The organism is Mycobacterium sp. 1081908.1, from assembly GCF_001673535.1.
Lineage (GTDB): Bacteria > Actinomycetota > Actinomycetes > Mycobacteriales > Mycobacteriaceae > Mycobacterium.
Map to the genome: position 1 here is coordinate 168,832 of NZ_LZLY01000014.1, position 49,315 is coordinate 218,146.

Consider the following 49,315-nt stretch of genomic DNA (forward strand, 5'->3'; position numbering starts at 1 on the left):
CACCGCGGAGGCCTTCGCCGGTGGGTGGTTCCATTCCGGGGACCTGGTCCGGATGGACGAGGACGGCTACGTCTGGGTGGTGGACCGCAAGAAGGACATGATCATCTCCGGCGGCGAGAACATCTATTGCGCCGAGGTGGAGAACGTTCTCGCCAGCCATCCCCAGATCGTCGAGGTCGCCGTCATCGGCCGGGCCCACGAGAAGTGGGGCGAGGTGCCGATCGCGGTCGCGGCGGTCACCGGCGACCCGCCGCGGCTGGAGGACCTCCTCGAGTTCCTGGCCGAGCGGCTCGCGCGGTACAAGCATCCGAAGGCGCTCGAGATCGTCGATGCGCTGCCCCGCAATCCGGCCGGGAAGGTGCTCAAAACTGAGCTACGGGTTCGCTACGGGGCCGTCAATAATCTCGAAAGCGGGTCCGCGGCAATGGATTTGACCACTCGAGGGGAAGGTTGACCGAAACTGTAACGTTTGCCCGCTGTTGACGAAGGGTTAATTGTGCGGATGCAGTTCACACGCTCACGGCCATCGGGTACATTCCTGTGGTCTCCGTTACTACTTGCGGGTAGGGAGCCGATGGTCACAGACACATGGTCGGGGAGAGGTGGGGGTTCCCCCGACCGCGGGACGGAGAGGGGGCGACGCGTGCGACTCGTTTCGCTGCGGGCCCCCGGGGCACACGATGTCGAGGTGAGGGGGAACCGGTGACTTCGACGACGGATCGTCCACACCTGGTCGGCTACCTGCGCGACCAGTTGGAGACGCCGCTGACGCTCATCGGTGGATTCTTCCGGATGTGTGTGCTGACCGGCCGGGCGCTGTTCCGCTGGCCCTTCCAATGGCGCGAATTCGTCCTGCAGTGCTGGTTCATCATGCGGGTGGCGTTCCTGCCGACCATCATGGTCTCGATCCCGCTGACCGTGCTGTTGATCTTCACCCTCAACGTGCTGCTGGCCCAGTTCGGCGCCGCGGACCTGTCCGGAGCCGGCGCCGCCATCGGCGCGGTCACCCAGCTCGGCCCGCTGACCACGGTGCTGGTGGTGGCCGGCGCCGGGTCAACCGCGATCTGCGCGGACCTCGGTGCCCGCACCATCCGCGAGGAGATCGACGCGATGGAGGTGCTCGGCATCGACCCGATCCACCGGCTGGTGGTGCCCCGGGTGATCGCCGCGACCCTGGTCGCCACGCTGCTCAACGGGCTCGTCATCACCGTCGGCCTGGTCGGCGGCTACCTGTTCGGCGTGTACCTGCAGAACGTGTCGGGCGGCGCCTACCTCGCCACCCTGACCACCATCACGGGGCTGCCGGAGGTCGTCATCGCGACGGTCAAGGCCGCCATGTTCGGCCTGATCGCCGGCCTCGTCGGCTGTTTCCGCGGGCTGACCGTGCGCGGCGGCTCCAAGGGCCTGGGCACCGCCGTGAACGAAACCGTGGTGCTGTGCGTGGTCGCGCTGTACGCGGTCAACGTGGTGCTGACCACCATCGGTGTGCGATTCGGAACGGGGCGCTGACATGTCGACCGGTGCGGTGGTTCGCGCCCGCTTCCCGCGGGCGGCCGAGAACGTCAGCCGCTACGGCGGCGCCTTGGGCCGCGGCCTCGACGACGCCGGGCAGATGGCCTGGTTCGGGGCGGTCGCCCTCGGCCACATCCCGCACGCGCTGCGGAACTACCGCAAGGAAACCCTCCGGCTGATCGCCCAGATCGGCATGGGCACCGGCGCGATGGCCGTCGTCGGTGGCACCGTGGCGATCGTCGGCTTCGTGACCCTGTCCGGCAGCTCGCTGGTCGCCATCCAGGGGTTCGCCTCGCTGGGCAACATCGGCGTCGAGGCGTTCACCGGCTTCTTCGCCGCGCTGATCAACGTGCGCATCGCCGCGCCCGTCGTCACCGGCATCTCGATGGCGGCCACGGTCGGCGCCGGCGCCACCGCCGAGCTGGGGGCCATGCGGATCAGCGAGGAGATCGACGCCCTCGAGGTGATGGGCATCAAGTCGATCTCGTTCCTGGCGACCACGCGGATCATGGCCGGGCTGGTGGTGATCATTCCGCTGTACGCGCTGGCGATGATCATGTCGTTTTTGTCCCCGCAGATCACCACGACGGTGCTGTACGGGCAGTCGCAAGGCACCTACGAGCATTACTTCCGGACGTTCCTGCGCCCCGACGACGTGTTCTGGTCGTTCGTGGAGGCCATCCTCATCACGGCCGTCGTGATGATCACCCACTGCTTCTACGGATATAACGCCGGCGGCGGGCCCGTGGGCGTGGGTGAGGCCGTCGGCCGGTCGATGCGGTTCTCGCTGGTGTCGGTGCAGGTTGTGGTTCTGGCCGCCGCGTTGGCGCTCTACGGCGTCAACCCCAACTTCGCGTTAACGGTGTAGCCATGAGCACCCCAGGCGCCCCCGGAAAGGTCAACCCGCCCCGCAACCCGCCGTACAAGCTGGCCGGGGTCGCGCTGCTCATCGTCGCGGCCGTGGCGCTTGTCCTGGTGTACGGGCAGTTCCGGGGCGACTTCACCAAGAAGGAACACCTGACCATGGTGGCCGCCCGCGCCGGCCTGGTCATGGATCCCGGCTCCAAGGTCACCTACAACGGGGTGGAGATCGGCCGGGTGGCCAAGATCTCCGAGATCGTGCGCGACGGCAAGCCGGCGGCCAAGTTCAGCCTCGACGTCTATCCGAGATACCTCAAGCTGATTCCGTCGAACGTCAACGCCGACATCAAGGCCACCACGGTGTTCGGCGGCAAGTACGTGTCGCTGACGACGCCGAAAAACCCGTCGCCGCAACACATTTCACCGCAGACCGTGATAGACGCCCGATCGGTGACGACGGAGATCAATACGCTGTTCCAGACCATCACCGAGATCGCGCAGCAGGTCGACCCGGTGAAGCTGAACCTGACGCTGAGCGCCGCGGCGCAGTCGCTGGCGGGGCTGGGCGACCGGTTCGGGCAGTCGATCGTCAACGCCAACGCGATCCTCGATGACGTCAACCCGCAGATGCCGCAGGCCCGTCACGACATCCAGCAGCTGGCGGGCCTGGGTGACACCTACGCAAACGCGGCACCGGACCTGATCGACTTCCTCGACAAGTCGGTGGTCACCGCGCGCTCGATCAACGCGCAGCAGAAGGACCTCGATCAGGCCCTGCTGTCGGCGGCCGGCTTCGGCAACACCGGCGCCGACATCTTCGAGAGGGGCGGGCCGTACCTGGCGCGCGGGGCCAAGGACCTGGTGCCGACGGCCGAGCTGCTGGACACCTACAGCCCCGAGCTGTTCTGCACCGTCCGCAACTACCACGACATCGAACCCACGGCCCGGACGTTCCTCGGCGGCAACGGCTATTCGCTCAACGCCGACACCAAGCTGCTGTCCGGGCTGGGCTTGCTGCTCAACCCGGTGTCGGCAATAACGCTCGTCGGCCTGATCGGGATCTTCGCGCTGCCCACCCAAGGGCTTTCGGGCCTGGGCAACATCGCCACGCTGATCGGTGGGGCGCCGAACCCATACATCTGGCCCGAGAACCTACCGCGGGTTAACGCGCGCGGCGGGCCGGGCGGCGCGCCGGGTTGCTGGCAGCACATCACCCATGATCTGTGGCCCGCACCCGAATTGGTGATGGACTCCGGCAACAGCATCGCGCCGTACAACCACCTCGACACCGGTTCGCCGTATGCGATCGAGTACGTCTGGGGCCGCCAGGTAGGGGATAACACGATCAACCCATGAAAATCACCGGTACCATCGTCCGACTCAGCATCTTCTCGCTGGTGCTGCTGGTCTTCACTGTGATGATCGTCGTGGTGTTCGGCCAGATGCGGTTTGACCGCACCAGCGCATACTCGGCCGAGTTCACCAACGTCAGCGGGCTGCGGCAGGGCCAGTTCGTCCGCGCCTCCGGGGTGGAGATCGGCAAGGTCAGTTCGGTGAAGCTGGTCGACAATGGCAGGCGAGCCCGGGTGGAGTTCAACGTCGACCGCTCGATCCCGTTGTACCAGTCGACGACCGCGCAGATCCGCTACCTCGACCTGATCGGAAACCGGTACCTGGAGCTCAAACGCGGCGAGGGCGAGGGGGCCGACCGGGTCCTGCCGCCGGGCGGATTCATCCCCGCGTCGCGGACGTCGCCGGCGCTTGACCTCGACGCGCTGATCGGTGGGTTCAAGCCGCTGTTCCGGGCGCTGGACCCGCAGAAGGTCAACACCATCGCGACGGCCCTGGTCACCGTGTTTCAGGGTCAGGGCGGCACCATCAACGACATCCTCGACCAGACCGCGCAGCTGACCACTCAGCTCGGCGAGCGCGACCAGGCGATCGGCGAGGTGATCAAGAACCTCAACATCGTCCTGGACACCACGGTTCGACACCGCCAGCAATTCGATCAGACCGTGAACAACCTGGAAGTCCTGATCACCGGGCTGAAGGGCCACAGCGAGCAGCTCGCCGGCGGGACCGCGCACATCAGCAACGCGGCCGGGACGGTGGCCGACCTGCTGGCCGAGGACCGCGGGCTGCTGCACAGCAGCCTCAACTACCTGGACGCGGTGCAGCAGCCGCTCATCGACCAGCGCGAGCAGCTGAACGACTTCATCCACAAGGTGCCGACGGCGCTGAACATGATCGGGCGCACCATCGGCTCCTACGGTGACTTCGTCAACTTCTATGCCTGCGACATCTCCCTGAAGATCAACGGGTTGCAGGCCGGTGGTCCGGTTCGGACGGTCAAGCTCTTCAACCAGCCGACGGGCAGGTGCACGCCGCAATGAGAAGCCTGGAACCTCCCAACCGGATGCGCGTCGGCGTGATGGGCATCCTGGTGACGATCCTGGTCATCGGCGTCGGTCAAAGCTTCACGAGCGTGCCCATGCTGATGGCCAAGCCGCACTACTACGGGCAGTTCACCGACTCCGGCGGCCTCGGCGTCGGCGACAAGGTGCGCATCGCCGGCTTCGACGTCGGCAAGATCGAGAGCCTCGACATCGACGGCGACCATGTCCTGATCAAATTCAACATCGGCACCCAAAGCATCGGCACCGAGAGCCGGCTGGCCATCAAGACCGACACCATCCTCGGCAAGAAGGTCCTCGAGATCGAAAACCGGGGCAACAAAGAGCTGCGGCCCGGAGCCTCGCTGCCGATCGGCCAGAGCACCACGCCGTATCAGATCTACGACGCGTTCTTCGACGTGACGAAGGCCGCCCAGGGTTGGGACATCGACACGGTCAAGCAGTCACTGCACGTCCTGTCGGAGACCATCGACCAGACCTACCCGCACCTGAGCGCCGCGCTCGACGGGGTGGCCAAGTTCTCCGACACCATCGGCAAGCGCGACGAGGAGGTCAAACACCTTCTCGCCCAGTCCAACCAGGTGGCCAGCATCCTCGGTGACCGCGCCGACCAGGTCGACCGGTTACTGGTCAACGCCAAGGTGCTGCTGGCCGCCTTCAACGAGCGCGGCCAGGCCATCAACGCGTTGCTGAGCAACATCGCCGCCTTCTCCGAACAGATCAAGGGCTTCATCAACGACAACCCCAACCTGAACCACGTGCTCGAGCAGTTGCGCACGGTCAGCGACATCCTGGTCCAGCGCAAGGACGACCTCGCCGCCGGTTTCACCGAGGTCGGCAAGTTCCTTCCGTCGCTGAACGAGGCCATCGCGTCGGGCCCGTTCTTCAAGGTGGTGCTGCACAACCTGTTCCCCGGTCAGATCGTGCAACCGTTCGTCGACGCCGCGTTCAAGAAGCGGGGCATCGACCCGGAGAACTTCTGGCGCAGCGCCGGTCTGCCGGAGTTCCGCTGGCCCGACCCCAACGGCACCCGGCAGCCCAACGGCGCGCCACCGCCGGCGCCGCCGGTCCTGGAGGGCACGCCCGACCATCCCGGTCCGGCCGTCGGACCCGGGTCGCCGTGCTCGTACACGCCGGCCAATCCCGGCGGCAACGTCACGGTGGGCGACGAGGGCCTGCCGCGGCCGTGGAACCCGTTGCCGTGCGCGGGCGCGACCATCGGCCCCTTCGGGGGAGTCGGCTTCCCGGCCCCCGTCGACGTCCAGGCGTCACCGCCCAATCCCGACGGGCTGCCGCCCACGCCGGGGATCAACATCGCGGGGCGCCCGGGTGACCCGCCGCCCAACGTTCCGGGCACCCCAGTTCCGCTGCCGACGCAGGCGCCGCCGGGCGCCCGCACCGAGAACCTGGGACCGGCCGGCCCGACGCCGCCCCCGTCGACGTTCGCGCCGGCCCTGCCGCCCGGACCGCCGGCACCGCCCGGGCCGGGGGTCCAGCTGCCGGCGCCGTTCATCAATCCCGGCGGCACCGGAGGTAGCGGCATCACGGGAGGTAGCCAGAATTGAGCACCATCTTTGATGTCCGCAACATCCGGCTGCCGAAGCTGTCCCGGACCTCGGTGATCATCGGGTCGCTGGTGATCGTGCTGGCGTTGGTGATCGGCTACGCGGGCTGGCGGCTCTACGACAAGCTGACCAACAACACCGTGGTCGCCTACTTCCCGGCGGCGAACGCGCTCTACCCGGGCGACAAGGTGCAGATCATGGGGCTGCGGGTGGGGGCGATCGACAAGATCGAGCCGGCCGGCGACAAGATGAAGGTCACCTTCCACTACAAGAACAAGTACAAGGTGCCGGCCAGCGCGTCGGCGGTGATCCTCAACCCCACGCTGGTGGCCTCGCGCGCGATCCAGCTGGAGCCGGCCTACAAGGGCGGGCCGGTGCTCGCCGACAACGCGGTGATCCCGGAGGATCGCACCCAGGTGCCGGTGGAGTGGGACGAGCTGCGCAACAGCATCACCAACATCATCTCCAAGCTCGGTCCCACGCCCGAGCAGCCGAAGGGCCCGTTCGGTGAGGTCATCGAGTCGTACGCCAACGGCCTGGCCGGCAAGGGCAAGCAGATCAACAACACGCTGAACAGCCTGTCGCAGGCGCTGACCGCGCTGAACGAGGGGCGCGGCGACTTCTTCGCGGTGGTGCGCAGCCTGGCGCTGTTCGTCAACGCGCTGCACCAGGACGACCAGCAGTTCGTCGCGCTGAACCAGAACCTGGCGGACGTCACCGGTCGGCTCGCCAGCTCCGACGGCGCCCTGGCCGACGCGATCCAGCAGTTCGACGGCCTGCTCAAGACCGTGCGGCCCTGGCTCGACCAGAACCGTGAGGTGTTGACCCACGACGTCAACAACCTGGCGACCGCGACGAACGCGCTGTTGCAACCGGATCCGCTGAACGGGCTGGAGACGGCGCTGCACATCCTGCCGACGGCCGCGGCCAACATCAACCAGATCTACCACCCGACGCACGGTTCGGTGGTGGCCGTTCCGGCGATCACGAACTTCGCCAACCCGATGCAGTTCATCTGCAGCTCGATCCAGGCCGGCAGCCGGCTGGGTTACCAGGAGTCCGCCGAGCTGTGCGCGCAGTACCTGGCGCCGATCCTCGACGCGATCAAGTTCAACTACCTGCCGTTCGGCCTGAACATCGCCAGCACGGCCGAGACGCTGCCCAAGGATGTCGCCTACTCCGAGCCGCGCCTGCATCCACCGGACGGATATAAGGACACCACCGTGCCGGGCATCTGGTCACCGGATACGCCGACGTCGCACCGCAACACCGAACACGGATGGATCGTGGCGCCCGGCATGCAGGGGCAGCAGGTGGGCCCGATCACGGCGGGCCTGATGACGCCCGAGTCGCTGGCCGAACTCATGGGCGGGCCCAACATTCCGCCCGTGCAGTCGACGCTGCAGACCCCGCCCGGACCGCCGAACGCCTACGACGAGGGCCCCTCGCCGGTGATCGGTCAGAACCCGCCGCAGGTGCCGATACCTCCGCCGCCGCCGGGACCGGAGGTGGCCCCCGGCCCGGTAGCTCCGACGCCCGCGCCGGTCGCGGCGCCGGCCCCCAACGCCGGCGGGCCGCCGGCGGCCGCCGGCCTCGGAGGTGGGCAGTGAGCGCGCTTCGGATCGTTCGCCGCCGGGCCTGGCAGGGCCTGGTGCTGCTGGTGGCCGCGCTGGTGCTGAGCTCGTGCGGCTGGAAGGGGATCTCCAACGTGGCGATCCCGGGCGGCCCGGGCAGCGGCGGCGGGTCGTACACCCTCTACGTCCAGATGCCGGACACGCTCGCGATCAACGGCAACAGCAAGGTCATGGTCGCCGACGTCTTCGTCGGCTCGATCAAGGCCATCAACCTGAAGAACTGGGTGGCGACGCTGACGCTGGGCATCGACAAGAGCGTCAAGCTGCCGAAGAACGCCACCGCCAAGATCGGTCAGACCTCGCTGCTGGGCTCCCAGCACGTGGAGCTGGCCGCGCCCCCCAACCCGTCACCGGAGCTGCTCAAGAACGGCGACACCATCCCGCTGAAGAACTCGTCGGCATTCCCCACCACCGAGCAGACCCTGGCCAGCCTGTCGCTGATCCTGCGCGGCGGCGGCATCCCCAACCTGGAGGTGCTGCAGAACGAGGTCTTCAACATCTTCAACGGGCGGGGCAACCAGATCAAAGCCTTCCTCGGCAAGCTGGACACCTTCACCGACCAGCTCAACCAGCAGCGCGATGACATCACCCACGCCATCGACTCCACCAACCGCCTGCTCGCCTACGTCGGCGGCCGTTCGGACGTGCTGGACCGGGTGCTGACCGATATCCCGCCGCTCATCAAGCATTTCGCCGACACCAAGCAGCTGCTGATCAACGCCCTCGACTCGGTGGGACGGCTCAGCCAGGCCGCCGACCAGTACCTGTCGGAGGCGAGGGGCCCCCTGCACCAGGACCTGCAGTCGCTGCAGTGCCCGCTCAAGGAGCTCGGCCGGGCGTCGCCGTACCTGATCGGAGCGCTGAAGCTGATCCTGACGCAGCCCTACGACATCGACACCATTCCGAAGCTCATGCGTGGTGACTACCAGAACATTTCGATCACCCTGGACGTCACCTACAGCTCGATCGACAACGCGTTCCTGACGGGAACCGGGTTGTCGGGCGCGTTGCGCGCTCTTGAGCAGTCGTACGGGCGTGACCCGGAGACGATGATTCCCGACGTCCGCTACACGCCGAACCCGAGCGACGCTCCGGGCGGACCCCTGGTGGAAAGGGCGGACAGGAATTGCTGACTCCCTTCGTCCGACGCCAACTGATCGCCTTCGGGATCCTGACGGTGATCTCGATTCTGGTGCTGGGTATTTACTACCTGCAGATTCCGAGCCTGATCGGCGTCGGCCGGTACACGCTCAAGGCCGACCTGCCGGCGTCGGGTGGCCTGTACCCGACGGCCAACGTGACCTATCGCGGCATCACCATCGGCAAGGTCACCGATGTCGAGCCCACCGAAACCGGCGCCAAGGCGACGATGAGCATCGACAGCCGCTACAAGATCCCGGTCGACGCGGTCGCGAACGTGCACTCGGTGTCGGCGGTCGGTGAGCAGTATCTGGACCTGGTGTCGACCGGCAACCCGGGCAAGGACCTCGCCGACGGCCAGACCATCACCAGGGGCACGGTGCCGGCCGAGATCGGTCCGGCGCTGGACACCGCCAACCGCGGTCTTGCCGTGCTGCCCAAGGAGAAGATCGGGCAACTGCTCGACGAGACGGCGCAATCCGTCGGCGGGCTCGGCCCCGCCCTGCAGCGGTTGGTCGACTCCACCCAGGCGATCGTCGGTGACTTCAAGACGAACATCACCAACGTCAACGACATCATCCAGAACTCCGGGCCGATCCTGGACAGCCAGGTCAATTCCAACGCCGCGATCGAGCGGTGGGCACGCAACCTCAATAACCTGGCCGCGCAGGCCGCGCGGGAGGACAGCCATGTGCGCAGCGTGCTGCGCCAGGCCGCCCCGACCGCCGATCAGGTCAACGAGTTGTTCGGCGACGTCCGCGACTCGCTGCCCCAGACGCTGGCGAACCTCGAGGTCGTGTTCGACCTGCTCAAGCGCTACCACACCGGCGTGGAGCAGGTGTTCGTCTTCCTGCCCCAGGGCGCATCCATCGCGCAGACGGTGGCCGCGCCGTTCCCGAACCAGGCCGCGCTCGACCTGGCGTTGTCGATCAACCAGCCGCCGCCGTGCCTGACCGGCTTCATTCCGGCGTCGGAGTGGCGGTCCCCGGCGGACACCAACCTGGCGCCGCTGCCGTCTGGCACCTACTGCAAGATTCCGATGGAGACGCCGGCCAACAGCGTGCGCGGGTCGCGCAACATTCCGTGTATCGACGCTCCCGGCAAGCGGGCTGCCACCCCGCGAGAGTGCCGCGATCCCAGGCCGTACGTTCCGGCGGGAACCAACCCCTGGTACGGCGACCCGAACCAGATCCTGACCTGCCCCGCCCCCGCGGCGCGCTGTGACCAGTCGGTGCGGCCCGGCATGGTGATTCCGGCACCGTCCGTCAACAACGGCCTCAACCCGGCTCCGTCGGACCGGGTCCCCGGCACGCCGCCGCCGACCAGCGACCCCCTGTCGCGGCCGGGGAGCGGCACGGTGCAGTGCAACGGCCAGCAGCCCAACCCGTGTGTCTACACTCCGAGCGGGCCCCCCGCCGCCATCTACAGTCCGCAGAGTGGTGAGCTGGTGGGGCCCGATGGAGTGAAATACTCCGTCGAGAACTCGACCAAAACAGGAGACGACGGATGGAAGGAGATGCTGGCGCCGGCCGGCTGAACCCCCCACCCATGCCGAGGTTTCGTCGACTGCGCAGGCCCTCCCAGAGACCAAGTCCGAAGATTCATCAGGAGCCGGCGGCTGCTGACGACGAGGCGACCACCCAGGCGACTGACGAGGAGTCGCCCGAAACCGGGGCCGAAGCGGCCGCCCCCGCGGCGCTCGACGACGCACCGGAACGCGAGGACGAGGCGCCGGAACCCGAAGCCGAGCTCGAGGCCGAAACCGACGCCGAAACGGGCGCCGAAACCGAGGCAGCCGCCCGGGACGCCGAGCGCCGCCCCTCGCGCCTGGGGCGCGGTTGGCTTTCCGGCATCGCCGCCGCGCTCGTGCTGTTGGCCGCGGGCCTCGGCGCGGGCGGCTACTTCGCGCTGCGTTACCACCACGAGAGCCAAGTCATCGCTCGCAACGACGCGGCCGCGCTGAAGGCGGCGGTGGATTGTGTGTCGGCGACCCAGGCGCCCGACACCAACGCCATGGCCCAGAGCGAACAGAAGATCATCGAGTGCGGCACGGACGCGTACCGCTCCCAGGCGCTGCTGTACACCAACATGATCGTCCAGGCCTATCAGGCCGCCAACATCCACGTTCAGGTGTCCGATGTGCGGGCGGCCGTGGAGCGCAACAACGACGACGGTTCGGTCGACGTGCTCGTCGCGATGCGCGTCAAGGTGGCAAGCGATCAGACGCAAAAGGAAACCGGGTACCGCCTGCGGGTGAAGATGGCCTTCGCCGAAGGGCAGTACCGGATTTCCAAGCTCGACCAGGTGACGAAGTGACGGTGGTGGTCGAGGAGATTCAGGCTCGGGCTCAAACCACGGCGGCCACACCGGAGTCACCGCGGGATGCCTTGGCCCCCTGGCACCTTCGCGCGGCCGCATTCGTCATCGACGCCGTTGCGTGCATCGCCGTGGCGGTGACCATGGCGTTGGTCGCCTGGACCGTGGATCAGCACCCGGCTTGGTGGTGGGCCTCCGTCCTCGTCGCCGGCCTCGCCATCCTGGTGATGCTGGTCAACCGGTTGCTGCTGCCGACCGTCACGGGCTGGAGCCTGGGACGCGGCTTGTTTCGAATCGGGGTGGTGCGCCGCGATGGCGCGGCCATCGGGCCGTGGGGACTGCTGCTGCGGGACCTGGCCCACCTGCTGGACATCGTGTCGGTGGTGGGATGGCTTTGGCCGCTGTGGGATTCGCGGCGCCGCACGTTCGCCGACATGCTGCTGGGCACGGAAGTGAGACGGGTCGAAGCCGACGACGAGGCGCTGCCCAGGCTGCGGCGCTGGACCGCGGTCGCGGTCCTGGCCGCGGCGCTGGTGTGTGTCGGCGGCGCCGCCGTGAGCTACCTGGTGGTGTACTCCCGCGACCGGGCGAGCGATCAAGCCCGCGCGGAGATCGCGGTTCAGGGGCCCAAGATCGTCGCACAGATGTTGACCTACGACCCAAAGTCGTTGCGCGACGACTTCGCTCGCGCCCGGTCGCTGGCCACCGACAAGTACCGGGGCCAGCTGGCGGCGCAGCAGGACGTGGTCCAGAAGGGCAATCCCGTCATCAACGAGTACTGGCCCGCCGACGGGTCGGTCCAATCCGCCGCGCCGGACCGGGCGACGATGCTGTTGTTCCTGCAGGGCAGGCGCGGTGTGGGGCCCGAGGAACGCCCGATCAGCGCAACGGTTCGGGTGGAATTCGCGAAAGGCGCGGACCAGCATTGGCGCGTCGACGACCTCACGGTACTGACCAGGCCGAAACAGCCCGGGAACGGAAAATGAGCCCCCGCCGCAAGTTTGAGCCCGGCGAGGAATCGCTGCTCGTCGCGCGCCCGGTTCCGCCCGGGTGGCCCTGGTGGCAGCCGGCGGCCGCCCCGGCCGCGGCGGTGCTGATGGTTGCGGCGATCGCGGCATGCACCCTGATGCTGTTTTCGCATCAGTCGCGGGTGCGCGCCGCCTCCAAGGAGCGCGAGGTGCTCAGCTACGTGTCGGGTTTCATGGTGCAGTTCACCTCCATCGACCCGTATCACGCCAACGACTACGTGACGCGGGTAATGGCCCAAGCCACCGGTGATTTCGCCAAGCAGTACCACGACAAGGCGAACGAAATCCTGCTCCAGGTGGCCCGGGCCGAGCCCGCGAACGGCACCGTCCTGGGCGCCGGCCTGGAACGGTGGAACGACGACGGCAGCGCCACCGTGATGGTGGCCACCGACGTGACCTCCAAGTCGCCGGACGAAAAGCAGGTGTTCGACAACACCAATCGGTGGATGGCAACCGTCACGCAGGAAGGGAATCAGTGGAAGATCAGCAACCTGATACAGGTGATCTGACCGCCGACGCGGCAACGACGGACGCCGCCACGGCCGAGGACCGCGAAAGCGCCGACGCGACAACGGAATCCGACGAGGCCACTCCCGACGAAGGGCGCGAGGAGGCCGACGACGGCGCGACGGGCGCCAAAGAAAAGCGCCCGCGGCGCAAGATTCTGGCCGGCAAGCGGCTCGCCATCACCGTCGCGGTGGCCGCCGTGCTGTTCGTCGGCTCCGCCGCGTTCGCGGGTGCGGCGGTGCAGCCATACCTGACCGATCGCGCCACGGCCGCAACGAAGTTGAAGGTGGCGCGCACCGCGGCCAACGCGATCACGGCGCTGTGGACCTACACCCCGGAGAACATGGACGGCCTCGCCGATCGCGCGGCGGCCTATCTCAGCGGCGACTTCGAGGCCCAGTACCGCAAGTTCGTCGACGCGATCGTGGGGCCGAACAAGCAGGCCAAGGTGACCAACAGCACCGAAGTTACCGGCGCGGCGGTCGAATCGCTGGACGACCCGAACGCCGTCGTCATCGTGTACACCAACACCACGTCGACCAGTCCGCTGACCAAGAACATCCCGTCGCTGAAGTACCTGTCCTATCGGCTGTTCATGAAGCGCACCAACGGCCGCTGGCTGGTGACGAGGATGACGACCATCACGTCGCTGGACCTGACGCCGCACGTATAGCCGGGATCCCAAGCAGCCCATGGCCGTTGCGTCGCCGGTTTCCGAGCGCTCGACCGTAGCGGCGCTGCTGTTGCTGACCTTCGCCACCGGCCTCGCGGACGCGATCAGCATCCTGGTTCTGGGCCACGTCTTCGTGGCGAACATGACCGGCAACGTGATCTTCCTCGGCTTCTGGCTGGCCCCGAGAACCAACATCGACCTGACGGCGGTCGTGGTGGCCCTGCCCACCTTTGTCTGCACCACAATCGTCAGTGGCCGGCTGGCAAGGCATTTCGACCGCCGGACGCGGTCGTGGATCAGCACGGTGCTGGCAACCGAGATCGTGTTGTTGGTCGCCTTGTCGATCCTGGCCGGCACCGGCGTGTTGCACTACCACGACAACAGCAAGCTGATCATGATCGGCCTGCTCGCGGTGACCTTCGGCCTGCAGCACTCGAGCGCTCGCCAGTTCGGGATCCAGGAACTGTCCACCACGGTGCTGACGTCGACCATCGTCAGCCTCGGCCTGGACAGCCATCTGGCCGGCGGCACGGGCGAGCGCGAAAAGCTGCGCTTCAGCGTCGTTTTCACGATGTGCGCGGGCGCCCTGCTCGGCGCGACGATGTCGCGATTCGTCGTCGCCCCGGTGTTCGCGGTCACGGCGGCGGTGGTGGCGACCAGCCTGCTGATCTTCCGCTTCGGCCCGGGCCCCTAGTTGAAGGCCAGCCAACTGGGCAGCGCGCGCTCGTGGGAGTCGCACAGCACCTGCCGGGTGTCGCACGATCCCCTCGGAGAGCCGGCGCCGGCCCACATGCCGCCGGTGTCGCGTCGCAACACGATCGCCGACGAGCCGCCGCCGTCCAACAGGACCGCGGTGTCGCTGCCCAGGCCGCGGAACAGGTCCTGGATGTTGTCCGGCGTGTAACTGCCGCCCTCGAAGATGTACATCTCGTCGCGCTGCTTCACGTAGGCGAGCGCCGTCCGCGCCGCGCTGGGACCGCCGTCGTTGAGCTGCCCGGTCTTGCCGGGGGACAGCAGGCCGATCCCCGACACCGCGACGAACCGCTCGTTGCGGTTGAGCAGGTCGGCGACCACCGGGGTGGCGACGTCGTAGTCCTGTGGGCTCCTGGCGCGCAACACATACGGCGCGCCACCCGACGGCAGGATCATCGTCGACAGCGCGCTCCAGCTCTCGCCGCCACCGGAGAGGCCCTGCTTGCCCGGGTACGCGACCGTGCCGGTGACCGCCTGGTTCGCCCGGCCCTGGCCGTGCGTGTTGTCGACGAACGCGCCCAGCGGCGAGCTGCAGCCCGTCTGGCGCCAGGAGCCGGCCTTCTGTGGCCGGATGTCGAAGAAGTTGGCGTTGATCGCGATCGTCGGTTGCCCCATCCGCTGCCACGCCTGCAGCGGCGCGTACACCTCCGACGCCTGCCACAGGCCCTCGCCGGTGCGCGCCCCGGGATTGTTCTCGCAGCGCGCCTGGTCGCCCTGGTGGGTGTCCACCAGCAGGTGCGGCGCGAGCCGCCCCGCCGCGTTCTTGATGATCATCAAATGCCCGCCGTTGTTCATCTCGTACCAGCTGCCGCCGGCGTTGAGCATCGGCGTGGGATGACCGGGACCGAAGTTGTAGACCAGGTACGCGCCCTTGGTGGTTTCGATGGCGCTGGCGAGCAGGTCGCGGCCGTCGGCGGCGTGGGCGACGGGCTGCCCCGCGGTGCTCGAAAGAACCGCGCACGCAACCACGGCGGTGCAGCAGGCCGCCAGCCGGCGCAAGCTGGCGAGAGGCGTCAGCACGATGGACCTTTCGGCACTGGTGGCTATGCAACATTAATAGCATCAGTCACACCAGTCACAGCGTCAACTTCGATAACGAACGCGTGACGCTTAGGGCGCACTCGAATTACGTTTGCTCGCTTGGGCTTTCGCTTGCCACGTCGCTCGGGGTCTCGGCGGGCTCCTCGGCCGGGTCTTCGCGCTTGCCAACCCGCGCCCGGTACTGCGCCTGGTGCTCGGCCGCGATGGCCATCTCGACCGCCCCCTGGATCCGGTGGAAGCCCTTGCGGTCGTAGAGGTGCGTGATGATCCCGCCCAGCAACAGGCCGAGGACCAGCCCGATCGCCGTCAACCACAACGCCTGGGACAGACCGGCATCCGCGCGCCCGTTGAGGTAGACCAGCGACCGGACGCCGAGGAAGACCTGGTGCATCGGCTCGAATTCGGCCAGCCAGCGGAAGAACGGCGGCGTGGCCTCCAGCGGGACGGTGGCGCCCGCCGACGGCAGCCCGAGGATCACGAAGATCAGCATGCTGACCAGCAGGCCCATCGAACCCAGCACCGAGAGTATGGAACTCGACGTGATGCCCACCGCGATGATCGCGAACACCCCGTACGCCCACAGCTGCCAGCCGAGCGGGATGGGCATGCCCAGCCCGTGCGCGATGGCCAGGTACGCCGCCGACGTGAGCAGCGCCAGCAGGGTCATTATGGCCCATTTGAGCTGCAGCGTCTGGAATCGCGAGATCTTGACCTGCTCGGCGAAGCGATACACCGGGCCCCATTCCGCCGGCACGTAGCCAAGCAGCGCGTCCACCAGCGTGCTGACCACGACGCTGCCGGTAAAGCCCGCCAGCAGCAGCAAGAGCGCGAAATAGAACGCCGACAGCCCGTTGCCGGTGCCGTTCGGCAGCGCGTTGTAGACGCCGGCCTTGACGTCGATCGGGCTGGCGAGGCCAAGCGCCGATGCACCGGTCAGCGGGGCGCCCCCGGACTCGGCCGCGACGTCGGCCGTAAGTCGTTGGCCCACTTTGCCGTTGGCGACGGCCATCGCCTGGGTCAGCGTCTGCCCGGCGATGCTGGCCCCGAGGGTGCCCGCGCGCGGGTTGGTGGAGATGGTGACCGAGGGCCGCGTCGCGCGGCCCGGCGCGACGGCGCTGGCCCCGAATTCGTGCAGGTTGGAGGAGAAGGTCGGCGGAATGACCAACTCCCCGTAGACCTGTGCGGTGTCCAGCAGGCGTTGCGCCTCGTCGTGGGAGACCACCCGGACGTCGAACTTGTTCTTGTCCAGCCCCGCAACCAGGCCGTCGGTGATCTGGACGCCCGTCGGTCCGGCGTCCTCGTTCACCACGGCGATCGGGAAGTGCCGCAGGTTGGTCATCGGGTTCAGGATGCCCCCGAGGTACAGCGCGCACAGCGCCGACATCAGCGCCAGCGTGACGACGATAGGGAGTGACCAGAACCGCACGGTCCGAACTGCCTTGATATTTCGCTTGGGGTTCGGCGCCGCGTGCCGCGGCTGCGATTGAGACATGCGGGCTCCTGTCTGTCGTGCCCACTCTATGTGTTCGCCGGGTACCCTCAAACTCCCAACGCCGCGTGCATCTCCCAGATCAGCAGCTCCGATGGCTCGCTCGCCGTAACCCGCGGGCCGTCGGCGTCGGTGAATCGGACGGCGCCACCCTGTTCGAGGGCGCCGATTCCGGCCGCGTCGATCCGGCCGCGCGCGACGAATAGATGCAGGTAGGGCGCCTGGGGCAGGCTCACCGAGGCGCCCGGCGCCAGCCGCGTGCCGTGCAGCGCGGCGCTGCGGTTGTGCAAAGTGATGGCCGCCTCATTGCCCGGTATGCCTGAGGCGATGGTCACAAGTCCGGAGCCCAACAGCTCCGGATCGATCTCGTGCTGTTGGTAGCTCGGATCGATGCCGGCCTCGTCGGGGACCACCCACATCTGCACGAAATGGACTGGCTCGGTGCGGGAGTCGTTTTTCTCCGAGTGCAGGATGCCGCTGCCGGCCGACATGCGTTGGGCCAGGCCGGGATAGATGATCCCGTGGTTGCCGGCGGAATCCCGGTGGGTCAGCTCGCCGCTCAGCACCCACGTCACGATCTCCATGTCGCGGTGCGAGTGGGTCTCGAATCCCGTTCCCGGCTCGACGATGTCGTCGTTGTTGACCAGCAGCAGCCCGTGGTGCGTGTTGCCGGGGTCGTAGTGGTCGCCGAACGAGAACGAATGCCGTGATTGCAGCCAGGGCGTCGAGGTGAGGGCCCGGTCGGCCGCGCGGCGGACCTCGACGGTTGCGGGCATGGGTCCAGCCTAGGCCAACATTTCCTGCGCGCGCCGCAGCGCGGTGTCCAGCGCCTCCAGGGTCAGCCCGGCCGGACGGCCCAGGTGGATCTCGATCTGGTACTCCGGCTGGCCGCCCCGGCCGAAGATCGGCAGCACGACGAATTCCGTTGCCTCCAACTCGGTTTCGAGCGCGGCGGTCACCGATCGCAACGTCACCATGGTCATCAGCGTGGTCAGCTGGCGCGTCACCCGCGCGGTCGGTTCCAGCGAGGCCAGCACGTCGGCCAGCCGGTGGTGCAGCGAGCGGTGGGTGTCGTCGAATCGCCACGCGCCATAGCCGCGGGCGCGGATGTCGGCCTGCACCCGCCGATGCGCGGCCACCTCGGTGCGCGTGAGCCGTGGCGTGACGCGGTGCAGCCAGGCGTCGACGAAATCGTCGTCGCGCCAGGCCATCGCGACCAGCCCGAAGGGCGGGTCGATGGGGAAGCGCTGCCCGACGGCGTGCTCGCCGTCGGTGCCGTGGCCGACCGCGTCGACGGTGGTGAGGTGGCGATCGCCGATCCTCGACAACGAGCAGCCCGCGCCGAGCGCGTCGTGCAGGTAGCGCAGCGCGTCACGCCCGCGGTCGAGCAGCGGGAACTGCGTCCGCAGCCCGTGCACCAGGCCGAACAGGCCGCTGCCCAGCACGTAGCGGCGGTCCTCGTGCCGCGCCACCCAGGCGCGCCGTTCCAGCTCGGCGAGCACCAGCGCGCAGGTCGAGGTGCTGATCTGGCACGCCTTCGCCAGCTCGGCCGAAGTGCGCCCGTTCGGTGAATCCGCCAGGGTCGCAAGCACACTCATGACGCGCGCGGTGGGCGGCGATTTGGCGGTTGACTCACCCACGCGAAGCTCCTTACGATCCGTCCGAAATCTAACGATAAGCGTCCTAATAATAGGAGATAACTGCGGTGTTAAAGGTGGGGGTCTGGGGTCCGGGTTCGATGGGCGTCATCGCCCTGCGCGGGGTGATCGACCACCCGGAGCTGGAGCTGGTCGACGTCGTCGTGCACGGTGACGCGAAAGCGGGTCGCGACGCCGGAGAGCTGTGCGGCATCGCGCCGGTGGGGGTGGTCGCGACCCAGGACCCGGCGCCGATGATCGCCGGCGACGCCGACGCGGTGGTGTACGCCGCCGGTGCCAACCTGCGGCCGCTTCAGGCCGTCGAGGACATGGTGTCGCTCCTGCGGGCCGGGAAGAACGTGGTGTCGTGTTCGGTGGTGCCGCTGGTGTTTCCCGACGGCGTGGACCGTGCGTTCACCGACCCGCTGCGGGGCGCCGCGCTCGATGGCGGGGCGTCGTTCTTCACCACCGGGATCGACACCGGATTCGCCAACGACGTTCTGCCGCTGGTCCTTTCGGGCGTATCGCGGGTGATCGAGTCGGTGCGGGTGACGGAGATGTTCAACTACGCCACCTATCCGGACCAGGCCGCGGTCTACGAAATCCTCGGTTTCGGCAAGCCACCGGAGTACCAGGCCCTCGCGGCGGCGCCGGGGGTTTTCACCTTCGGCTGGGGGCCGGTTCTGCACCAGCTCGCCGCGGGACTCGGCGTCAAGATCGACCGCGTCGAGGAGAGCAACGAACGCGTCGCCGCCACCGAGTCGTTCGACACGCCCACCGGCCACATCGCGGCGGGAACCATCGCGGCGATGCGCTCCACGCTGACCGGATACGTCGGCGAGAAGGCGACTTTCGTCGTCGACCACGTGACGCGGATGCGCGACGACGTCGCCCCGGACTGGCCGCAGCCGCACATCCGCATCCCGCCCAAGGACCTCGGCTATGGGCCGGCGTCGGGCCGCGGCCTCTACCGCGTCGAGATCGAGGGATCCCCTACCATGCGTTGCGAATTCGAGATGGCCGAGGAGCGTGACCACGACCTCGGCGCGCGCGTCGCCGGCGCGTCGCGGATGGTCAACGCCATCCCCGCGGTCTGCGCGGCCCGGCCCGGCCTGCTGTCCGCGCTCGACCTGCCGCTGATCACCGGGGCCGGCCTGGTCCGCCCGGTGCCGGGCCCGTCACCCGACAGCCGCCTCTTTCAGTTCTGACCGCACCGGTACGGGATCGGGGCGTGGCGCCCGCGCCCGGCGGGACGCCCCGCTGTTGAGCCAGCACGCGAGGCCCCCGGCGAGCAGGCCGACCGCGACGCCAACGTCGGGGCGCTGCCCCAGCATCAGCCAGGACAGCACCGCGGCTGCCGCGGGAATGACGGCGAACAGCATCGCCACCGCCGCCGCCCCGTGCATGCTGATCGCGCGCACGTAGATGCTGACCGCCAGCGTGGCGTTGAGCAGCACCACGCCGCTGATCGCGACGGCGGCCTTGGTCGCGTCGTGCACGGCGAATGGCGTCACGATCGCGAGTGCCGCCGCGGGAATGAGCGCCACGGCGTTCTGCAACGCGCTCATCGTGCGGAAGTCGACCCCGGCGCAATACCGCTGCTGGTACACGCCGCCGACCGAAAGGCCAAGCAGCGCAACCGCAAGCAGCGCGATCACCGGGTCGACGCCGTGCGTGCTGGCCAGCCGGGTGGCACACGCGGCGAGCACCGCGACGACCCCGAGGACCAGGGCGGCCACGCGCCGCGTGCCCAGCGGTTCGCGCAGGAAGATCGCGGCCAGGATCGCCGTGATGACCGGGTTCATCGCGATTACCACCGCACCCAGCACCGCGGGCGCTCCCAGCAGCAGCGCCTCGTAGAGGCAGCAGAACTGCACCGCCTGGATCAGCAGACCGGCGACCGCCACGTGACCGAACTGCGCCCCCCGCGGCCACGCCGCCCGGGCCACCGCGGCCCAGCAGGCGAGAATGATTGCGGCCAAACCGAATCGCAGCACCAAGACGGCCATCGGCGTCATCCCCGCCACCGCGAGCGCTCCGATGGGGTAACCGATCGCATAGAAGAACGTCACCGCCGCAGCGGTCGTCAACGGCATGCGCGACTGGTCCATGGCATCCATGGTCGCGGAGCCCGACCCATGCCGTCCAACGATTATTAGCGATCGCAATCGATCACAAATGGTGATCGGATGTCCGGTAATGGGGCGAAATCCCCGGTGATCGGCGCGATCAATTGATCATCGTTGCTGATCGGACTAGGCTTCGTGGGCATGGCTCAGGTCCTCGATATCGCGCCGCTGCGCAGCCTCGTCGCGGTGGCCGACTGTGGCGGATTTCACCGGGCGGCCGCCGCGCTGCACGTCAGCCAGTCCGCGGTCAGCCAGCATCTGCGCAGGGTGGAGAGCGTGGTCGGCGGGCCGGTGGTCGAGCGCTCCGGCCGGGGTGTCCTGTTCACCGAGGTCGGCCAGAAGGTGCTGCGGCACGCCCGCACGATACTGGCCGCGCACGACGCGGCGCTCGACGACCTCGGCGCCACCGAACACCGGCTGCTGACGATCGGGGCCACCGAGCACGGCGCGGACGTGATGCTGCCCGCGCTCACCAGCGTGCTGCGCGAGCGGCTTCCCGACCGGCGGCCGCGGTTCCGGCTCGACCGCAACGTCTCCCTGGCGGACGCCCTCGACCGGGGACTGCTGGACCTGGCGATCATGCTCGACGGGTCGGGGTTGGATCGCGCCAATGCGTCGGGAGTCGTGCAGCTGAGGTGGGTTTCGGCGCGGACCTTCGTCGCTCGCCGGGGCGACCCGCTGCCGTTGGTGATCTTCGCCGAGCCGTGCACGTTGCGCGAGCCGGCCTTCTCGATCCTCGAGAAACACGGCACCGCTTACGAGATCGCCGCCGAATGCGGTGACCTGTCAGGCCTTTACGCGGCCGTGCGCTCGGGCCTGGGGCTGGCGTTGCTGCCGATGATCGGCAAGCTCCCCGACGGCCTGTGCCCGGCCGAGGGGCTGCCGGCGGCCAACTGCGCCACGGTCTTGGTGCGCGGCCGCGCCGGCATCGACCCGGACCTGCTCAGCGCCGCCGACGCCGCGGTTCGCGACGTGCTGGCCGCCGAAAACTGAACGCGCCCTTTAGTTCTGGGGGTACATCGCGGCGGCGAGCTGGAGAATCTCGCCGCGGTCGGCCGGCAGGATGAACCCCGAGTCGATCGCGCTGTCGAGCGCCGCGGTGAAGCCGCCGAGGTACTGCTCGGCGCCGCCGGGGTAGAGCCGGTCCACCGTCGCGGCGTCGAACGGTTCACCGGTGCCGAAGATCGCCGCCATGAGGCTTTCGACTTCGGCGATACCGGACGTCCGGGCGATCGGCACGTCCACCCAGGGCGTCCGCACGCCGCCCCGGGCCAGGCCGTGCCGATCGATGACGGGCCGAGGCGGCTCGCCGTGCCGGACCTCGATCGGCGGGGCGGTGGGCGGCGGTTCGCCGGTGCGGACCCAGGAGTTCAGCGCGGCCAGCGCGGCCTGCACCACGTAATGGTGCTGCGGCGCGAAGTTGATGTAATGCCCCAGCTGCTGGCCCATCAGCGTGTTCGTCGGCGCGTACGCGGCCACGATGGCCTCGAGCGGCGCGGAGCCGTCGTCGATCGGCGCCACCTGGATCGTGTAGTTGTCGGCGTGTGCGGCGCCGGCGATCTCCCAGACCCGCAGCCGCTGGCTGTCGGGCTGCCTCGCGAAGTAATAGCCTTCCCGCGGGCCACCGAACAGGTCGGTCTCGGTGATGATCGTGATCAGCGGGACGCGCAGGTCGGCGCGGAACGTCACCGCGTCGGGCACGTCCAGCCGCGCTTCGTCGAAGATGGAAACGCCGTCCAGCGGCGCGGCCGACCCGAACCGGGAATGCACCAAAAAGCCGTCGTAGCTCTGGGCGAGCGGATCGACGGCGTTGACGTACGTCGTGAGGAACATGGCCGATTGCGACTCGCCCACGGCGACCACGTGCCGCACCGCCAGATCGCCGAGCACGCCGCCGCGGACGAGTTCGCCCATCTGGGAAAAGATGTCGTAGGAGTACTCGTCGCCCGGGTGGCCCAGCGCGGCATAGCGCGCCGGGTCCTGGCTCTTGAGCGACATGTCGAAGCCGAGCATGTTTACACCGCCGCCATCCACCCCCACCTTTTGCGCCGAGACCGCGACGTAGGCGTAGCCCGCGCGAAGGATTTCGCGATGCGCCATCATCCACACCGCCGGAGCGTCGATGCCGCCGCTCACGTTGAGCCATTCCACCAGCACCGTCCCATTGAAGCGGGCCGGATCGGTTGGGGTCAGCGCCACGATCCGCGTGGTGTATTCCGCGGTGTCCCTGGGCATTACGCTCCACCCCCCGTCCGGGCCCAGCGCGGTGGTGGGCGCGTAGGAGGTGGCCGTTCCGGAGACGAAGGACTCCGCCACGGCGTAGCCCAGGGCGGCGACGTCGAAGCCGCCCAACAGCAGCAGCGGCTTCCCGGGCGCGGGTGTGACGAGCGGGGGGTTCGGCATCGTCACACGGTACCGGGCAACCCGAATTTCTCGAAGAGGGTGTCGTCGAGGAACGCCACCACCCGCGACACCCGGCCGTCGCGGATGTCGAGGACGTGCAATTGGAACGGCACGTGCGCGTCCCCCGCGCGCATGTACATGGCCGCGCCGGGCTGGCCGTTGGCGACCACGGGGAGCAGGCGCATGTCGCCGGGATGCTCGGCCGGGCACTGCTGGTGGATGAGCGCGATGATGTCCCGCGGGCCGCGATACCAGCCGGTGTATGGCGGCATCTCCCAGACGGCCTCGGCGGTGAACAGCTCGACCAGCCGGTCGATGTCGTAGGCCTCGAACGCCGCGATGTAGCGGTCCAGCAGGTCCTGTGCCTCGGCCGAGTCGGGCGGCGTCAGCCGGTCGCCGGAGCTGGGCTGGACGGTCTCCAGCTGGGTGCGGGCCCGCTGCAGCAGGCTGTTGACGGCGGTCGTGGTGGTGCCGATCGCCTCGGCCACCTCGGCGGCCTTCCACTGCAGCACGTCGCGCAGCAGCAGCACCGCGCGTTGCCGGGGTGAAAGGTGTTGCAGCGCGGCAACAAAAGCCAATCGCACCGACTCGCGCGACCCGACGATGACCGACGGGTCCGCCGGGTCGTCCGTCAGGTCCGATCCGCCCGGCAGCGGTTCCAGCCAGGGCACCTCCTGGCTTTCCACCAGCTCCGCGCTGGGGTCCGAGCTGGGTGCCCCCAGCCCGGTCGGCAACGGCCGGCGTTGCCGGCCCTCCAGCGCGGTCAGGCAGGTGTTGGTGGCGATGCGGTGCAGCCAGGTCCGCATCGACGACTTGCCTTCGAAACGGTCGTAGGCCTTCCAGGCCCGCAGCAGGGTCTCCTGCACCAGATCCTCGGCGTCGTGCAGTGACCCGGTCATCCGGTAGCAGTGCGCGAGCAGTTCGCGACGGTACGGCTCGGCGTCGGTCGAGAAGTCCCCGCCGGCCGCCGGGGCACCGCCAGATTTCTCCGCGTTTTCGGTGAGCAGCCCCATGCGATACGAGCCTACGCAGTGTCCCCGACAGAGTCTTCGTTGTGTCTTCGACACGGTCTTTGTCAAGGCCCGCGCCGTGAGCCACTACGCTCTCCCTGATGACTACGCGCACTGAACGGACCTTCGACGGCCTCGGCGGCGTGCGCATCGTCTACGACGTCTGGACGCCGGAGGCCACGCCCCGCGCGGTGGTGGTGCTGTCCCACGGCCTCGGCGAGTACGCCCGCCGCTACGACCACGTCGCGCAGTGCTTCGGCACCGCCGGGCTGGTTACCTACGCGCTGGACCACCGCGGCCACGGCCGCTCCGGCGGCAAGCGGATGCTGGTACGGGACATCTCCGAGTACACCACCGATTTCGACACCCTGGTCGGCATCGCCACGCGGGAGCATCCCGGCCTCAAGTGCATCGTCCTCGGGCACAGCATGGGCGGCGGGATCGTGTTCGCCTACGGCGTCGAACGCCCGGACAACTACGACATGATGGTGCTGTCGGCTCCGGCGGTGGCGGCCCAGGAGCTGGTATCCCCGTTGATGATCCTGGCCGCCAAGGTGCTCGGCGTCGTCGCGCCCGGGCTGCCGGTGCAGGAACTCGACGTCGACGCCATCTCGCGGGATCCCGCGGTGGTGGCCGCCTACAACGCGGACCCGCTGGTGTACCACGGGAAAGTCCCGGCCGGCGTCGGGCGCGCGCTGCTGGAGGTCGGCCAGACCATGCCGCAGCGCGCACCGGCATTGACGGCGCCGCTGCTGGTGGTGCACGGCTCCGACGACCGGCTCATCCCCGTCGACGGCAGCCGCCGCCTGGTCGAATGCGTGGGTTCCACCGACGTCGAGCTGAAGGTCTACCCCGGGCTGTACCACGAGGTCTTCAACGAGCCGGAGCGCGACCAGGTGCTCGGCGACGTCGTCTCCTGGATCACCGCCCGGCTGTAGGCGACGTGTCGTGCCGCTGCGCTAGTTTGGCGCACATGACGGACGACAAGATGCTGGCTCGCATCGCCGCGCTGCTGCGTCAGGCCGAGGGCACCGACAACTCGCACGAGGCGGACGCCTTCCTGAGCGCGGCGCAGCGGCTGGCGACGGCGGCCTCCATCGACCTGGCGGTGGCGCGGTCGCACGCGGCCAAGCGCTCGCCGGTGCAGGCCCCGACGCAGCGGACCATCACCATCGGCGCGGCCGGCACCCGCGGGCTGCGGACGTATGTGCAGCTTTTCGTGGTGATCGCCCTGGCGAACGACGTGCGCTGCGACGTGGCGTCGAACTCGACATTCGTCTACGCGTACGGCTTCGCCGAGGACATCGACGCGACGCACGCCCTCTACGCCAGCCTGGTCGTCCAGATGGTGCGGGCGTCGGACGCCTACCTGGCCTCCGGCGCGCACCGCCCGACGCCGACGATCACGGCCCGCCTCAACTTTCAGCTCGCGTTCGGGGCGCGCGTCGGTCAGCGCCTGGCCGAGGCGCGCGAGGAGGCCACCCGCGAGGCCACCAAGGACCGCCGCCGCCCGCCCGGCACCGCGATCGCCTTGCGCGACAAGGAACTCGAGCTGCGGGACTTCTACCGCGGGGCGTCAAAGGCGCGCGGCACCTATCAAGTCAGCCGCGCGACGGCGGGGTACTCGTCGGCCGCACGCCGGGCGGGCGACCGGGCCGGTCGGCGGGCGCGGCTCGGGAACAGCCCCGAACTGCCCGGCGCCCGGAGCGCACTGCGCCGGTGACAACGGCCCGCGATTTGCAGCGCGCCAAGGTATACGCGGCCGAGGACTTCGTCCGGACGCTGTTCGACCGCGCCGCCGAGCACGGATCGCCCTCCGTCGAGTTCTTCGGCACGCAGCTGACCCTGCCGCCCGAGGGGAGATTCGGGTCGATCGCCTCCGTCCAGCGCTACGTCGACGAGGTGCTCGCGCTGCCGTCGGTGCGGCGGCGTTGGCCCGACGTCTCGCCGCTGCGGGTGCGGTCGCGGCGGGCCGCCACCGCGGCGCACTACGAAAACCATGACGGCGCAGGCACTATCGCGGTTCCCGACCGCGACACCGCCGACTGGGCGCTGCGCGAGCTGGTGGTGCTGCACGAGGTCGCGCACCACCTGTGCCGGGCCGAGCCGGCGCACGGCCCGGAATTCGTCGCGACCATCTGCGAGTTGGCGGAGCTGGTGATGGGACCCGAACTCGGGCACGTGCTGCGTGTCGTCTACGCCAAAGAGGGGGTGCGGTGAGCGATCCCGACGCGCGGGCGCGCGAGGTCGAAGCCCAAATGACCGACGACGAGCGGTTCGCGCTGATCGTCGGGGTAATGGGCGCGGGCGAGCTCTGGCCGCTGCGCGACGACCGCATCCCGGCGGGCGTCCCGATGAGCGCCGGGTACGCGCCCGGGGTTCCGCGGCTCGGTGTCCCGGCGTTGTTGATGAGCGACGCCGGCCTGGGCATCACCAACCCCGGCTGCCGCCCCGGCGAGCCCCGGACCGCGCTGCCGGCCGGCCTGGCGCTGGCCGCCGGCTTCGACCCGGCGCTGGCCCGCGCCGCCGGCGCCGTGATCGGCCGGGAGGCGCGCAGCCGCGGGTTCAACGTGCAGCTCGCCGGGGCGATGAACCTGGCGCGCGACCCGCGCAACGGCCGCAACTTCGAATACCTTTCCGAGGACCCGCTTTTGACGGCCGCGATCGCCGCCGAGTCGGTCAACGGGATCCAGGAGCAGGGCGTCATCTCGACGGTCAAGCACTTCTCGCTGAACTGCAACGAGACCAACCGGCACTGGCTGGACGCGGTCATCGATCCCGCCGCGCACCGCGAATCCGACCTGCTGGCCTTCGAGATCGCCATCGAGCGCTCGTCGCCCGGCGCCGTGATGGCGGCCTACAACAAGGTCAACGGCGACTACGCCGCGGCCAACCACGCCCTGATCAACGGGGTGCTGAAAGGCGCCTGGGGATACCGCGGTTGGGTCATGTCCGACTGGGGCGGGACGCCCGGCTGGGAGTGCGCGCTGGCCGGCCTCGACCAGGAGTGCGGAGCGCAAATCGACGCGCTGCTGTGGCAATCCGAGGCGTTCGGCGAGGCCCTGCGGGTCGCCCACGCCGACGGGCGGCTGCCTCCGGAGCGCCTGTCGGACATGGTCCGGCGGATCCTGCGGTCGATGTTCGCGGTCGGGGTCGAGCGGCGCGAGTCCGCGCCCGCACCGGATCTGGACGCGCACAACGACATTGCGTTGCAGGTCGCGCGGCAGGGCATCGTGCTGCTCGCCAACGGCGGGGTCCTGCCCATCGCGCCCGAGTCCGCGGCGCGCATCGCCGTCATCGGTGGATACGCGCAGCTGGGCGTCGCGGCCGGCTACGGTTCGAGCGCCGTGGTCCCCCCGGGCGGCTACGCCGGGGTGATCCCGATCGGTGGACTCGGCCTGGAGGCCGGGTTACGCAACCTGTACCTGCTGCCGTCGAGCCCGCTGAGCGAGCTGCGCACCCAACTTCCCAATGCGCAGATCGATTTCGATCCCGGCGCCAGCCCCGCGGAGGCGGTGCGGGCGGCGCGCCGCGCCGACATCGCGATCGTGTTCGCCGTCCGCGCCGAAGGCGAGGGCTTCGACGGCGCCGACCTCGCGCTGCCGTGGGGCCAAGACGCGCTGATCGCCGCCGTGGCGGCGGCCAACCCGAACACCGTCGTGGTGCTCGAGACCGGCAACCCGGTGGCCATGCCGTGGCGGGATTCCGCGAACGCCATCGTGCAGGCCTGGTATCCGGGCCAGGCCGGCGGCCGGGCGATCGCGGAAATCCTTGCCGGGCAGGTGAATCCGTCGGGCCGGCTCCCGATCACCTTCCCGGTCGACCTGGGCCAGACGCCGCGCCCGGAGCTGCCCGACCCGGACGCCCCGTGGGGGACGCCGACGACGATCGACTACCTAGAGGGTGCCGACGTCGGCTACCGCTGGTTCGCCGGCAACGGCCTGGCACCGATGTTCGCGTTCGGACATGGCCTGTCCTACACCAGCTTTGAATACCGGGACCTGGTGGTGACCGGCGGAGAAAGCGTCGCGGCGAGCTTCACCGTCGCCAACGTCGGTGACCGGGCCGGGGCCGACGTCCCGCAGCTGTACCTCACCGCGGCCCCCGGCGAGCGATGCCTGCGGCTGCTGGGATTTCAGCGCGTGGAGCTCGAGGCGGGCGCGACCCGCCGGGTGACCATAGAGGCCGATCCGCGCCTGCTCGCCCATTACGACGACGGCGCGCAAACCTGGCGCATCGCAACCGGCGGTCACGAGATGGCTGTCGGCGCGTCGGCCGCCGCCCTGCGGCTGGACGCCCGGGTCGAGCTGGCCGGTCGCGCGTTCGGGCGCTGATCGCTGGGATCCGCGCGGCCGAACGCGCGACCGGCCCGGCGCGCGGTTACTCGACCGGGGTCAGCTCGTCGCCGCAGGTGCAGCGGTACGGCTCACCCGCGCCGGAGCAGTGGCAGGGAACCTCGATGCGAACCCGACATCCGCAGCCCTCGTGGCCACAGCTCAGCAACGTTCCCGCGTCGTACTCGGCCATTTAGATCACCCTTCTCTGTCGTGGTGGACACCGGTCACTATATACCCCCTATGGGTATCCGGTAAACACCGCAGCCTAGCGTTGGCGGCATGACGGAAAACCCGACCCCGCAAGACGTCGACGCATTCTTGGACCACACCGTGGTAGGCGACGATCCGGCCCTGGCCGCGGCGCTCCAGGCCAGCGACGCGGCCGGGTTACCCCAAATCGCCGTGTCCGCGCAGCAGGGGAAATTCCTGTGCCTGCTGGCCGGTGCCATCCAGGCGCGCCGCGTCCTCGAGATCGGCACGCTGGGCGGCTTCAGCACCATCTGGCTGGCGCGCGGCGCGGGCCCGCAGGGGCGGGTGGTGACGCTGGAATACGAGCCCAAGCACGCCGAGGTCGCGCGGGCCAACCTGCAGCGCGCCGGCGTGGCCGACCGCGTGGAGGTGATCGTCGGCGCCGCCCTCGACACGTTGCCGACGCTGACCGGCGGGCCCTTCGACCTGGTGTTCATCGACGCCGACAAGGAGAACAACGCCGGGTACCTGGAGTGGGCGGTCCGGCTGGCGCGCCCGGGCTCGGTCATCGTGGTGGACAACGTCATTCGCGAGGGCCGGATCCTCGATCCCGATTGCGACGATGAGCGGGTACGGGCGACGCGGCGGACGCTGCAGCTGATGGGCGAGCACCCACGGCTGGACACCGCGGTGATCCAGACGGTCGGGGCCAAGCAATGGGACGGTTTCGCCTTCGCGTCGGTGCGGTAGCCGTCACCGCGGGGTGAGGTCGGCGACCGCTTGCGCGGAGGAGGTGAGTTCGCCGATGCGCAGCGCGGTTTCGCCGGCGTACAGGGCGGCGCCGTCCAGCCAGGAATCGGGCACACGGGCCACGGGCGCCAGCGGGGTGAAGAACGGGCGGCCCGGCGACTGCAGCCGCATCAGCGCGCCCGCGTCGAAATAGCCCAGAACCGAAAGCGGGCGGCTCGCCGCGTTGAGGGCGGCGGGCAACACCTTGGCCTTCCCGTCGTCGCCGCACCAGCGGCGGGTCGCCGCGTTGGGCACCACGCGGTGGCGAAGCGGCCAGCTCAGGCCGAACAGGTTCGTCTCAATGGTCTTGTCCGCGTTGATGACTCGGCGCTGATATTCCCGGTTCGCGTTGGCCTCGTGCGTCAACAGGAACCGCGTGCCGGCCACGACCCCGCGGGCCCCGGCGTCCAGCGCGGCGCGCGTATCTGCGGCGGTGGCGATGCCGCCGGCCAGGAACACCGGACGCGTCCCGGCAGCTTTCAGGGCTTGGGGCAGGAACTGCAGGGCGGGCATGGTCCCGACGAGGTGGCCGCCCGCCTCGCGCCCCTGGGCGATCAAACCGTCGGCGCCCCAGGCGATCGCGGCGCGCGCCCGCGCCTCGGTGCCGACCATCACGAACACGAAGATCCTCGCCTCGCGCAGGTGCTCAACGAGCCCGCGCTTTTCGCCGAACGCCAGCACGACGGCGTCCACGCGGGCGTCGACGCAGACCGCGACGTGCTTGCGATGGACGAAGGGCATCAACAGGTTTACCGCGACCGCACGGCCGGGCGCCCGCTCGCGTACCTCGTCGATCGACGCCCGCAGCTGCCGGGCGGTGGCGATGCCCAGGGTTCCGAGCCCTCCGGCGTTGGCGACCGCGGCGGCCAGCGGAGCCCGCGCGATGCCGCCGCCCATTCCGGCCTGCGCCACCGGAACATCGAGCCGCAGCCGGTCCGCAACGTCCATGCCCACGACGCTACGCCGCGCCTCGAATTGGGCGACGCGCGAGCGTAATCTTGACAGTGGATGGATGGGTGCAGCCTGGCTCAAAAGGCTTGCTGCATAACAGAAAGGTCACAAAATGAGTACGGTCCATTCATCGATAGATCACCACCCTGATTTGTTGGCTCTGCGCGCGAATTACGAGCGCGTTGCCGAGTCGACGAGCGCGCATGTCACGTTCGGCCTGGCTCTTTTGACGGGCCTCTACGTGGCGGCCTCACCGTGGATGGTGGGATTCAGCGGGACGGGATCGCTTGCCACGTCCGACCTGATCGTCGGGATCGCGGTGGCGTTCTTGGCCTACGGCTTCGCGACGGCCCTGGACCGCGCCCACGGGATGACGTGGACGCTGCCGGTGCTCGGCGTGTGGCTCGTCGTCGCGCCGTGGGTGCTGCCGGGCTTCACCGCGACCGCCGGCATGATCTGGTCGAATGTCGTCGCGGGCGCGTTGCTGACGTTCCTGGGCCTGAACGCCACCTACTTCGGCATGCGCACGCGCGAGGCGGCAACTCACGGCTAGCCGCAGATTGCGCCGCTCGACGCCGAGCCGACCAGCTTAACGTACTTGGCCAGCACGCCGGTCTTGTAGCGCGGCGGCGGTGGAGTGAAACCCTCCCGCCGAGAAGCGAATTCGGCTTCATCGCCCACGACGTCGAGCGTGGCGTTGGCGACGTCGAGGCGGATTCGGTCCCCGTCTCGCAGGAACGCGATCGGTCCGCCGTCGACCGCCTCCGGGGCGATGTGCCCGACGCACAGGCCTGTGGTGCCGCCGGAGAAGCGGCCGTCGGTCAGCAGCAGCACGTCCTTGCCCAGTCCGGCGCCTTTGATCGCACCGGTGATGGCGAGCATTTCGCGCATCCCCGGGCCGCCCTTGGGGCCCTCGTAGCGGATCACCACGGCGTCACCGTTGGTGATGGTGCCGTCCTCGAGGGCGTCCAGCGCGGCGCGCTCGCCGTCGAAAACCCTTGCGGTGCCTTCGAACACGTTGGAGTCGAAGCCGGCGGACTTGACCACTGCGCCGTCGGGCGCCAAGGAGCCGCGCAGGATGGTGATGCCGCCGGTCGGGTGGATCGGGTTGTCGAGCGCCCGCAGCACCTTGCCGTCCGGATCGGGCGGGGCGATGGCCGAGAGGTTTTCGGCCATGGTCTGGCCGGTGACGGTCAGGCAGTCGCCGTGCAGCAGGCCCGCGTCAAGCAGCGCCTTCATGATCACGGGAACCCCGCCAATGTGGTCGACGTCGAACATCACATGGCGACCAAAAGGTTTGACGTCGGCCAGGTGCGGCACCTTCGACCCGATCCGGCTGAAGTCCTCGAGCGACAGCTCCACGCCGGCCTCGTGCGCGATGGCCAGCAGGTGCAGCACCGCGTTGGTGGAGCCGCCGAACGCCATCACCACCGCGATGGCGTTCTCGAACGCCTCCTTGGTGAGGATGTCGCGCGCGGTGATGCCGCGGCGCAGCAGTTCGATGACGGCCTGGCCGCTGCGCCGGGCGAACCCGTCGCGGCGCCGGTCGGTGGCCGGGGGCGCCGCGCTGCCCGGCAGCGACATGCCCAGCGCCTCGGCGGCGCTGGCCATGGTGTTGGCGGTGAACATGCCACCGCAGGCGCCCTCGCCGGGACAGATCGCGCGCTCGATCGCGTCGACGTCCTCGCGCGGCATCAACCCGCGCGCGCAGGCCCCGACGGCCTCGAACGCGTCGATGATCGTGACCTCGCGCTCGCTGCCGTCGGAGAGCTTGGCCACCCCCGGCAAGATTGAGCCGGCGTAGAGGAACACCGCCGCCAGGTCGAGGCGCGCCGCGGCCATCAGCATCCCGGGCAGCGACTTGTCGCAGCCCGCCAGCAGCACCGAGCCGTCCAGGCGCTCGGCCTGCATCACGGTCTCGACGCTGTCGGCGATGACCTCCCGGGACACCAGGGAGAAATGCATGCCCTCGTGGCCCATCGAGATGCCGTCGGACACCGAGATCGTGCCGAACTCGAGCGGGTAGCCGCCGGCCGAGAACACGCCCTCCTTGACCGCCTTGGCGAGCCGGTCCAGGGACAGGTTGCACGGCGTGATCTCGTTCCAGGACGAGGCCACCCCGATCTGCGGCTTGGCGAAGTCCTCGTCCCCCATGCCTACCGCCCGCAGCATGCCGCGGGCGGCGGCCTTCTCCAGGCCGTCGGTGACGTCACGACTACGGGGCTTGATGTCAGGGGCCATCGTGCAAGTATGCGCGGCGCGACCAAACCAATATTTGCCGGCATACCCCGTCGGGGTACCAAGTACCATGGACGCATGACGACCGAGCACGGCTACTCGCAGCAGAAGGACAACTACGCCAAGCGGCTGCGGCGCATCGAGGGCCAGGTGCGCGGCATCGCGCGCATGATCGAGGAAGACAAGTACTGCATCGACGTCCTCACCCAGATCAGCGCGGTCAACAGCGCCTTGCGGTCGGTGGCGCTCAATCTGCTCGACGAGCACCTGAACCACTGCGTCACCCGGGCCGTGGCCGAGGGCGGCGACGAGGCCGACGACAAGCTGGCCGAAGCCTCGGCCGCGATCGCGCGCCTGGTCCGTTCGTGACCGCTTCTCGGTAGGCGTGTTGAACCGCTAACTGCGGGGAACCTATTGTTGCGGTGCGTACGGTAGGTGCAGCGTGATCTCGCCCAGCAGCCTCGCCCGGCCGATTGCGTACCCGATCCTATGACTGTCGAAGCCGCCACCACTGCCGCGCGAACGTGGACGCCACGGGTCGCGGCGCAGCTGGCGGTGCTGGCGGCCGCGGCCTTCACCTATGTCACGGCGGAGATCCTGCCGGTGGGCGCGCTCTCGGCGATCGCGCGGAACCTGCAGGTCAGCGTCGTCCTGGTGGGAACCCTGCTGACCTGGTACGCGCTGGTGGCGGCCTTGTCGACGTTTCCGCTGGTGCGCTGGACGGCGCACTGGCCGCGCCGGCGGGCGCTGGTCGTAAGCCTGGTGTGCCTGACCGTCTCGCAGCTCATCTCGGCGCTCGCGCCCAACTTCGCGGTGCTGGCCGTCGGGCGGGTGCTGTGCGCGCTCACCCACGGGCTGCTGTGGTCGATCATCGCCCCGATCGCCACGCGGCTGGTGCCGCCGAGCCACGCCGGCCGCGCCACCATGTCGATCTACATCGGCACCAGCCTGGCGCTGGTGATCGGCAGCCCGCTGACGGCCGCCTTGAGCCTGATGTGGGGCTGGCGGCTGGCCGCGGTCTGCGTCACCGTCGCCGCGGCCATCGTGACCGTGGCGGCCTGGCTGCTGCTGCCCGAGCTGGTGCTGTCCGCCGACCAGCTCAAGTGCGTGGGCCCGCGGGCGCGGCACCACCGCAACCGCGCCCTGATCGTCGTCAGCCTCATCACCATGGTCGGCGTCACCGGCCATTTCGTGTCGTACACCTACATCGTGGTGATCATCCGCGAGGTCGTCGGTGTGCGCGGGCCGAACCTCGCCTGGGTGCTGGCTGCCTACGGCGCCGCCGGGGTGTTCGCCGTGGGTCTGGTGGCGCGGCCCCTGGACCGCCGGCCCCGCGGCGCCGTGCTCTTCTGCATGGCGGGGTTGACCGTCGCCTTCGCTGTGTTGACGGCGCTCGCGTTCGGCGGCGGACGCGCCGGGGCCCACTATTCGGTCGCACTGGTCGGGATCGGGGCCATCGTGTTGTGGGGCGCGATGGCGACCGCCGTCTCGCCGATGCTGCAGTCCGCCGCGATGCGCAACGGGGCCGACGACCCCGACGGCGCCTCGGGCCTGTACGTGACGGCGTTTCAGGTGGGCATCATGGCCGGTTCCCTTGCTGGGGGACTCCTCTACGAGCGCAGCGTCGCGCTGATGCTGACCGCCTCCGCCGGGCTGATGGGCGCCGCGCTGGCCGGCATGGCCGCCAATCGACAGATGCTGGACCCTGCTCCTGTCGTTGCCCCGGCAAGCTCACGCAATTCATAGCTGCGCAGGTCAGCGGGGTCGACCCGGGCACGCACCGGTGCGCCGCCCGCCGCGCGATAGGTAGCTGGGGTGCGCGCTATGCCACACTATTTCGGAGTAATCGACTGGAGGGATGCGTATGTTTGCGGCTCTGAAGGCGGCCGGATTGGCTTCCGTGTTGAGCGGGGCCCTGGTGCTGGGCGCGGTGCCCGCGCTCGCCGATCCCGACCCGGGCCCGGGCGACCCAGGGACCGTCGCGGCCCCCGCGGACCCGCCCGCACCTCCCGCGCCACCGCCCGTCGCAGCGCCGCCGCCGGCCGACCCGCTCGCGCCACCGCCATTCACCTTCCCCGGCGCCCAGCCGGCGGCCTCGGGTCCCGCCGCCGGGCAGAACCCGACGCCGTTCACCGGCACGGCGCCGTTCGGGCCGCCCTCGTTCGTCCCTAAGAACGGCGCGACGGTGGGCGTGGCCCAGCCGATCATCATCAACTTCCCGGGCCGGGTCGATGACGCGGGCGCGGCCATCGACGCGGTCCACGTGATGTCGACCCCGCCGGTGCCGGGCAAGTTCTACTGGATGACTCCGACCCAGCTCCGCTGGCGCCCGCTGAGCTTCTGGCCCGCCCACACCGACGTCACCGTCGACGCCGGCGGCACCGTAATGAGCTTCCACACCGGTGACACCCTGGTGGCCACCGCGGACGACGCCACGCACCAACTGACCGTCACCCGCAATGGCACGGTGGAGAAGACCATCCCGATGTCGATGGGCATGACGTCCGGCAACCACCAGACCCCCAACGGCACCTACTACGTGCAGGAGAAGATGCCCTCGGTGGTGATGGATTCCTCGACCTATGGGGTCCCGGTGAACTCCACATACGGCTACAAGGTGACGGTCGAGCTGGCCGTCCGCTTCGACAACGTCGGCGACTTCGTGCACAGCGCCCCGTGGTCGGTGGACGACCAGGGCAAGCGCGACGTCAGCCACGGCTGCATCAACATCAGCCCCAGCAACGCGAGGTGGTTCTTCGACAACTTCGGGCCGGGCGATCCGATCATCGTGAAGAACTCGACCGGCGGCGACTACAAGAAGAACGACGGCTCCGCCGACTGGATGAACTAACGGCTCAGCCGACCAAAATCGCCCTGTCCCGGCTCGGGATGGGGCGATTTTGTGTTTGTCGGCCCCTTTCGCGGGAGCGGCAATTATGTATAGCATCATACATATGCGTAGCCCCCGCGAGCGGATGGTGATTTCCGCCGCGCTGCTGATCCGGGAGCGCGGGGCGCACGCCACCGCCATCTCGGAGGTTCTCGAGCACAGCGGCGCGCCGCGCGGGTCGGCCTATCACTACTTCCCGGGCGGGCGGACCCAGCTGCTCTGCGAGGCGGTCGACTACGCCGGCGAGCACGTGGCCGGCGTCATCGCCGAGGCCGGCGGCAGCCTCGAGCTGCTGGACACCCTCATCGAGAAGTACCGCCGCCAGCTGCTCGACAGCGACTTCCGCGCGGGCTGCCCCGTCGTCGCGGTCTCCGTCGAGGCCGGCGAGCAATCCGACCGCGAGCGGATGGCGCCGGTGGTCGAGCGCGCGGCGGCGGTGTTCGATCGCTGGTCGGACCTGATCGCTGCGCGCGTCGTCGCCGACGGCGTGGCTCCCGACCGTGCCGGCGAATTCGCCGTGCTGGCGACCAGCGCGCTCGAGGGCGCGATCGTGCTGGCCCGGGTGCGGCGCGACCTGACGCCCCTCGATGTCGTACACCGCCAGCTACACCGACTGCTCGCGGCCGAGCTCTCCGAGAGGAACCCGCAATGACGACCACCGATTGGCAGCCCACCGCGTGCATCCTCTGCGAATGCAACTGCGGCATCGTCGTGCAGGTCGAGGATCGCCGGCTGGCCCGCATCCGGGGCGACAAGGAAAACCCCGCCTCGCAGGGGTACACCTGCAACAAGGCGCTGCGGCTGGACCATTACCAGAACAACCGCGCCCGCCTGACTTCGCCGATGCGCCGCCGCGCCGACGGCACCTTCGAGGAGATCGACTGGGACACCGCCATTGTCGAGATCGCCGAGGGCTTCAAGCACATCCGCGACGCCTACGGCGGCGACAAGATCTTCTACTACGGCGGCGGCGGCCAGGGCAACCACCTGGGCGGGGCCTACAGCGGCGCGTTCCTGAAGGCGCTCGGCGCGCGGTACCGGTCAAATGCGTTGGCGCAGGAGAAGACCGGCGAGGCTTGGGTCGACGGGCAGCTCTACGGCGGTCACACGCGGGGCGAGTTCGAGCACGCCGAGGTGTCGGTGTTCGTCGGCAAGAACCCGTGGATGTCACAGAGCTTTCCCCGCGCCCGGGTGGTGCTCAACGAGATCGCCAAGGACCCCGAGCGGTCGATGATCGTGATCGACCCCGTCGTCACCGACACCGCCAAGATGTCCGACTTCCACCTGCGGGTGCGGCCCGGGACCGACGCCTGGTGCCTGGCGGCGCTGGCCGCCGTCCTCGTCCAGGAAAGCCTTTGCGACGAAGCGTTTCTCGCCGAGCACGTGCGCGGCGCCGACGCCGTCCGGGCCGCGCTGCGCGAGGTTCCCGTCGGCGACTACGCGCAGCGCTGCGGGGTCGACGAGGAGCTGCTGCGCGCGGCCGCGCGGCGCATCGGCGCCGCCGCCAGCGTGGCCGTGTTCGAGGACCTCGGGATCCAGCAGGCGCCGAACAGCACGCTGTGCTCCTACCTGAACAAGATGCTGTGGATCCTCACCGGCAACTTCGCGAAAAAGGGTGGGCAGCACCTGCATTCGTCGTTCGCGCCGCTGTTCAGCCAGGTCTCCGGCCGCACGCCGGTCACCGGTGCGCCCATCATCGCCGGGCTGATCCCGAGCAACGCGGTGCCCGAGGAGATCCTGACCGATCACCCGGACCGCTTCCGGGCCATGATCGTCGAAAGCGCCAATCCCGCACATTCGCTGGCCAACTCGGCCGCATGCCGCGAGGCCTTCGCGACGCTGGAGCTGATGGTGGTCGTGGACGTCGCGATGACCGAAACCGCCAGGCTCGCCCACTACGTGCTGCCCGCGGCGTCCCAGTTCGAGAAGCCCGAGGCAACCTTCTTCAATTTCGAATTCCCCGGCAACGCTTTCCAATTGCGCCGGCCGCTGCTGGAGCCGCTGCCCGGGACGCTGCCCGAACCGGAGATCTGGGCGCGCCTGGTGCGCGCGCTGGGCGTGCTCGACGACGCCGAACTGCGCCCCCTGCACGAGGCGGCGCGGCGGGGCCGGCAGGCGTACGCCGAAGCGTTCCTCGGCGCCGTGGCCGCCAATCCCACTGTGGCGAAGCTGATTCCGTATGTGCTCTACGAGACGCTGGGGCCGACGCTGCCGGACGGGTTGGCCGGCGCGGCGGCCGCCTGGGGGCTGGCCCAGAAGACCGCGATGGCCTACCCCGAGGCGGTGCGGCGGGCCGGTCACGCCGACGGCAACGCGCTGTTCGACGCGATCCTGGACAACCCGTCCGGTGTCACGTTCACCCTGCACACCTACGAGGACGACTTCGCGCTGATCGGCCACGCCGACCACAAGATCGCGCTGGAGATCCCCGAAATGCTGGACGACCTAAGGGCTTTGGCCGCGGCGCCGTCCGAGCTGACCACGCCGGAATTCCCCATCGTGCTGTCGGTGGGCGAGCGGCGCGCCTACACCGCCAACGACATCTTCCGCGACCCGTCCTGGCGCAGACGCGACGCCAATGGGGCGCTGCGCGTCAGCGTCGAGGACGCCCAGGACCTTGGTTTGGTCGACGGGGGCCGGGCGCGCGTCAGCACCGCGGCCGGCAGCGCCGAGGCGACCGTCGAGGTGACCGAGACCATGCTCGCCGGGCACGCCGCCCTGCCCAACGGCTTCGGGCTCGACTACGTCGGCGAGGACGGGCGCACCGTGGTTCCCGGCGTCGCCCCCAACGCGCTTACCTCCACGGAATGGCGCGACCGCTACGCGGGGACGCCGTGGCACAAGCACGTGCCGGCGCGCATCGAGGCGGTGGCCTAGTTCCAGATCCTGACCCGGTTGGCCGGGGCCAGGTACAGCGCGTCGCCCTCGGCCACGCCGAAGGCGTCGTAGAACGCGTCCATGTTGCGCACGACGCCGTTGCAGCGGAACTCCGGCGGGGAGTGCGGGTCCACCGCGAGGCGCCGGATCGCCTCCGCCTCACGTGATTTGGTGCGCCACACCTGCGCCCAGCCGTAGAACACGCGCTGCACGCCGCTGAGGCCGTTGATGACCGGGGCGGCCTGGCCGTTCAGCGACAGCTGGTAGGCCAGCAGCGCGATGGACAACCCGCCCAGGTCGCCGATGTTCTCGCCGACCGTGAAGGCGCCGTTCACGTGGTGGCCGTCGCCGAGCCCCCGCGGCACGTACGCGTCGTACTGCTCGATCAGCGCCTTGGTGCGGGCGCCGAACTCGGTGCGGTCGTCATCGGTCCACCAGTCGACGAGGTTGCCGTCGCCGTCGTATTTGGCGCCCTGGTCGTCGAAGCCATGCCCGATCTCGTGGCCGATCACCGCGCCGATGCCGCCGTAGTTGGCGGCGTCGTCGGCGTCGGCGTCGAAGAACGGCGGCTGCAAAATGGCTGCGGGGAAGACGATTTCGTTCATCCCCGGGTTGTAATAGGCGTTGACCGTCTGCGGCGTCATGAACCACTCGTCGCGGTCCACCGGGCCGCCGAGCTTGGCCAGCTCGCGGTCGTGGTTGACCGCGTACCCGCGCCGGTAGTTGCCGTACAGGTCGTCGCGGTCGATGACCAGCTTCGAGTAGTCCCGCCACTTCTCCGGGTAGCCCACCTTGGCGGTGAACTTCTCCAGCTTGGTCAGCGCGCGCTCGCGGGTCTGCGGCGTCATCCAGTCCAGCTCGCCGATGGACTGGCGGTACGCCGCCTTCAGGTTGTCCACCAGGGCGTCGATTCGGGCCTTCGCGCCCGGCGGGAAATGCCGCTGCACGTAAAGCCTTCCGACGGCGTCGCCCATCAGGCTCTCCACCAGGGCCACCGCCCGCTTCCAGCGGTCCCGGATCTGCTCGGTGCCGGTCAGCAGCCGACCGTAGAAGTCGAAGTCCGCGGCCACGATGTCGTCGGTCAACCAGGAGGCGCGGGCGCGGATCACACGCCAACGCGCCCAACGCTTCCAGTCCTCGAAGTCCTCGCTGTCCCACAGCGCGGCGAACGCGGCCAGGTAATCCGGTTGGCGCACAACGACTTCGGCGACGGAGCCGGGCGCGCCGCCCAGCGCGGTGACCCAGCCGTCCCAGTCGAAGCCGGCCGCGTCGGTCCGCAGCTCGGCGAACGTGCGCAGGTTGTAGGTGAGGTCGGCGTCGCGGCGCTTGACCACGTCCCAGTGGGCGGCGGCCAGCTTGGCCTCCAGCGCCACGATCCGGGCCGCGGTGTCCGCGTGGGTTTCGGGGCCCCCGCCATAGACGAGCCCGAACATCCGCGCGATGTGGCCCGGGTAGGCGGCCAGCACCTCGGCGTGCCGCTCCTCGCGGAAATAGGACTCGTCGGGCAGCCCGATGCCCGACTGGGCGAAGTGCACCAGGTAGCGGGCCGAATTCTTGGCGTCGGTGTCCACGTACATCGCCACGCCGCCGCCGACCCCGGTGCGCTGCAGGGCACCGACCGCGGCGGCCAGGGCCGCGGTGTCGGCGCAGGCGTCGATGACGGCCAGCTCGTCGAGCAACGGCTGGACGCCCCGGCGCTCGACCGTGTCCTCGTCGAGGAAGCTGGCGTAAAGGTCACCGATGCGCTGCAGATCCGTGCCCTCCGCGGCACCCTGCTCGCCGGCCGCCTCGGTGATCAGGTCGCGCACCTGCTCCTCGGCCCGGTCGTACAGCGCGCGGAACGCGCCGTCGGTCGCCCGGTCCGGCGGAATGGCGTAGTCCGCCAGCCAGCGGCCGTTGACGTGGCCGAAAAGGTCGTCTTGGGGGCGGGCGTTCGCGTCGACAAAGCTCAGGTCGACGCCCGATCGAATGGCCTCTACAGTCACCCCGCCATCCTTCCATCTTCTTTTGGATGCGACGATCGGCCCATGTCCGACGACGCCGAGGCTGTCGAAACCGAAGACGACGTCGAAGCCGAAGACGACGCCGAGTCCGACGACGAAGACGAGGCCGGACCCGCGGACGGACGGATCTTCTCCCCCTACGGCATCGCGTCGACGGTGCTCGGCGTGCTGGCGGTCGCCGCCGTCGTGCTCGGCTACGTCATCTGGTCCGGCCACCGCGACGAGCTGGCCGAGCGCGTCTACCTGACCCGCGTCATGCAGACCGCCGCTGAGTGGACCGGCGTGCTGATCAACATGAACAGCGGCAACATCGACGCCAGCCTGCAAAAGCTGCACGACGGGACGGTCGGCGAACTCAACACCGACTTCGACGCGGCCGTCGACCCCTACCGGCAGGTGGTGCAGAAGCTGCAGTCGCAGAGCGCCGGCCGGATCGAGGCGGTGGCGATCGAGACGGTGCACCGCGACCTGGACACCCAGCCCGGCGCCTCCCGGCCGGTGGTGACCACCAAGCTGCCGCCGTTCGCCAGCCGGATGGACTCGGTGATGCTGATCGCGACGTCGGTCAGCGAGAACGTCGGCGCCAAGCCGCAGGTCGTGCACTGGAACCTGCGGCTCGAGGTCGCCGACGTCGACGGCAAGCTGATGATCTCCGGGCTGAGTTCCATCCGATGAGAAACATCTGGCGCCTGCTGGCCTTCGACATCGCGGCCCCGCTGGCCGCGATCGCCGCGCTGCTGGCGATCGGGTTGATCCTCGGCTGGCCGCTGTGGTGGGTGTCGGCGTGCTCGGTCCTGGTGCTGCTGATCGTCGAGGGCGTGGGCGTCAACTTCTGGTTGCTGCGCCGCGATTCGGTCAGCGTCGGCACCGACGACGACGCGCCGGGGCTGCGGCTGGCCGTCGTCTTCCTGTGCGCGGCCGCCCTGTGCGCGGCGGTGGCGACCGGGTACACGCACTGGACCCGGACGGACCGCACCTTCAAGAAGGACACCCGCGAGGTGGTCCAGATCGCCGCGGGCATGGCCGAGGCGATGGCGTCGTTCACCCCGAGCGCCCCGACCAGCTCGATCGACCGGGCCGCGGCGATGATGGTGCCGGACCAGGCGGACGCGTTTCGGGAGCAGTACCGAAAGTCCAGCGCGGAGCTGGCCCAGCACAACGTGACGGCGCAGGCCGCGACGCTGGCGGCCGGGGTCGAGGCGCTGGGGCCGGCGGCGGCCAGCGTGGCCGTGATCCTGCGGGTCACCCAGAACGCACCCGGCCAGCCGCCCAGTCAGGCCGCGCCCGCGCTGCGGGTGACGCTGGCCAAACGCGGCGACGCCTGGCTGGTGTCCAACGTGACGCCGATGAATGCCCGGTGACGCGTCAGTTGGAATCGGCCGACCGCACCGACTTCACCTTGACGAATCGGTCCGACAGCCGGCGCATCCGGATCATCAGCGCCGACGTGGGGCTGCTGCTGCCGTCGAGATAGCTGCCCAGGTCCTCGGGCGACACCCCGATTCGTGACGCGAATTCCTGTTCGCCCAGGCCCGACCGGTCGATCAGCAACCGGATGTGCCGGGCCACCTCGGCGCGTTCGTTGGCCTCCAGGTGGGTGCGGGCGCGCTCCAGCACCTCCCACAGGGCCTTGGCGATGCCGTAGGGGCGCGTCCCCTCGAGCACCTCTTCGACCTGGCGGGCGGTCCGGCCGTACGGGTCGCGCTTCAGCGCCGCGGCGATGAGCTTCCAGGTGGCGATGTCGCCGCCCTGCAGGGCCGCACGGATGGCGGACGTCGACCAGAACTCGACGGGCTGCTCGGGGTCGGCAAACGGGCCACCGGCCGTGCGTTGTTCGCCGGCGGGCCGCTCGGGCGGCGGTGCCGAGCGCCGTTCGGATGCCAACGTCACCTCGCCTCCTCCAACATCGCGACGGCCACCGACAGGCAGCGCTGCCTGACGTCGTCCCAGTCCGCTTTCGCGTCGGAATCCGACCATTCGTCGCTGATATCGGAGGGATGCGGGTCCGCGAGCCGGCGGACCAACTGGGTGGCCATCCATTCCCGCCTGGGTGTTTGACAACAGTAATACCTGTCCATGCCGGCCAGCACCACCGCGGCGGTCTCCGGTTCCACGTTGTCAACCATGTCTGCAAAGTCGGCGTAATCGCGGCTGCTGTTACGGCGCATGATCAAGTAGCCCTTGAGGCGCAGCGCCTCCGCGCCGGTCGGGACGAGCAGCCGATCCCCAGTGGGCAGTTGCACGTGGGTGGTCTCCACCGGGCTGCGCCGTTCGTACGGCGGCGGGTCCGCCGCCCCGGCGTCGGTCTCCAGCGCGTCGATCGCGACCGACAGGCGGCCCCGCCACAGCGTGACCGGATGGACGGGCCTATCCCCGGCGAGCGCGCGGGCGATGCCGTTGCGCGACGCCAGGCCGCCGACCAGCTTCTTGGCGGGCGAGTGGCCGTTGCCGTTCTTGGCCGGGCTCGCCCCGATCCCCGCGCCGCCGTCGTCGATGTCGACCTGGTGCGGGATCTGTCCGGGGCCGAGGCCGCGGTCGCCCGGGCCCTTCTCGGTCGGGCCGAGCTTGCCGTTGCGCCCGCACCCGGTAAACGCGAGCGGGTCGGCCACGCAGATGGCGTCGGGCGCCAGGTGCTTGAGCTTGGCGGACGATTTGAGCACCATCCGCAGGTCGGCGCTGGGCGCGGCCAGCGCCGAGATGTCGTCGGGGATGACGACCACGTCGCCGAGGTCGACCTGGGGCAGCGGCCGGTCGAAGTCGACCGACGGCAGCACGCGGCGCAGCCACCGGGGCATCCACCAGTTCCACTGCGCGAACATCGCCATCAGCGCCGGGACGAGGACCAGCCGCACCACCGTGGCGTCGACCGCGATCGCGACCGCGCACGCCACGCCGATCTCGGCGACCAGCGGCATGCCGGCGAACGCGAACCCGATGAACACCGCGATCATGATCAGGGCGGCGCTGGTGATCGTGCGGGCGCTGGTGCTCACGCCGTAGGCGACCGCGTCGCGGGTGTTCCCGGAGTGCAGGAAGCGTTCCCGGATCCGGGTGAGCAGGAAGATCTCGTAGTCCATCGACAGCCCGAAGGTCATCGCCAGCACCAGCGGGGGAACCGTGCTGTCGATCGAGCTGATCTGGGTGAAACCGAGGTCGCTCAGCCAGCCCCACTGGAAGACCACCACCAGGCTGCCGTAGGCGGCGGCGACCGACAGCAGGGTCATCAGCACGCCCTTGAGCGCCAGGAAGATCGAGTGGATCGAGATCAGCAGCATCACGAACGCGATCAGCGCGACGAAGAGCAGCACCAGCGGCTCGGTCTGCGACACCCGGTCGTCGAAGTCCTTGATCAGCGCCGTCGGGCCGCCCACGTCCACGCGCGCGGTTCCCGCGTCGGGGATCTTGGTCAGCTGCGCGCGCATCCAGCCGACGGTTTCGCGGGCCTTCATGTCCTCGGGATCGACCGACAACACCGCCGACAGCAGGGCGCTGCCGTTGTCCTCGGCGAACTGCGGCGGCGACACCGAAACGATGTTGGGGGCCTGCGTCATTCGCTGTCGGATCGCGGTGACGGTCTGGCTGTGCTCGGGCGACGCCGCGCCCCCGTCGGGAAACGTGACCAGCACCCGGATCGGGCCGAGCGCGCCGGGCCCGAGCGCCTGGGCGGCCGCTCCGACGCCGGCGCGAACCTCATGCGCCGAGTCGAACTGGCGCAGCAGGCTGTTGCCCAGCACCATCGACGCCGTCGGCACGGCCATGACGAGGAGCACCACCGACGCCGCCACCGCCGACGCCCACGGCCGGCGCATCACCGCTGAAATCCACCGGATCCAGAACCGGGACTGGCTGCCCTCCGGCTGGCGCGACCAGTGCAGCAGGCGCGACCTCTTGGCGGCCGCCCGGCCGAACGTCGCCAGCGCCGCCGGCGTCAAGGTGGCCGACGTCAGCATCGCCACCGCCACGGCCAGGATCGCGCCGGTCGCCATCGACTTCAGCGCCGGCGTGTTGATGATGTAGATGCCGGTCAGCGAGGCGATGACGGTCATCCCGGATAGCACCACCGCCAGCCCCGACGTGGCCATCGCGGCGTCGACGGCCTCGTTCGGCTGGCGCCCGGCGCGCAGTTCCTCGCGGAAACGCATGAGGATGAACAGCGAATAATCCACCGCGAGCGCGATCCCGAACATCGACACCGTCGACGTCACGAACACCGACATGGTCGTGTACGCCGACAGGAAGTAGACCAGGCCCATGGTGACCACGACCGTGCAGATGCCGAGGGCGAGCGGGATCGTCGCGGCGGCCAGCGAACCGAACACCGCCAGCAAGACGACCAGAATGATCGGCAGGTTCCACTTTTCGGCGGCCGCGATGTCGTGCTTGGTGTTTGCCGCGGCGGCGGCGCTCAGCGCGCCCTGCCCGATCACATAGAGCCGCACCCGGCCGTCCGCCGTCTGGCCGGACTGGTCGCCCCTGATGCCGACCTTTTGGCGCAGCTGCTTGGCGAGGTCGCTGGTGCCCGCGTTGCGCGCGTCCATCCGCAGCGAGATCACGTACGGCCGGTCGGGCTGCGGCGGCCGCTGGGTGGGGTTGGGGACCTCGCTGACGCCGGGGAACTCGCCGGCGATCTGCCGCAGCTGCGCGACGGCGTCGTTGATGTCCGCGTAGCTGGCGTCCGGGCGCGGGGCCGCCACCAGCGCCAACGACGACGCGCCCTGGTCGTGGTAGAGGTCCTCGAGCTGGTCGTGCACCGCCAGCGACTGGGAGCCGGCCACCTCGAAACCGCCGCCGGTGAGGTTTCCCGACTGCGTCATCGCCAGATACACCGCCGGCACCAACGCCAGCAACCAGCCTGTGAAGACCAACCAGCGGTACTTACGCAGGCTGCGACTGAGGCGCATCATGAACTGCTGGATTTCTTCACTCCCCGGGTTCTCACGCAATGCGTGCAGGCGAGGATACCGCAGCAGGCTGTGGATTATGTCGGGTTATCTGCATCCTGAGCTGCAACGACACGGATGTTGCCAAGACGCCGCCCAGGCGTTGTGAACTGGTGACCAACCGGGACGTGGATCACACGAAGTAGCAGCGGCGGGGTGGGGATGGCAGGATGTCGGGTGGCCGCGCGGGGCTCGGGAAACTCCGGGGGGACTCCGACGCGAAATGCCGTCTACTGCAGCCGTTTGCGAGGGGTCCGGCGCTGGGCACACCCGACGCGAACTTTGAGGAGTGACCCATGACGACAGGCACCGCGACCGGGCGCCGCAGGATCTTCGCCGGGCTGCTTGCCGTCGCGCTGCCCGGCGCCGCCGTCGCGGTCCTCGCCGGGCCACCGGCGACCGGCGCCAACGACCCGTGCGCGGCCAGCGAGATCGCCCGGACGATCGGCTCGGTCTCCAAGTCGATGGGCGACTACCTGGACTCGCATCCCGAGACCAACCAGGCGATGACCTCGATGCTGCAGCAGCAGGCCGGCCCGCAGTCGCTGACCGGGCTGAAGTCCTACTTCGAGGCCAACCCGAAGGTGGCCGGCGACATGACGTCGATCGCGTCGCCGCTGACCAGCCTGTCGACGCAGTGCAAGTTGCCGATCAGCATCCCGCAGGCGATGGGCATGATGCAGCAGGCGCAGGGCGCGGCGGGCGGCCTGCCCGGTGGCGTGCCCGCGCTGCCCGGCGGCGGCGCCCCGGGCGCCTCCCCGGTCGGCAGCGCCCCGGCCCCGCTGCTGCCCGGCGTGACGATCGGCGGGGCGCACTAACCAGCGGCCGGCTGCCCTCGCCGTTGATTGTGAAGCGTGGGCCGCGAGGGTGAAGCCTGGGCGCAATATCGGCCGGAATCCCGCCCTGGGTTAACACTCAAAGCCGCGAACTAGCGGTCGATTTCGTGGGTGGGCTCGGGCGGCGGCAGCGGACCCTGCAGCGCGGCCTCCGTCGGGTCGGTGGGCGGGTCACCGTCGCGCAGCACGGCCAGCGGGCCGGTGATGGGGTCGTCGTCGTCGGCGCCCCCGTCCGTCTCGGTTCGGAACACGAAGAAGAACACCACCCAGCCGATGGCGGCGATGAGCAACCAGCTGATCAGCCGGTAGAGCAGCATGGCCGAGATGGCGCTCGGCAACGACATCCCGCTGGAGACCAGGCCGGGCACCAGCACCGCCTCGACCACCAGCAGGCCGCCCGGCATCAGCGGAATCGTGCCGACCGCGCGGGCGGCGGCGTACGCGACCGTCAGCCCGGCGACCGACGCGTGATCGCCGGCGGCGTAAGCCGCGAAGCCGAGGCAGGCGACGTCGGCGATCCAGTTGAACATCGACCAGCTGAACGCCACCCCCAGGTCGCGGCGGCCCAGGCTCACCGACTCGAGCTGCATCAGGGTCTCGCGCCACTTGCCCAGGCCGGTGTCGGCCGGCCGGCCGCGCAGCGAGTTGACCCACGACAGCACCCGGCTGCCGATCCCCTCGATCAGGTCCGGGCGCGACGCCACCGCCTGGGCCAACAGCAGCAGCGCGACGAAGCCGCCCAGCGTGAACAGCAACGAGAACGGGTTGTTCTTGGCCCCCAGGAAGAAGGCGCCGCCCAGGCCGAGCAGCGCCAGCCCCACCGCCTGCAGCACGCCCGACATCACCAACTGCCACGACGCCACCACCGTGGAGGCGCCCCAGAGCCGCTGCTGACGGAACAGAAACGTCGCCGACAGCACCGGCCCGCCGGGCAGCGTCGTGCTCAGCGAGTTGGCGGCGTAGAAGGCGGCCTCCGAGCGCAGCTGCTTGACGTGCACGCCCGCGGATCTCAGCAGGGTGCGCTGGATCTGGGCGAAGCTGTGCATCGACGCGGCCGCCGCCACCACCGACGCGAGCAGCCACCACCAGTTGGCCTCGTACAGGCTCATCCACGCTTTCGCCAGCTGACGCCAGCCGAGCGCGATCTCGACAGCAAGCACGATCGCGACGATCCCGAGGACCACCCAGCGCACCCACCAGTACCTGCCGCGCGGGGTCTCTTCGCGCGTCAGGTCCAGCTTGCGGGCGGGTGCGTCGTGCGACACGTGCTTTAGGGTAACCGCGCAGGTGGCGCGGCCAGCGAGGCGAAGCTCCGACTGTGTCGGGGTCGTAACCGGATCGTGCCGGGTCCGTCGGCGCGGGGGACGCGCGACGGCCGGTCGCGGCGCGCCGCCGCCAGATAGGCTGGCCTGATGCCGGCAAACCCCGACCACGCCTTGGAGGCTGGGTCCGTCGAGCCCCTGGTCCGAAAGGCCGCCGCCTGGTCGTGGCGCTTGCTGGTCATCCTGGCCGCGGTGGTGGCGGTGCTCTGGGTGGTCAAGAAGCTCGAAGTGATCGTCGTTCCGGTGTTGCTGGCGCTGATGATCAGCGCGCTGCTGGTGCCGGCCGTCGACTGGATAGACAAGCGGGGCCTGCCGCGCGGGGCGGCCGTGGCGCTGGTCATGTTCGGCGGGTTCGCGATCTTCGGCGGCATCCTGGCGTTCGTCATCGTCCAGTTCGTCTACGGTCTGCCCGACCTCACCGAGCAGATCAGCCGCAGCATCGACTCCAGCCGCCGGTGGCTGATGGAGGGCCCGCTGCATCTGCGGGGCGAGCAGATCTCCAACGCGGGCAACGCCGCGATCCAGGCGCTGCACAACAATCAGTCGAAGCTGACCAGCGGCGCGCTGTCCACGGCGGCGACGATCACCGAACTGGTGACGGCCGCGGTACTGGCCCTGTTCACGCTGATTTTCTTCCTCTACGGCGGGCGCAACATCTGGCAGTACGTCACCAAGATCTTCCCGGAGAACGCCCGCGCGCGGGTGCGCGAGGCGGGTAACGCCGGTTACGGCTCGCTGATCGGCTACGTGCGCGCCACCTTCCTGGTCGCCCTGACCGACGCCGCGGGCGTCGGCACCGGGCTGGCGATCATGGGCATCCCGCTGGCGCTGCCGCTGGCCTCGATCGTGTTCCTCGGCGCCTTCATTCCGCTGATCGGTGCGCTGATCTCGGGGTTGCTGGCGGTCGTGGTCGCCCTGCTGGCGAAGGGCCTGGTCTACGCGCTGATCACGCTGGGCCTGCTGATCGCGGTGAACCAGCTCGAGGCGCATTTGCTGCAGCCGCTGGTGATGGGCCGCGCCGTCTCGATCCACCCGCTCGCGGTGGTGCTGGCCATCTCCACCGGCGGCGTGCTCGCCGGGATCGTCGGGGCCCTGCTCGCCGTGCCGACGGTCGCTTTCCTCAACAACGCGGTTCAGGTGCTGCTCGCCCGGGATCCCTCCGCCGAGTCCGAAAAGCAGACCGAGGACGCCGACGAGGCCGGGGTCGTCGTGCAGGCGGAACCGGACGAGCCCGACTGAGAGTCGGACCCTATAACCGTCCCTCGCGGCGCAGCAGATCCTGCGCGCTGACGCCCCCGCCGGCGCCGCGGCGACGCCGGTCGCCGTTCTCGCCTTGCCCGCGGGCGTTGAGTTTCTCGGTGGCCGCGTCGGAGTCGTTGGCGTCCGAACCCATCACCGGCAGGGCGGCGGTGGGGTCGGCCGGGTCGTGCTCACCGGAGTTGTTGGGCGGCACCGGAATTGCCCGGGTCTGACCGCTCGACGGTGTCGGTGCCGGCGACGGGGGCGCCGGTGGCCGCGGCGCCGCCGGGCCCCGCACGTCGGCCGGCCGTTCGCGACCGGGTGCGGCCGGGGCCGCGTTCGTGGGCACCGAGAGGCGCGCGGTTTTGGCCTCGACGGGCTGGCCCGGCTGGGCCTGCAGGCGGGTGGTGCTCGCCGCGGACGGCGTGCTCGGCGCGCCGGCCGCCAGTTCCCGGGCGGGCCTGGGCTCCAGCTGGTCCGGGTGCGCGGCCCGCGACGGCTCCAGCGAGCCGGGGTGGGTGGGATCGTGCGGCGCGCGCGGTGCCCCCGCGGCCAGGCGGGCCGCCGCGCGGGGGGCCGGGCGGGCCGGCCG

The 49,315-nt window shown here is 69.6% G+C and carries 44 protein-coding genes and 2 pseudogenes (1 of these 46 cut by a window edge); 31 read left to right on the forward strand and 15 right to left on the reverse strand.

From position 1 onward, the window contains the following. The 14 genes from fadD5 to A5655_RS02575 all read left to right on the forward strand — a co-directional run. On the forward strand, nucleotides 1-454 hold the 3' portion of the coding sequence (fadD5, locus tag A5655_RS02510) for a fatty-acid--CoA ligase FadD5 (RefSeq protein WP_067005180.1). It extends 1,196 nt beyond the left edge of the window; 454 of the gene's 1,650 nt are visible here — the last part of the coding sequence; the start codon falls outside the window, past its left edge; the stop codon is at nucleotides 452-454. 248 nt (nucleotides 455-702) lie between these two features. After that, nucleotides 703-1,509 (forward strand): ABC transporter permease, encoded by an 807-nt coding sequence (locus A5655_RS02515; RefSeq protein WP_067005181.1) that lies wholly within the window; start codon nucleotides 703-705, stop codon nucleotides 1,507-1,509. Nucleotide 1,510: 1 nt separating this feature from the next. Further along, a complete protein-coding gene (locus A5655_RS02520) occupies nucleotides 1,511-2,380 on the forward strand; it encodes an ABC transporter permease (RefSeq protein WP_067005182.1) in 870 nt (289 codons plus the stop codon). Nucleotides 2,381-2,382: 2 nt separating this feature from the next. Next, entirely contained in the window at nucleotides 2,383-3,729 is a 1,347-nt protein-coding gene (locus A5655_RS02525; protein WP_067005183.1) for an MCE family protein, read from the forward strand. Beyond that, on the forward strand, nucleotides 3,726-4,766 hold the full coding sequence (locus A5655_RS02530) for a virulence factor Mce family protein (RefSeq protein WP_067005184.1): 1,041 nt from the start codon (nucleotides 3,726-3,728) through the stop codon (nucleotides 4,764-4,766). The genes A5655_RS02525 and A5655_RS02530 overlap by 4 nt, the downstream gene beginning before the upstream one ends. Then, nucleotides 4,763-6,352 (forward strand): virulence factor Mce family protein, encoded by a 1,590-nt coding sequence (locus tag A5655_RS02535; protein ID WP_067005186.1) that lies wholly within the window; start codon nucleotides 4,763-4,765, stop codon nucleotides 6,350-6,352. The genes A5655_RS02530 and A5655_RS02535 overlap by 4 nt, the downstream gene beginning before the upstream one ends. Further along, complete coding sequence (locus A5655_RS02540) at nucleotides 6,349-7,962, forward strand: virulence factor Mce family protein (protein WP_067005187.1); 1,614 nt, start codon at nucleotides 6,349-6,351, stop codon at nucleotides 7,960-7,962. Before A5655_RS02535 ends, A5655_RS02540 begins: the two co-directional genes overlap by 4 nt. Continuing rightward, nucleotides 7,959-9,119 (forward strand): virulence factor Mce family protein, encoded by a 1,161-nt coding sequence (locus tag A5655_RS02545; RefSeq protein WP_067005188.1) that lies wholly within the window; start codon nucleotides 7,959-7,961, stop codon nucleotides 9,117-9,119. The genes A5655_RS02540 and A5655_RS02545 overlap by 4 nt, the downstream gene beginning before the upstream one ends. Beyond that, nucleotides 9,113-10,663 (forward strand): virulence factor Mce family protein, encoded by a 1,551-nt coding sequence (locus A5655_RS02550; RefSeq protein WP_067005189.1) that lies wholly within the window; start codon nucleotides 9,113-9,115, stop codon nucleotides 10,661-10,663. Before A5655_RS02545 ends, A5655_RS02550 begins: the two co-directional genes overlap by 7 nt. After that, on the forward strand, nucleotides 10,633-11,442 hold the full coding sequence (locus tag A5655_RS02555; RefSeq protein ID WP_082978437.1) for an Mce protein: 810 nt from the start codon (nucleotides 10,633-10,635) through the stop codon (nucleotides 11,440-11,442). Before A5655_RS02550 ends, A5655_RS02555 begins: the two co-directional genes overlap by 31 nt. Beyond that, entirely contained in the window at nucleotides 11,439-12,428 is a 990-nt protein-coding gene (locus A5655_RS02560) for an RDD family protein (RefSeq protein ID WP_067005190.1), read from the forward strand. Before A5655_RS02555 ends, A5655_RS02560 begins: the two co-directional genes overlap by 4 nt. Beyond that, complete coding sequence (locus A5655_RS02565; protein WP_067005201.1) at nucleotides 12,425-12,979, forward strand: mammalian cell entry protein; 555 nt, start codon at nucleotides 12,425-12,427, stop codon at nucleotides 12,977-12,979. The genes A5655_RS02560 and A5655_RS02565 overlap by 4 nt, the downstream gene beginning before the upstream one ends. Then, nucleotides 12,946-13,650 carry a mammalian cell entry protein gene (locus tag A5655_RS02570; RefSeq protein WP_067005203.1) on the forward strand — a complete coding sequence of 235 codons (705 nt, stop codon included), beginning with the start codon at nucleotides 12,946-12,948 and terminating at the stop codon, nucleotides 13,648-13,650. Before A5655_RS02565 ends, A5655_RS02570 begins: the two co-directional genes overlap by 34 nt. Before the next feature lie 19 nt (nucleotides 13,651-13,669). After that, nucleotides 13,670-14,344 carry a YoaK family protein gene (locus A5655_RS02575; protein WP_067005205.1) on the forward strand — a complete coding sequence of 225 codons (675 nt, stop codon included), beginning with the start codon at nucleotides 13,670-13,672 and terminating at the stop codon, nucleotides 14,342-14,344. On the opposite strand, the gene A5655_RS02580 is transcribed toward A5655_RS02575, so the two are convergent. The 4 genes from A5655_RS02580 to A5655_RS02595 all read right to left on the reverse strand — a co-directional run bounded on the left by A5655_RS02580 (nucleotide 14,341) and on the right by A5655_RS02595 (nucleotide 18,531). Further along, on the reverse strand, nucleotides 14,341-15,450 hold the full coding sequence (locus A5655_RS02580) for a phosphodiester glycosidase family protein (RefSeq protein WP_156764656.1): 1,110 nt from the start codon (nucleotides 15,448-15,450) through the stop codon (nucleotides 14,341-14,343). The two genes, A5655_RS02575 and A5655_RS02580, sit on opposite strands and share 4 nt — an antisense overlap. Before the next feature lie 79 nt (nucleotides 15,451-15,529). Continuing rightward, nucleotides 15,530-16,936 (reverse strand): YhgE/Pip domain-containing protein, encoded by a 1,407-nt coding sequence (locus A5655_RS02585; RefSeq protein ID WP_067005208.1) that lies wholly within the window; start codon nucleotides 16,934-16,936, stop codon nucleotides 15,530-15,532. Between the two features lie 47 nt (nucleotides 16,937-16,983). Next, nucleotides 16,984-17,709: a pirin-like bicupin family protein gene (locus A5655_RS02590; RefSeq protein ID WP_067005211.1), complete on the reverse strand. Its 726-nt coding sequence runs from the start codon at nucleotides 17,707-17,709 to the stop codon at nucleotides 16,984-16,986. A gap of 9 nt (nucleotides 17,710-17,718) precedes the next feature. After that, the gene (locus tag A5655_RS02595; RefSeq protein ID WP_067005322.1) at nucleotides 17,719-18,531 is read right to left on the reverse strand and encodes a MarR family transcriptional regulator; all 813 of its coding nucleotides are present in this window, start codon (nucleotides 18,529-18,531) and stop codon (nucleotides 17,719-17,721) included. A gap of 107 nt (nucleotides 18,532-18,638) precedes the next feature. Here A5655_RS02595 and A5655_RS02600 point away from each other — a divergent pair, with 107 nt between their 5' ends. After that, nucleotides 18,639-19,778 (forward strand): dihydrodipicolinate reductase, encoded by a 1,140-nt coding sequence (locus A5655_RS02600; protein WP_082978438.1) that lies wholly within the window; start codon nucleotides 18,639-18,641, stop codon nucleotides 19,776-19,778. Here the strand turns inward: A5655_RS02600 and A5655_RS02605 are convergent. Then, nucleotides 19,749-20,681, reverse strand: coding sequence for a DMT family transporter (locus tag A5655_RS02605; RefSeq protein WP_197508571.1), 933 nt, complete (start codon nucleotides 20,679-20,681; stop codon nucleotides 19,749-19,751). The genes A5655_RS02600 and A5655_RS02605 overlap by 30 nt on opposite strands. A gap of 159 nt (nucleotides 20,682-20,840) precedes the next feature. Here A5655_RS02605 and A5655_RS02610 point away from each other — a divergent pair, with 159 nt between their 5' ends. Beyond that, entirely contained in the window at nucleotides 20,841-21,692 is an 852-nt protein-coding gene (locus A5655_RS02610) for a LysR family transcriptional regulator (RefSeq protein WP_067005215.1), read from the forward strand. A gap of 9 nt (nucleotides 21,693-21,701) precedes the next feature. Here the strand turns inward: A5655_RS02610 and A5655_RS02615 are convergent, their stop codons facing one another. Together A5655_RS02615 and A5655_RS02620 are read right to left on the reverse strand one after the other, a co-directional pair. After that, the gene (locus A5655_RS02615) at nucleotides 21,702-23,102 is read right to left on the reverse strand and encodes an alpha/beta hydrolase domain-containing protein (protein ID WP_067005217.1); all 1,401 of its coding nucleotides are present in this window, start codon (nucleotides 23,100-23,102) and stop codon (nucleotides 21,702-21,704) included. A gap of 2 nt (nucleotides 23,103-23,104) precedes the next feature. Then, a pseudogene (locus A5655_RS02620) lies at nucleotides 23,105-24,263 on the reverse strand (sigma-70 family RNA polymerase sigma factor). Here A5655_RS02620 and A5655_RS02625 point away from each other — a divergent pair. The 4 genes from A5655_RS02625 to A5655_RS02640 are packed head-to-tail and all read left to right on the forward strand — an operon-like array spanning nucleotide 24,211 to nucleotide 28,446. Further along, nucleotides 24,211-25,050 (forward strand): alpha/beta hydrolase, encoded by an 840-nt coding sequence (locus A5655_RS02625; protein ID WP_156764657.1) that lies wholly within the window; start codon nucleotides 24,211-24,213, stop codon nucleotides 25,048-25,050. The pseudogene A5655_RS02620 and the gene A5655_RS02625 sit on opposite strands and share 53 nt — an antisense overlap. A gap of 35 nt (nucleotides 25,051-25,085) precedes the next feature. Further along, complete coding sequence (locus A5655_RS02630) at nucleotides 25,086-25,835, forward strand: DUF2786 domain-containing protein (protein ID WP_067005223.1); 750 nt, start codon at nucleotides 25,086-25,088, stop codon at nucleotides 25,833-25,835. Further along, on the forward strand, nucleotides 25,832-26,332 hold the full coding sequence (locus tag A5655_RS02635) for a TIGR04338 family metallohydrolase (RefSeq protein ID WP_082978439.1): 501 nt from the start codon (nucleotides 25,832-25,834) through the stop codon (nucleotides 26,330-26,332). The genes A5655_RS02630 and A5655_RS02635 overlap by 4 nt, the downstream gene beginning before the upstream one ends. Then, the gene (locus tag A5655_RS02640) at nucleotides 26,329-28,446 is read left to right on the forward strand and encodes a beta-glucosidase (protein ID WP_197508572.1); all 2,118 of its coding nucleotides are present in this window, start codon (nucleotides 26,329-26,331) and stop codon (nucleotides 28,444-28,446) included. Before A5655_RS02635 ends, A5655_RS02640 begins: the two co-directional genes overlap by 4 nt. 46 nt (nucleotides 28,447-28,492) lie before the next feature. Here the strand turns inward: A5655_RS02640 and A5655_RS02645 are convergent, their stop codons facing one another. Continuing rightward, a complete protein-coding gene (locus A5655_RS02645; RefSeq protein ID WP_067005225.1) occupies nucleotides 28,493-28,639 on the reverse strand; it encodes a metallothionein in 147 nt (48 codons plus the stop codon). A gap of 89 nt (nucleotides 28,640-28,728) precedes the next feature. Between A5655_RS02645 and A5655_RS02650 the strand changes: the two genes are divergently transcribed. Continuing rightward, nucleotides 28,729-29,388: an O-methyltransferase gene (locus tag A5655_RS02650; RefSeq protein ID WP_067005227.1), complete on the forward strand. Its 660-nt coding sequence runs from the start codon at nucleotides 28,729-28,731 to the stop codon at nucleotides 29,386-29,388. Between the two features lie 3 nt (nucleotides 29,389-29,391). On the opposite strand, the gene A5655_RS02655 is transcribed toward A5655_RS02650, so the two are convergent. Continuing rightward, a complete protein-coding gene (locus A5655_RS02655; RefSeq protein ID WP_067005229.1) occupies nucleotides 29,392-30,375 on the reverse strand; it encodes a nitronate monooxygenase in 984 nt (327 codons plus the stop codon). 115 nt (nucleotides 30,376-30,490) lie between these two features. On the opposite strand from A5655_RS02655, the gene A5655_RS02660 reads away from it, so the two are divergent. Next, nucleotides 30,491-30,931: an SPW repeat protein gene (locus tag A5655_RS02660; protein ID WP_067005232.1), complete on the forward strand. Its 441-nt coding sequence runs from the start codon at nucleotides 30,491-30,493 to the stop codon at nucleotides 30,929-30,931. On the opposite strand, the gene ilvD is transcribed toward A5655_RS02660, so the two are convergent. Continuing rightward, on the reverse strand, nucleotides 30,928-32,619 hold the full coding sequence (gene ilvD, locus A5655_RS02665; protein ID WP_067005234.1) for a dihydroxy-acid dehydratase: 1,692 nt from the start codon (nucleotides 32,617-32,619) through the stop codon (nucleotides 30,928-30,930). The genes A5655_RS02660 and ilvD overlap by 4 nt on opposite strands. A 75-nt stretch (nucleotides 32,620-32,694) precedes the next feature. Between ilvD and A5655_RS02670 the strand changes: the two genes are divergently transcribed. The 5 genes from A5655_RS02670 to A5655_RS02690 all read left to right on the forward strand — a co-directional run bounded on the left by A5655_RS02670 (nucleotide 32,695) and on the right by A5655_RS02690 (nucleotide 38,383). Further along, nucleotides 32,695-32,985, forward strand: coding sequence for a metal-sensitive transcriptional regulator (locus A5655_RS02670; RefSeq protein WP_067005235.1), 291 nt, complete (start codon nucleotides 32,695-32,697; stop codon nucleotides 32,983-32,985). Between the two features lie 120 nt (nucleotides 32,986-33,105). Continuing rightward, complete coding sequence (locus tag A5655_RS02675) at nucleotides 33,106-34,362, forward strand: MFS transporter (protein WP_067005236.1); 1,257 nt, start codon at nucleotides 33,106-33,108, stop codon at nucleotides 34,360-34,362. Nucleotides 34,363-34,474: 112 nt separating this feature from the next. Next, the gene (locus A5655_RS02680; protein WP_067005238.1) at nucleotides 34,475-35,467 is read left to right on the forward strand and encodes an Ig-like domain-containing protein; all 993 of its coding nucleotides are present in this window, start codon (nucleotides 34,475-34,477) and stop codon (nucleotides 35,465-35,467) included. A 103-nt stretch (nucleotides 35,468-35,570) separates the two neighbouring features. Then, nucleotides 35,571-36,158: a TetR/AcrR family transcriptional regulator gene (locus A5655_RS02685; protein ID WP_067005240.1), complete on the forward strand. Its 588-nt coding sequence runs from the start codon at nucleotides 35,571-35,573 to the stop codon at nucleotides 36,156-36,158. Beyond that, nucleotides 36,155-38,383, forward strand: coding sequence for a molybdopterin-dependent oxidoreductase (locus A5655_RS02690; RefSeq protein ID WP_067005246.1), 2,229 nt, complete (start codon nucleotides 36,155-36,157; stop codon nucleotides 38,381-38,383). The genes A5655_RS02685 and A5655_RS02690 overlap by 4 nt, the downstream gene beginning before the upstream one ends. Here A5655_RS02690 and A5655_RS02695 read toward each other — a convergent pair. Then, nucleotides 38,380-40,368, reverse strand: a complete 1,989-nt coding sequence (locus A5655_RS02695; protein WP_067005248.1) for a M13 family metallopeptidase — start codon at nucleotides 40,366-40,368, stop codon at nucleotides 38,380-38,382. The genes A5655_RS02690 and A5655_RS02695 overlap by 4 nt on opposite strands. 42 nt (nucleotides 40,369-40,410) lie before the next feature. Here A5655_RS02695 and A5655_RS02700 point away from each other — a divergent pair, with 42 nt between their 5' ends. Both A5655_RS02700 and A5655_RS02705 read left to right on the forward strand, forming a co-directional pair. Next, nucleotides 40,411-41,061 (forward strand): hypothetical protein, encoded by a 651-nt coding sequence (locus A5655_RS02700; protein WP_067005250.1) that lies wholly within the window; start codon nucleotides 40,411-40,413, stop codon nucleotides 41,059-41,061. Next, nucleotides 41,058-41,747: a hypothetical protein gene (locus tag A5655_RS02705; protein WP_067005256.1), complete on the forward strand. Its 690-nt coding sequence runs from the start codon at nucleotides 41,058-41,060 to the stop codon at nucleotides 41,745-41,747. The genes A5655_RS02700 and A5655_RS02705 overlap by 4 nt, the downstream gene beginning before the upstream one ends. Before the next feature lie 4 nt (nucleotides 41,748-41,751). Here the strand turns inward: A5655_RS02705 and A5655_RS02710 are convergent, their stop codons facing one another. After that, nucleotides 41,752-42,276, reverse strand: coding sequence for a hypothetical protein (locus A5655_RS02710; protein ID WP_067005258.1), 525 nt, complete (start codon nucleotides 42,274-42,276; stop codon nucleotides 41,752-41,754). Beyond that, nucleotides 42,273-45,290 (reverse strand): MMPL family transporter, encoded by a 3,018-nt coding sequence (locus A5655_RS02715; RefSeq protein ID WP_067005260.1) that lies wholly within the window; start codon nucleotides 45,288-45,290, stop codon nucleotides 42,273-42,275. The genes A5655_RS02710 and A5655_RS02715 overlap by 4 nt, the downstream gene beginning before the upstream one ends. Before the next feature lie 332 nt (nucleotides 45,291-45,622). Between A5655_RS02715 and A5655_RS02720 the strand changes: the two genes are divergently transcribed. After that, nucleotides 45,623-46,144, forward strand: coding sequence for a hemophore (locus A5655_RS02720; protein ID WP_067005262.1), 522 nt, complete (start codon nucleotides 45,623-45,625; stop codon nucleotides 46,142-46,144). A 110-nt stretch (nucleotides 46,145-46,254) separates the two neighbouring features. Here A5655_RS02720 and A5655_RS02725 read toward each other — a convergent pair whose 3' ends face one another. After that, complete coding sequence (locus A5655_RS02725; RefSeq protein WP_067005264.1) at nucleotides 46,255-47,427, reverse strand: TIGR00374 family protein; 1,173 nt, start codon at nucleotides 47,425-47,427, stop codon at nucleotides 46,255-46,257. A gap of 147 nt (nucleotides 47,428-47,574) precedes the next feature. Here A5655_RS02725 and A5655_RS02730 point away from each other — a divergent pair, with 147 nt between their 5' ends. Beyond that, a complete protein-coding gene (locus A5655_RS02730) occupies nucleotides 47,575-48,723 on the forward strand; it encodes an AI-2E family transporter (protein WP_067005266.1) in 1,149 nt (382 codons plus the stop codon). A 10-nt stretch (nucleotides 48,724-48,733) separates the two neighbouring features. Here the strand turns inward: A5655_RS02730 and A5655_RS28160 are convergent. Then, nucleotides 48,734-49,315 (reverse strand): annotated as a pseudogene (locus tag A5655_RS28160) (hypothetical protein); the annotation flags it as partial.

Coding starts and splice junctions, on each gene's coding strand:
- A5655_RS02520 (WP_067005182.1), top strand. CDS start 1,511: ATGTCGACCGGTGCGGTGGTTCGCGCCCGCTTCCCGCGGGCGGCCGAG.
- A5655_RS02525 (WP_067005183.1), top strand. CDS start 2,383: ATGAGCACCCCAGGCGCCCCCGGAAAGGTCAACCCGCCCCGCAACCCG.
- A5655_RS02530 (WP_067005184.1), top strand. CDS start 3,726: ATGAAAATCACCGGTACCATCGTCCGACTCAGCATCTTCTCGCTGGTG.
- A5655_RS02535 (WP_067005186.1), top strand. CDS start 4,763: ATGAGAAGCCTGGAACCTCCCAACCGGATGCGCGTCGGCGTGATGGGC.
- A5655_RS02555 (WP_082978437.1), top strand. CDS start 10,633: ATGGAAGGAGATGCTGGCGCCGGCCGGCTGAACCCCCCACCCATGCCG.
- A5655_RS02565 (WP_067005201.1), top strand. CDS start 12,425: ATGAGCCCCCGCCGCAAGTTTGAGCCCGGCGAGGAATCGCTGCTCGTC.
- A5655_RS02575 (WP_067005205.1), top strand. CDS start 13,670: ATGGCCGTTGCGTCGCCGGTTTCCGAGCGCTCGACCGTAGCGGCGCTG.
- A5655_RS02585 (WP_067005208.1), bottom strand. CDS start 16,936: ATGTCTCAATCGCAGCCGCGGCACGCGGCGCCGAACCCCAAGCGAAAT.
- A5655_RS02590 (WP_067005211.1), bottom strand. CDS start 17,709: ATGCCCGCAACCGTCGAGGTCCGCCGCGCGGCCGACCGGGCCCTCACC.
- A5655_RS02595 (WP_067005322.1), bottom strand. CDS start 18,531: ATGAGTGTGCTTGCGACCCTGGCGGATTCACCGAACGGGCGCACTTCG.
- A5655_RS02605 (WP_197508571.1), bottom strand. CDS start 20,681: ATGGACCAGTCGCGCATGCCGTTGACGACCGCTGCGGCGGTGACGTTC.
- A5655_RS02610 (WP_067005215.1), top strand. CDS start 20,841: ATGGCTCAGGTCCTCGATATCGCGCCGCTGCGCAGCCTCGTCGCGGTG.
- A5655_RS02615 (WP_067005217.1), bottom strand. CDS start 23,102: ATGCCGAACCCCCCGCTCGTCACACCCGCGCCCGGGAAGCCGCTGCTG.
- A5655_RS02630 (WP_067005223.1), top strand. CDS start 25,086: ATGACGGACGACAAGATGCTGGCTCGCATCGCCGCGCTGCTGCGTCAG.
- A5655_RS02645 (WP_067005225.1), bottom strand. CDS start 28,639: ATGGCCGAGTACGACGCGGGAACGTTGCTGAGCTGTGGCCACGAGGGC.
- A5655_RS02650 (WP_067005227.1), top strand. CDS start 28,729: ATGACGGAAAACCCGACCCCGCAAGACGTCGACGCATTCTTGGACCAC.
- A5655_RS02655 (WP_067005229.1), bottom strand. CDS start 30,375: ATGGACGTTGCGGACCGGCTGCGGCTCGATGTTCCGGTGGCGCAGGCC.
- A5655_RS02660 (WP_067005232.1), top strand. CDS start 30,491: ATGAGTACGGTCCATTCATCGATAGATCACCACCCTGATTTGTTGGCT.
- ilvD (WP_067005234.1), bottom strand. CDS start 32,619: ATGGCCCCTGACATCAAGCCCCGTAGTCGTGACGTCACCGACGGCCTG.
- A5655_RS02670 (WP_067005235.1), top strand. CDS start 32,695: ATGACGACCGAGCACGGCTACTCGCAGCAGAAGGACAACTACGCCAAG.
- A5655_RS02675 (WP_067005236.1), top strand. CDS start 33,106: ATGACTGTCGAAGCCGCCACCACTGCCGCGCGAACGTGGACGCCACGG.
- A5655_RS02680 (WP_067005238.1), top strand. CDS start 34,475: ATGCGTATGTTTGCGGCTCTGAAGGCGGCCGGATTGGCTTCCGTGTTG.
- A5655_RS02685 (WP_067005240.1), top strand. CDS start 35,571: ATGCGTAGCCCCCGCGAGCGGATGGTGATTTCCGCCGCGCTGCTGATC.
- A5655_RS02690 (WP_067005246.1), top strand. CDS start 36,155: ATGACGACCACCGATTGGCAGCCCACCGCGTGCATCCTCTGCGAATGC.
- A5655_RS02700 (WP_067005250.1), top strand. CDS start 40,411: ATGTCCGACGACGCCGAGGCTGTCGAAACCGAAGACGACGTCGAAGCC.
- A5655_RS02705 (WP_067005256.1), top strand. CDS start 41,058: ATGAGAAACATCTGGCGCCTGCTGGCCTTCGACATCGCGGCCCCGCTG.
- A5655_RS02715 (WP_067005260.1), bottom strand. CDS start 45,290: ATGATGCGCCTCAGTCGCAGCCTGCGTAAGTACCGCTGGTTGGTCTTC.
- A5655_RS02720 (WP_067005262.1), top strand. CDS start 45,623: ATGACGACAGGCACCGCGACCGGGCGCCGCAGGATCTTCGCCGGGCTG.
- A5655_RS02730 (WP_067005266.1), top strand. CDS start 47,575: ATGCCGGCAAACCCCGACCACGCCTTGGAGGCTGGGTCCGTCGAGCCC.